This window comes from Nocardiopsis sp. NPDC006938, from assembly GCF_042869555.1.
Classification (GTDB): domain Bacteria; phylum Actinomycetota; class Actinomycetes; order Streptosporangiales; family Streptosporangiaceae; genus Nocardiopsis.
In genome coordinates this window covers 1-56,138 of record NZ_JBIAGA010000008.1, presented here as the reverse complement: position 1 = coordinate 56,138, position 56,138 = coordinate 1, and the positions used below count along the sequence as shown (strand labels likewise).

General features: G+C 70.0%; 55 protein-coding genes, 3 tRNA genes and 1 rRNA gene (1 of these 59 running past the window's edge). 25 read left to right on the top strand and 34 right to left on the bottom strand.

The window, feature by feature from the left end; genetic code table 11:
* Positions 1-533 carry the 5' portion of a sugar phosphate nucleotidyltransferase gene (locus ACFYL4_RS14315; protein WP_387518663.1) on the bottom strand. 265 nt of this gene lie to the left of the window's left edge, so 533 of the gene's 798 nt are visible here — the first part of the coding sequence; the start codon lies at positions 531-533; its stop codon lies off the left edge, out of view.
* A gap of 29 nt (positions 534-562) precedes the next feature.
* Between ACFYL4_RS14315 and ACFYL4_RS14310 the strand changes: the two genes are divergently transcribed.
* Positions 563-1,003: an NUDIX domain-containing protein gene (locus tag ACFYL4_RS14310; RefSeq protein WP_387518661.1), complete on the top strand. Its 441-nt coding sequence runs from the start codon at positions 563-565 to the stop codon at positions 1,001-1,003.
* Here the strand turns inward: ACFYL4_RS14310 and ACFYL4_RS14305 are convergent.
* The 3 genes from ACFYL4_RS14305 to ACFYL4_RS14295 all read right to left on the bottom strand — a co-directional run bounded on the left by ACFYL4_RS14305 (position 998) and on the right by ACFYL4_RS14295 (position 3,636).
* Positions 998-2,641: a hypothetical protein gene (locus ACFYL4_RS14305; protein ID WP_387518660.1), complete on the bottom strand. Its 1,644-nt coding sequence runs from the start codon at positions 2,639-2,641 to the stop codon at positions 998-1,000. The genes ACFYL4_RS14310 and ACFYL4_RS14305 overlap by 6 nt on opposite strands.
* Positions 2,642-2,945: 304 nt before the next feature.
* The gene (locus ACFYL4_RS14300; RefSeq protein WP_387518659.1) at positions 2,946-3,275 is read right to left on the bottom strand and encodes a hypothetical protein; all 330 of its coding nucleotides are present in this window, start codon (positions 3,273-3,275) and stop codon (positions 2,946-2,948) included.
* A gap of 10 nt (positions 3,276-3,285) precedes the next feature.
* Complete coding sequence (locus tag ACFYL4_RS14295; protein ID WP_387518658.1) at positions 3,286-3,636, bottom strand: hypothetical protein; 351 nt, start codon at positions 3,634-3,636, stop codon at positions 3,286-3,288.
* A 287-nt stretch (positions 3,637-3,923) separates the two neighbouring features.
* Here ACFYL4_RS14295 and ACFYL4_RS14290 point away from each other — a divergent pair, with 287 nt between their 5' ends.
* Positions 3,924-4,652, top strand: coding sequence for a multiprotein-bridging factor 1 family protein (locus ACFYL4_RS14290; RefSeq protein WP_387518657.1), 729 nt, complete (start codon positions 3,924-3,926; stop codon positions 4,650-4,652).
* A gap of 306 nt (positions 4,653-4,958) precedes the next feature.
* Here ACFYL4_RS14290 and ACFYL4_RS14285 read toward each other — a convergent pair whose 3' ends face one another.
* The 4 genes from ACFYL4_RS14285 to ACFYL4_RS14270 form a co-directional block, all read right to left on the bottom strand.
* Positions 4,959-6,191, bottom strand: a complete 1,233-nt coding sequence (locus ACFYL4_RS14285) for an amidohydrolase (RefSeq protein WP_387518656.1) — start codon at positions 6,189-6,191, stop codon at positions 4,959-4,961.
* 106 nt (positions 6,192-6,297) lie between these two features.
* Positions 6,298-6,906 (bottom strand): hypothetical protein, encoded by a 609-nt coding sequence (locus ACFYL4_RS14280; protein WP_387518655.1) that lies wholly within the window; start codon positions 6,904-6,906, stop codon positions 6,298-6,300.
* A 236-nt stretch (positions 6,907-7,142) separates the two neighbouring features.
* Positions 7,143-7,772, bottom strand: a complete 630-nt coding sequence (locus ACFYL4_RS14275; RefSeq protein ID WP_357770044.1) for a hypothetical protein — start codon at positions 7,770-7,772, stop codon at positions 7,143-7,145.
* A gap of 461 nt (positions 7,773-8,233) precedes the next feature.
* Complete coding sequence (locus ACFYL4_RS14270) at positions 8,234-8,758, bottom strand: lytic polysaccharide monooxygenase auxiliary activity family 9 protein (RefSeq protein ID WP_357770085.1); 525 nt, start codon at positions 8,756-8,758, stop codon at positions 8,234-8,236.
* 663 nt (positions 8,759-9,421) lie between these two features.
* On the opposite strand from ACFYL4_RS14270, the gene ACFYL4_RS14265 reads away from it, so the two are divergent.
* Entirely contained in the window at positions 9,422-10,246 is an 825-nt protein-coding gene (locus tag ACFYL4_RS14265) for an oxygenase MpaB family protein (protein WP_387518654.1), read from the top strand.
* A 21-nt stretch (positions 10,247-10,267) separates the two neighbouring features.
* Here ACFYL4_RS14265 and ACFYL4_RS14260 read toward each other — a convergent pair whose 3' ends face one another.
* Both ACFYL4_RS14260 and ACFYL4_RS14255 read right to left on the bottom strand, forming a co-directional pair.
* Positions 10,268-13,159, bottom strand: coding sequence for a BTAD domain-containing putative transcriptional regulator (locus ACFYL4_RS14260; protein WP_387518652.1), 2,892 nt, complete (start codon positions 13,157-13,159; stop codon positions 10,268-10,270).
* Positions 13,160-13,370: 211 nt separating this feature from the next.
* The gene (locus ACFYL4_RS14255; protein ID WP_387518827.1) at positions 13,371-13,526 is read right to left on the bottom strand and encodes a hypothetical protein; all 156 of its coding nucleotides are present in this window, start codon (positions 13,524-13,526) and stop codon (positions 13,371-13,373) included.
* A gap of 662 nt (positions 13,527-14,188) precedes the next feature.
* On the opposite strand from ACFYL4_RS14255, the gene ACFYL4_RS14250 reads away from it, so the two are divergent.
* The 3 genes from ACFYL4_RS14250 (at position 14,189) to ACFYL4_RS14240 (ending at position 16,549) form a co-directional block, all read left to right on the top strand.
* Positions 14,189-14,809, top strand: a complete 621-nt coding sequence (locus tag ACFYL4_RS14250; protein ID WP_387518651.1) for a hypothetical protein — start codon at positions 14,189-14,191, stop codon at positions 14,807-14,809.
* Positions 14,806-15,405, top strand: a complete 600-nt coding sequence (locus tag ACFYL4_RS14245; RefSeq protein WP_387518650.1) for a hypothetical protein — start codon at positions 14,806-14,808, stop codon at positions 15,403-15,405. Before ACFYL4_RS14250 ends, ACFYL4_RS14245 begins: the two co-directional genes overlap by 4 nt.
* 334 nt (positions 15,406-15,739) lie before the next feature.
* Entirely contained in the window at positions 15,740-16,549 is an 810-nt protein-coding gene (locus tag ACFYL4_RS14240; protein ID WP_387518648.1) for a hypothetical protein, read from the top strand.
* A 17-nt stretch (positions 16,550-16,566) separates the two neighbouring features.
* Here ACFYL4_RS14240 and ACFYL4_RS14235 read toward each other — a convergent pair whose 3' ends face one another.
* On the bottom strand, positions 16,567-17,817 hold the full coding sequence (locus tag ACFYL4_RS14235) for a hypothetical protein (RefSeq protein WP_387518647.1): 1,251 nt from the start codon (positions 17,815-17,817) through the stop codon (positions 16,567-16,569).
* 146 nt (positions 17,818-17,963) lie between these two features.
* Between ACFYL4_RS14235 and ACFYL4_RS14230 the strand changes: the two genes are divergently transcribed.
* From ACFYL4_RS14230 to ACFYL4_RS14220, 3 genes are all read left to right on the top strand, one after another.
* On the top strand, positions 17,964-18,440 hold the full coding sequence (locus ACFYL4_RS14230; protein ID WP_357768286.1) for an NUDIX hydrolase: 477 nt from the start codon (positions 17,964-17,966) through the stop codon (positions 18,438-18,440).
* A 296-nt stretch (positions 18,441-18,736) separates the two neighbouring features.
* Positions 18,737-19,174 carry a hypothetical protein gene (locus ACFYL4_RS14225; RefSeq protein WP_357768320.1) on the top strand — a complete coding sequence of 146 codons (438 nt, stop codon included), beginning with the start codon at positions 18,737-18,739 and terminating at the stop codon, positions 19,172-19,174.
* A 146-nt stretch (positions 19,175-19,320) separates the two neighbouring features.
* Positions 19,321-20,133: a DUF2786 domain-containing protein gene (locus tag ACFYL4_RS14220; protein WP_387518819.1), complete on the top strand. Its 813-nt coding sequence runs from the start codon at positions 19,321-19,323 to the stop codon at positions 20,131-20,133.
* Between the two features lie 211 nt (positions 20,134-20,344).
* Here the strand turns inward: ACFYL4_RS14220 and dnaN are convergent, their stop codons facing one another.
* Together dnaN and ACFYL4_RS14210 are read right to left on the bottom strand one after the other, a co-directional pair.
* Positions 20,345-21,496 carry a DNA polymerase III subunit beta gene (gene dnaN / locus ACFYL4_RS14215; RefSeq protein WP_387518645.1) on the bottom strand — a complete coding sequence of 384 codons (1,152 nt, stop codon included), beginning with the start codon at positions 21,494-21,496 and terminating at the stop codon, positions 20,345-20,347.
* Between the two features lie 105 nt (positions 21,497-21,601).
* Positions 21,602-22,060: a DUF4442 domain-containing protein gene (locus tag ACFYL4_RS14210; protein WP_357768314.1), complete on the bottom strand. Its 459-nt coding sequence runs from the start codon at positions 22,058-22,060 to the stop codon at positions 21,602-21,604.
* A gap of 139 nt (positions 22,061-22,199) precedes the next feature.
* On the opposite strand from ACFYL4_RS14210, the gene ACFYL4_RS14205 reads away from it, so the two are divergent.
* Both ACFYL4_RS14205 and ACFYL4_RS14200 read left to right on the top strand, forming a co-directional pair.
* Positions 22,200-22,288 (top strand) — tRNA-Ser (locus ACFYL4_RS14205).
* Between the two features lie 257 nt (positions 22,289-22,545).
* Entirely contained in the window at positions 22,546-22,842 is a 297-nt protein-coding gene (locus ACFYL4_RS14200; protein WP_357768278.1) for a hypothetical protein, read from the top strand.
* 321 nt (positions 22,843-23,163) lie between these two features.
* Here ACFYL4_RS14200 and ACFYL4_RS14195 read toward each other — a convergent pair whose 3' ends face one another.
* From ACFYL4_RS14195 to ACFYL4_RS14185, 3 genes are all read right to left on the bottom strand, one after another.
* A complete protein-coding gene (locus tag ACFYL4_RS14195) occupies positions 23,164-24,096 on the bottom strand; it encodes a universal stress protein (RefSeq protein ID WP_387518644.1) in 933 nt (310 codons plus the stop codon).
* Positions 24,097-24,220: 124 nt separating this feature from the next.
* Positions 24,221-25,138 (bottom strand): universal stress protein, encoded by a 918-nt coding sequence (locus tag ACFYL4_RS14190; protein WP_387518643.1) that lies wholly within the window; start codon positions 25,136-25,138, stop codon positions 24,221-24,223.
* A gap of 88 nt (positions 25,139-25,226) precedes the next feature.
* Positions 25,227-27,047 carry an AAA family ATPase gene (locus ACFYL4_RS14185; protein ID WP_387518642.1) on the bottom strand — a complete coding sequence of 607 codons (1,821 nt, stop codon included), beginning with the start codon at positions 27,045-27,047 and terminating at the stop codon, positions 25,227-25,229.
* Between the two features lie 192 nt (positions 27,048-27,239).
* On the opposite strand from ACFYL4_RS14185, the gene ACFYL4_RS14180 reads away from it, so the two are divergent.
* Both ACFYL4_RS14180 and ACFYL4_RS14175 read left to right on the top strand, forming a co-directional pair.
* The gene (locus tag ACFYL4_RS14180; RefSeq protein WP_357768266.1) at positions 27,240-28,214 is read left to right on the top strand and encodes an NAD(P)H-quinone oxidoreductase; all 975 of its coding nucleotides are present in this window, start codon (positions 27,240-27,242) and stop codon (positions 28,212-28,214) included.
* 33 nt (positions 28,215-28,247) lie between these two features.
* Positions 28,248-28,796 (top strand): bacterial proteasome activator family protein, encoded by a 549-nt coding sequence (locus ACFYL4_RS14175; RefSeq protein WP_357768263.1) that lies wholly within the window; start codon positions 28,248-28,250, stop codon positions 28,794-28,796.
* Positions 28,797-28,850: 54 nt separating this feature from the next.
* On the opposite strand, the gene serS is transcribed toward ACFYL4_RS14175, so the two are convergent.
* On the bottom strand, positions 28,851-30,131 hold the full coding sequence (gene serS / locus ACFYL4_RS14170) for a serine--tRNA ligase (protein ID WP_387518641.1): 1,281 nt from the start codon (positions 30,129-30,131) through the stop codon (positions 28,851-28,853).
* 149 nt (positions 30,132-30,280) lie between these two features.
* On the opposite strand from serS, the gene ACFYL4_RS14165 reads away from it, so the two are divergent.
* Positions 30,281-30,457, top strand: coding sequence for a hypothetical protein (locus ACFYL4_RS14165; RefSeq protein ID WP_357768257.1), 177 nt, complete (start codon positions 30,281-30,283; stop codon positions 30,455-30,457).
* A 477-nt stretch (positions 30,458-30,934) separates the two neighbouring features.
* Here the strand turns inward: ACFYL4_RS14165 and pheA are convergent, their stop codons facing one another.
* The 7 genes from pheA to ACFYL4_RS14130 form a co-directional block, all read right to left on the bottom strand.
* A complete protein-coding gene (pheA, locus tag ACFYL4_RS14160) occupies positions 30,935-31,882 on the bottom strand; it encodes a prephenate dehydratase (RefSeq protein WP_357768254.1) in 948 nt (315 codons plus the stop codon).
* A gap of 37 nt (positions 31,883-31,919) precedes the next feature.
* Positions 31,920-32,510, bottom strand: coding sequence for a DUF4446 family protein (locus tag ACFYL4_RS14155; RefSeq protein WP_357768251.1), 591 nt, complete (start codon positions 32,508-32,510; stop codon positions 31,920-31,922).
* Positions 32,511-32,546: 36 nt separating this feature from the next.
* Positions 32,547-33,395: a glycosyltransferase family 2 protein gene (locus ACFYL4_RS14150; protein WP_387518640.1), complete on the bottom strand. Its 849-nt coding sequence runs from the start codon at positions 33,393-33,395 to the stop codon at positions 32,547-32,549.
* Positions 33,396-33,405: 10 nt separating this feature from the next.
* Positions 33,406-33,762 (bottom strand): STAS domain-containing protein, encoded by a 357-nt coding sequence (locus tag ACFYL4_RS14145; protein ID WP_357768245.1) that lies wholly within the window; start codon positions 33,760-33,762, stop codon positions 33,406-33,408.
* Positions 33,763-33,892: 130 nt separating this feature from the next.
* Positions 33,893-34,486 carry an ATP-binding protein gene (locus tag ACFYL4_RS14140; RefSeq protein ID WP_387518639.1) on the bottom strand — a complete coding sequence of 198 codons (594 nt, stop codon included), beginning with the start codon at positions 34,484-34,486 and terminating at the stop codon, positions 33,893-33,895.
* 226 nt (positions 34,487-34,712) lie between these two features.
* Positions 34,713-36,638, bottom strand: a complete 1,926-nt coding sequence (locus ACFYL4_RS14135; RefSeq protein ID WP_387518638.1) for a PAS domain S-box protein — start codon at positions 36,636-36,638, stop codon at positions 34,713-34,715.
* Positions 36,639-36,727: 89 nt separating this feature from the next.
* Entirely contained in the window at positions 36,728-37,060 is a 333-nt protein-coding gene (locus tag ACFYL4_RS14130; RefSeq protein WP_357768236.1) for a rhodanese-like domain-containing protein, read from the bottom strand.
* 81 nt (positions 37,061-37,141) lie between these two features.
* Here ACFYL4_RS14130 and ACFYL4_RS14125 point away from each other — a divergent pair, with 81 nt between their 5' ends.
* Complete coding sequence (locus ACFYL4_RS14125) at positions 37,142-37,618, top strand: SSI family serine proteinase inhibitor (RefSeq protein WP_357768233.1); 477 nt, start codon at positions 37,142-37,144, stop codon at positions 37,616-37,618.
* 40 nt (positions 37,619-37,658) lie between these two features.
* On the opposite strand, the gene ACFYL4_RS14120 is transcribed toward ACFYL4_RS14125, so the two are convergent.
* Both ACFYL4_RS14120 and ACFYL4_RS14115 read right to left on the bottom strand, forming a co-directional pair.
* Complete coding sequence (locus ACFYL4_RS14120) at positions 37,659-38,270, bottom strand: TenA family protein (protein WP_357768230.1); 612 nt, start codon at positions 38,268-38,270, stop codon at positions 37,659-37,661.
* 435 nt (positions 38,271-38,705) lie between these two features.
* Positions 38,706-38,788, bottom strand: a tRNA-Leu gene (locus ACFYL4_RS14115).
* Between the two features lie 233 nt (positions 38,789-39,021).
* Here ACFYL4_RS14115 and ACFYL4_RS14110 point away from each other — a divergent pair.
* The 8 genes from ACFYL4_RS14110 to ACFYL4_RS14075 all read left to right on the top strand — a co-directional run bounded on the left by ACFYL4_RS14110 (position 39,022) and on the right by ACFYL4_RS14075 (position 48,646).
* The gene (locus ACFYL4_RS14110) at positions 39,022-39,780 is read left to right on the top strand and encodes a DUF3662 and FHA domain-containing protein (protein ID WP_357768310.1); all 759 of its coding nucleotides are present in this window, start codon (positions 39,022-39,024) and stop codon (positions 39,778-39,780) included.
* A 245-nt stretch (positions 39,781-40,025) separates the two neighbouring features.
* Positions 40,026-40,580, top strand: a complete 555-nt coding sequence (locus ACFYL4_RS14105; RefSeq protein ID WP_357768228.1) for an FHA domain-containing protein — start codon at positions 40,026-40,028, stop codon at positions 40,578-40,580.
* The gene (locus ACFYL4_RS14100) at positions 40,577-41,998 is read left to right on the top strand and encodes a Stp1/IreP family PP2C-type Ser/Thr phosphatase (protein WP_387518637.1); all 1,422 of its coding nucleotides are present in this window, start codon (positions 40,577-40,579) and stop codon (positions 41,996-41,998) included. The genes ACFYL4_RS14105 and ACFYL4_RS14100 overlap by 4 nt, the downstream gene beginning before the upstream one ends.
* 4 nt (positions 41,999-42,002) lie before the next feature.
* Positions 42,003-43,409 carry an FtsW/RodA/SpoVE family cell cycle protein gene (locus ACFYL4_RS14095; RefSeq protein WP_357768222.1) on the top strand — a complete coding sequence of 469 codons (1,407 nt, stop codon included), beginning with the start codon at positions 42,003-42,005 and terminating at the stop codon, positions 43,407-43,409.
* Positions 43,406-44,869, top strand: a complete 1,464-nt coding sequence (locus ACFYL4_RS14090; protein WP_357768219.1) for a penicillin-binding protein 2 — start codon at positions 43,406-43,408, stop codon at positions 44,867-44,869. Before ACFYL4_RS14095 ends, ACFYL4_RS14090 begins: the two co-directional genes overlap by 4 nt.
* Entirely contained in the window at positions 44,869-46,338 is a 1,470-nt protein-coding gene (locus tag ACFYL4_RS14085; protein WP_387518636.1) for a protein kinase, read from the top strand. Before ACFYL4_RS14090 ends, ACFYL4_RS14085 begins: the two co-directional genes overlap by 1 nt.
* 79 nt (positions 46,339-46,417) lie before the next feature.
* Positions 46,418-48,211: a Stk1 family PASTA domain-containing Ser/Thr kinase gene (gene pknB, locus ACFYL4_RS14080; protein ID WP_387518635.1), complete on the top strand. Its 1,794-nt coding sequence runs from the start codon at positions 46,418-46,420 to the stop codon at positions 48,209-48,211.
* A gap of 180 nt (positions 48,212-48,391) precedes the next feature.
* On the top strand, positions 48,392-48,646 hold the full coding sequence (locus ACFYL4_RS14075) for a cell division protein CrgA (RefSeq protein ID WP_017546629.1): 255 nt from the start codon (positions 48,392-48,394) through the stop codon (positions 48,644-48,646).
* Between the two features lie 241 nt (positions 48,647-48,887).
* Here the strand turns inward: ACFYL4_RS14075 and ACFYL4_RS14070 are convergent, their stop codons facing one another.
* Positions 48,888-49,805 (bottom strand): rhomboid family intramembrane serine protease, encoded by a 918-nt coding sequence (locus ACFYL4_RS14070; RefSeq protein WP_357770006.1) that lies wholly within the window; start codon positions 49,803-49,805, stop codon positions 48,888-48,890.
* Between the two features lie 44 nt (positions 49,806-49,849).
* Positions 49,850-50,374 (bottom strand): peptidylprolyl isomerase, encoded by a 525-nt coding sequence (locus ACFYL4_RS14065; RefSeq protein WP_357770004.1) that lies wholly within the window; start codon positions 50,372-50,374, stop codon positions 49,850-49,852.
* Between the two features lie 242 nt (positions 50,375-50,616).
* Between ACFYL4_RS14065 and ACFYL4_RS14060 the strand changes: the two genes are divergently transcribed.
* Complete coding sequence (locus tag ACFYL4_RS14060) at positions 50,617-51,174, top strand: hypothetical protein (protein WP_357770002.1); 558 nt, start codon at positions 50,617-50,619, stop codon at positions 51,172-51,174.
* 72 nt (positions 51,175-51,246) lie between these two features.
* On the opposite strand, the gene ACFYL4_RS14055 is transcribed toward ACFYL4_RS14060, so the two are convergent.
* The 5 genes from ACFYL4_RS14055 to ACFYL4_RS14035 form a co-directional block, all read right to left on the bottom strand.
* Positions 51,247-51,888, bottom strand: coding sequence for a DUF1707 and DUF4870 domain-containing protein (locus ACFYL4_RS14055; protein ID WP_387518634.1), 642 nt, complete (start codon positions 51,886-51,888; stop codon positions 51,247-51,249).
* Positions 51,889-52,100: 212 nt separating this feature from the next.
* Positions 52,101-52,430, bottom strand: coding sequence for a WhiB family transcriptional regulator (locus ACFYL4_RS14050; RefSeq protein WP_357769999.1), 330 nt, complete (start codon positions 52,428-52,430; stop codon positions 52,101-52,103).
* A 651-nt stretch (positions 52,431-53,081) separates the two neighbouring features.
* Positions 53,082-53,154 (bottom strand) — tRNA-Ala (locus ACFYL4_RS14045).
* 151 nt (positions 53,155-53,305) lie between these two features.
* Positions 53,306-53,428 carry a DLW-39 family protein gene (locus tag ACFYL4_RS14040; protein WP_357769998.1) on the bottom strand — a complete coding sequence of 41 codons (123 nt, stop codon included), beginning with the start codon at positions 53,426-53,428 and terminating at the stop codon, positions 53,306-53,308.
* A gap of 173 nt (positions 53,429-53,601) precedes the next feature.
* Positions 53,602-54,432, bottom strand: coding sequence for a helix-turn-helix domain-containing protein (locus ACFYL4_RS14035; protein ID WP_387518633.1), 831 nt, complete (start codon positions 54,430-54,432; stop codon positions 53,602-53,604).
* Between the two features lie 213 nt (positions 54,433-54,645).
* On the opposite strand from ACFYL4_RS14035, the gene ACFYL4_RS14030 reads away from it, so the two are divergent.
* Positions 54,646-54,954 (top strand): hypothetical protein, encoded by a 309-nt coding sequence (locus ACFYL4_RS14030; RefSeq protein WP_387518632.1) that lies wholly within the window; start codon positions 54,646-54,648, stop codon positions 54,952-54,954.
* Between the two features lie 901 nt (positions 54,955-55,855).
* Here the strand turns inward: ACFYL4_RS14030 and rrf are convergent.
* Positions 55,856-55,971 (bottom strand): 5S ribosomal RNA (gene rrf, locus ACFYL4_RS14025).
* Positions 55,972-56,138 lie beyond the last annotated feature (167 nt).

Sequence of the window (56,138 nt, the reverse complement as noted above, 5' to 3'; positions counted from 1 at the left end):
TGGTCTCGGTCGCAGACCAGGACGCCACGATGTGCTGCTTCGACTCGGGTGTAGGGGCGCGCGAACACCGCTGTCTCGGCGCCGAGTTCGCGCAGGGACGCCACGGGACGCGCACCGGGGTACAGGTTGTCGGAGTACAGCACGTACAGGTGCTCGGGCGAGTTCATCAGGTGGTCGTCGGCGTTGAGCACGGACGTGATGTCGCTGTAGGGGCCGCTCTGGGGGATCAGGTCAATGGTCGTATCAGGCCACCGTGGCGGCGCTGGGACATTGGAGGCGAGCCGGTAGTAGGTGTCGGGCATGGTCAGGACGCGGCTCGCCCAGGCCGCGAATGCGGCGTAGTAGGGATGGTGCACCAAGACGGCCCGCACGTTCCCCAGAGCCGCGACTTCCTCCAGCAGCAACACAATTCCTGGGCGACCGCTCACCGGAAAGTATTCTTTCGGAAGGTAGCGGGACCAATCGGCCCGGCGCGTACCCAGCCCTCCGGCTGCGATCACCGCATAGTTCAATCTCCCCTTGACTGATTCCATTGGTACTCCTCGTTCGCTAGGGTGCCGGTATGGATACACGCGTGACGGGCCTCCTAGTGGAGGATGGGCAAGTTCTGTTACTTGACCAGGACACGGACGGGCCTCGACGGTGGAGCCTGCCCGGTGGACGGGTCGAGGAAGGGGAAGCGCTCGGCGACGCCCTGGTGCGTGAGATGCGTGAAGAAACGGGTATCGAAGTTGAAGTCGGACGACTTCTCTACGTGTGCGACCACATCGTTCCGAATAAGGATCTTCATGTCATTCATATGACTTTCGAGGTACGCAAATTGGGTGGGTCCCTCGGCGAAATCGCCGTCGGTTTGGATACCCGCCCGATTCGCGGTGTGGAGTTCGTGAAAAACGCCGACCTCCCCCAGCGGGGTTTCAGCGAGACCTTCGCCCGCCTGGTCGAAGACGGGTTCCCGGGCGCCGGCTCGTACATGGGGCCGAAGTCGGCGATCGGACTATGACAAGAGCGTGATGGCCTCCCGGTCGAGCTCGGCAGGGAGGCGCCCGCGGTCGCCGAGAGCGGCGACCCAGCGGTTCAGACGGTCGGCGATCTCCCGGGGTGGGCACCCGTGGCGGCGCGCGGCATCGCGAACCAGGCGTACGCCGACACCACGGGATGCGCCGAGCAGAGTCCGGGATCGTCGCCGCACCACCTCGACGCGCGAGCCCGGGGTGTTCCACGCGGCACCGTGCAGGTACCGCGTCACCGGCGCCCAATCCGGTTCGTCGTCCGGGCCGTCGCCGCACCAGGACTGCACGTTGCCGACCCGGTGATGCACAGCGTCCGCGGTTACTCCGGGTTCGGTGACGGGGGTCACGTCGCCGACGCGGTAGTCGGCGTTGCTGGCTTCGGTGTCGATGGTGAGCCAGTCGAGCTCATCGGCGGTCGGGAGCCGCGCGCCTTCCAGTAGGGCGTAGGCCGCTGCGCCGAGCCAGGTCACCCAGTAAGCGGGGTGGTGTTCGTATCCCGGGCTCACGATCCAGCCGTCGTGGCTGGGGTGAAGGCGTCCACCTCGTTCATGTGGCATGGGGACCGCCAGCAGATTGACCCCGTCGCGAGTGGTGGAGAAGCCAGCGTCGACGAGCTCGTTCAAGAACTCGACCATCTCGGCGTTGGAGACCAGAACGTTCCGCCAACGGGGCGTTTCGGCGCTCGAGTGAACGTAGGCCGGGGTCGGGGCGGATGGCTCTCTCTGGGTGGTCGGCGGGCGCGGTGTGGGCGTGTCGCTCGTGATCACGGTTGCCTGCCTGTAGGCGTTCGCCCCGCCCAACCACGACCGGACCGTCTTCGCCGCTTCCGGCACCGTGATGTCGCGAACCAGGCTCAGGCACCGTGCCGTCTCGGTCACCACCAGATCAGCGGAACCAGGCCGGAGCCGAGCAACCAGCTCGCTCTTGCTCGTGGTGGTGGCGAAGGTGTCGTCGACGGCGACGGGACCGTGACTTGGTCCGGGCGTGGATCGTACGTCGACGTCCGGAAGCGTCTCGGCCAACGGGCTCATAGCGGATCGCCGGTCGAGAACCGCCGCCTCGTAGGACACGTGAGCGTACTCACGCCCGCTGAGAGCCTCGGCCAGTAGAGCCGCGTTCAAGACGATCAGGCGGGTAAGCGCGACCGGCGGGTACGGGTCGTCGTCAGGCACAAGCTCGGACCACCGAAACCGTTCGTCGTCCTGGGTCATGGCCACGATCCGTCGGTAGATCGTGCTGTAGCCCCAGCGCCCCCACAGTCCTCCGCGCGTGAAAGAACTCGCTACCCCAAGAGGGGAGCGCGAAAGAACGACTACGGGCGCGTCCGGGAACATGTCGAGGAAGGGCGCCGCGGTGAAGTAGAGGTTCGTCTCTTTGAGGATGTGGCGTCCGCCGTGGTACTTGCTCCGGCGGAACACCTCGACCCAGTAGGTAGCCAGTGGCGACCGGGCGGCGCCGGGCGGGGCACTGGTCAACGGCGCCAAGGGGTGGTCACGGCCGAGCTGTTGGCGAAGGGGTTCGTTGTGCTGGGTCGTGGCGTGCCGCATGGAGTCGAGGACCCAGTTCGAGCCGACCCTTTCGGAGGTGCCCAGCACGAGTATCGGGGGTAGCGCAGCTTCGGTGTCCATGTCGTCTTTCTCCTAACGGGGTAGAGATCCGAAAGCTGGTGAAGTGGTGGGGTGGGGTCCCCCGAGGTCTCCCTCGGGGGACCGTGACCGACGGGTGTTGATCGCCGGGCGGATGTCGCCCCGCTCCCCTACTCGGGCGACATTGGTTCCCCGCGTCCCCAGGACGTCAACACCGGAAGCGCGGGGAATTGGGGCGGTGGTGCCCGCTACGTCGTGCGGGCACCACCTCGGCCGACGGTGGTCTCGTCGTCGGCCGCCTGGTTCCTACGGCGCGGACCACAGGACTCCGACAGTCGAAGCGCGGTCATCTTCGCGCCGCCTGGGCGAGGTAGGGACGCACAAGCTCGGGGGGCGGGATTTGCTCGATGACGCGGATACGTGCGCGGAGTTCCTCGGCCGTGTAGCCGTTCACGGTCGACAGCCTCGACCGATCAGTCGCGCCGAAGCAGAGTCCGCGCGCGCTGGGCATGGCGTAGACACGCCACTCGGGAAACTCGCGTGCGAGCAGCTCGGTCGGGCTGTGGTACGTCCGCCGAGCCTGCCGCGGGAGGGCTTCCGGACGACGGTCCTCGGTTCGGGGTCGGTGCCGTCCGCGTGCGGGAACCAGGATCGCGAGCACGAGCTCGATGGTCATCCGAGGAAGTTCACGCCGCCCCCTTGGGCTCCGGGACGACTTCGACATCGCCCGGACCGACATGCACGAGCAGTGTCGGAGTCACCGCGACCGTGATCTCGTGATGACTCGCCAAGGGCTTCGCCTTGCAGAAGCCGACGACGCGGCCGTTCCCCTCGAAGGCGTCTCGGGTTGCTCGAACGTACGCACCGAGCGGTACGTCTCGGTTCAGCTCACGCCACTTCGTTGTCAGCCGCACCCGGTCGAGCTGGGTGGCCAAGACATCGAGCTCGTCACCGGTCAGGTCCCGACCGTCTTCGGCATAGACGTAGTGCTCGGTCACGAGCACTTCGCGCTCGCCTTCCAGTGCGAAGAGCCGCACTCAAATCACCGCCAAGACGTAGCCGCGTACACGTCCGGACCTTCGACGCTGGGTGTCGTTCACAGTCGACTGGCATGTCCTGGGTTGCGGGGTAAGGTCACTCATGTCAGCGCTCCGTTGCAGCGTTGGCCGTGCCCCGGGAGCCCTCCTACAAGCTCGCCGGGGCTTGTTGTTCGACCGTTCCACGCCGAAGACGGGTCGCGCGGCGTCTGAAAAGGCGTCGTTCCGGCGACATTGAGGGCGTCATTTGGGTGTCTTTCCCGCGCCAACGCGCCTATCATCACGGCATGGCAAGACCTAACACCGCACTGAAGGCTGCTCGAATGAGTCGGCTCATGAGCCAAGATGATCTGGCTCGGGCTCTACGTGAAGCAGGAGTCGATGGGGCTTCCAAGAGGCTTGTCCAACGCTGGGAAGCTGGCTCCGTCGTAAGCCCTCGCCCCGTCTACGCTCGTGCCCTAGAGGGCGTCTTAGGCGTTCCCATCGAATCCCTCGGCTTCGCGCTGACGGCACTGGGAGCAGGCGCCGTCGGTCATGACAGAGGACAGGACAAGGACATGGCCTCTCCCCATGGCTCGCCAAACGAGTCCGCGCAGGTAGATAAGCATGGCAACTACTCCGGGATCTGGCTTTCCCGGTACGACTACGTCAGCAACGGCCGAGGCTCCACATACACCGGAAAGCACTACGTCGTACTGTTCCAACACGCCGACCGACTCACGATTCACAGTGTTCCCGGATCTTCCGACTCACCCCTGACTATGGATCTCACGATTGACGGAGCCGTCTGCACAGGTACATGGACAGAACAGACAGCAGAAGAGGGGTACTACCGGGGGGCGCGCTACCACGGCGCGATCCAGCTTCTGATCGAACCGACTGGACGCCGTATGTCCGGGAAGTGGGTCGGCTTCGGCAAGGACTTCGACGTCAACACCGGACCGTGGGAGCTGGTCTTTCAGGACGCCTCAACCACGAAGGCCACGGTCGACCAGTACCAACGACCCCCGAGCTGACTTCTGACTTTGAAGACCTACTCCGCCTGGGTACCAGACGTCACTTCGCGCCCCGCGAAGAGGTCAGCAGGCGCCCGTCGAGCGTGCACTGTTGTGCACTACGGGCCGTCTACTCCGCGCGACATAGCAGGTCAACGGGTTACACCCCGAAACAGAGAACCCCAGGTCAGATAGGGTGCACCATGTCTGACCTGGGGTTCTGTATACATTCGGGACGAAGAGGTCGTGGGTTCAAATCCCGCCACCCCGACAGAGCACGAAGGCCGGTCCCACGGGACCGGCCTTCGTCGTGTCCGGGGCGGCCCCTCAGGCGGTGCCGAGGTAGGCGAGGACGCCCGCGACGGCGGCGCGCGTGCCGGTGGCCAGGGTCGACTCCATGTCCGGGGCGAAGTACGGCGAGTGGTTGACCGGGGCCTCCTCCCCCGGGGCGGGGTCGAACCCGCCGAACATCCAAAAGACCGAGGGAACCCCGATGGCGTCGGCGAGGTGGCCGAAGTCCTCACTGCCCATCACCGGTTCGGCCACGGAGACGTTCTCCGTGCCGAGCTCCGTGCGCAGCGCCGACTCCACGCGCGCCGCCTGGTCCGGGTCGTTGTGGCAGCGGGGGAACGAGTAGACCCTCTCCACCAACGGTTCCGGGGCGCCTGAGACGGCGGCCTCCCCGGAGACGATCCGGTGGACGGCGGAGAGCACCCGCTCCCGGACCTCGGGGTCGAACGCACGGATGTTCAGGGTGAACTCCGCCCGGTCCGGGATGATGTTCTCCTTGAGGCCCGCGTGGAAGGTCCCGGACGTGACCACGGCCGGGGAGCGGGGGTCGAGTTCGCGGGAGACGATCGTCTGAAGCCGCGTGATCATGTGCGCGCCGAGCACGATCGGGTCGATCGAGGACTGCGGTCGCGAACCGTGGGACTGCTTGCCGTAGACCGTCACCCGCAGCGCGTCCGCCATGGCCATCGCGACGCCGTGGGAGAGGGCGACCGTCCCGGTCGGGAGCGGCATGACGTGCTGGCCCAGGACGACCTCGGGGCGCGGGGCGCGCTCCCACAGCCCGTCGTCGACCATCGCCCGCGCCCCCGCCGCCACTTCTTCGCCGGGCTGGAACACCAGCACGAGCGTCCCCGACCAGACGTCGGTGCGGGAGACCAGCGCGCGGGCCGCCGACAGCAGGGACGTGACGTGGGTGTCGTGCCCGCAACCGTGCATGACCGGCACCGTGGTGCCGTCGTCCAGCTCACCGGTGGCGGTGCTCGCGTACTCCAGCCCGGTGTCCTCGGCTATGGGCAGACCGTCCGTGTCGGCGCGGAAGGCCACGACGGGCCCGTCACCGTTGCGGACCACGCCGACCACCCCGGTGCCGCCGCAGCGGAAGTTCTCGACTCCCAGGTCGTCCAGTTCCGCCGCGACGAAATCGGCGGTGGCGTGCTCCCGCATCGAGAGTTCCGGGTGGGCGTGGAGGTGCCGGTAGATCCGGTGGGCGCGCCCGGTGTCGAGGCCGGACAAGACGGAGACGGACGCGGTCTCGGTGGAACGGTTCATACGGTGGCCTTCCTTCGGGAACCCTGCCAGTGGGGTCCTTTCCCGAAGGAACCGGACGAACCCGCGCGGGCCCGGGTCGGGGGCGGCCGCCCCGGGCCCGCGGGGCTCACTCCAGGTGGGACAGGGCCTGTTCGGCGATCCCGATGAGGATGTCCTCCCCGACGGTGAAGTCGACCCCGTTGCCGCCCTCGTCCCCGATCTCCCGGAAGTTGACCTCGACCAGACCGTCCCCCTGCCGGATGAGCACCCTGGCCTGGCTCACCGGCGGTTCGGAGCCCCGGGTGAAGTGCGCGACCAGCGCCTCGTCCCCGAGGTCGAGCTCACGCGATTCCAGGACCTCCAGGGAGCTGTACGAGGAGATGTCCCCGTCGAGGAACTCGCTCCTCTCACGGTCGAAATCCCGCTCCGCCTTCGGCAGGTCCTCCTCGTCGTCCAGCTCGGACGAGCTCTCCTCGTACTCGGGGAAGTAGAAGGAGACTCCGAGGTACCCCTGGTCCCCGCTCGCGAACTCGACGTCCCACCCGCAGGCCGCGTACGCCTCGGAGAACGCGGCCTGCGGCAGTGCCGCACTGAGCGAACGGAGGTCGGAGCCGCCGGGGACGGAGCACGGGTCGATGGCTGGCCGGTCGGTCTCGGGACCGGCCATGGCGGTGCTCGACGAGGAGGTCACCGCCCAGTAGCCCCCGGCCGCCAGGCCGTAGGCCGCCAGTGTCACGGCAGCGGTGATCGCGATGGTGCGTCCGGTCCCCCTTCTGCGGGGGGCCGGTGTCGGGGCCGGGCCCGGGGCGGGGGGCGGTCCCGTGGGCGGCTGGCCGGGCGGCGGGGCCTGGAACGCCCCGGGCACGGGACCGCCGGGCCCGGGGGGTGGGGGGAACGACTGCTGTGGATGGCCGTCGTGCACGGCTGTTCTCCTGGTTCTGCGCGACGCCCGCGCGACGGTGGGAAGGGGGGTTACCCGAAGATGTCGGCGGCCACGTCGGAGAGGACCTCCTCGGCGGTGTTCAGGTCCATGTCCTCTTCGGGGGAGGTCAGCAGGAAGTTGACCGTGCTCACCAGGCGTCCGTCGCGTACGACGAGTGTGGCCGCCTGGTGCTGCGACCCGCCGCTTCCGTCGGGGAAGTGCGCGAGGACCAGCGTGCTCTCGTTTCCGAAGTTCAGCGGTCGGTCCCACGTGTCGGACGGGTCGGTCTCCTCGTAGAACGGATGCTTGACGGCCCGGTCGACGGCGGCGGCGAAGAGTTCGTCGCTGTCGGCGGGTACGCCCTCGTTCTCGGTGTCCCGTTCCTCGGCCAGCGCGGCGTCTCCTCCGGAGAGGGGCACGGAGCGGTTGAGGGAGAGGTACACGTTCTCCTCCCCGCCCAGGGAGACCCTCCAGGTGCAGCCGTTGGAGTACGTGCTGACGCTCCAGCTGCTCACCTCGCCGTCCATCCCCGAGAGGCTCTGGTCGGTGACGGTCGCGCAGGGGTCACCGGAGGGCAGGCCGGTCGCGGAACCGATCCTCGCGGAGGAACCGGTCGCGGAGGTGGCCACCCAGGTCAGGGAGCCGGCGACGACCAGGGTGACGGCGGCGGTGAGGGCCACCGTGAGTGCGGTCCGGGGACGCCGATCGGGGGCCGGGTTCTGGCCCGGGGGGACCGGCGGGCCGGGCGGGCCCGGAGATCCGGGAGGCGGGGGGTGGTGCCCGGGGCCGCCGAACGGGGCCTGGGGGAACTGGGGCTGACCGGTCGGGGTCGGTTGACCGGGCGGGGGCTGCCCCTGGTGGCCGTGAGGGCCATGAGGGGCAGGAGGGAAGGGGTGTCCCATACGAGAGAGGGTCCGTCCGCGAGTCGTGGGTCCTGTCTCCCGCATGGTCTCACGGAGGTTCGGAGCGACTCGGACACGAGCGCCGTCAAGGCCGATACCGGCCTCTTTCACCCGTTCGGGAACCCCGGCCGCCCCGGGGGGCGCGAAACGCCCCGGAGCGGGCTCGGCCGGTCCGGGGCGGGGGCCGCGACGCCCGGTCGGGGGCGTCGCGGCGAGCGGAGGAGGGGGCCTCCGGGTGCCTAGAGGGCGCCGACGTTGAGGTCGACGCAGACGTAGAAGGCCATCGGGGTGTCGGCCACGTTCCAGCGCGCCAGCACCGTCTGCTCACCGCTGTAGCCGGAGAGGTCGACGGTGTGGGAGAAGTTCGCCGGCGGCTGCGCACCGCCGTCGTCGATGCTCTCGATCTGCTGGCCGTCGATGAAGTATTCCCACGTGCTGGTCGAGTGCCGGGCGGTGATCGTCCAGTCGAAGGTGACGGAGTTGCCGACCGGGGTGACGTCCCAGCCGTAGTTGTCGTCGTCCAGCTCGGAGAAGGCGGCGTTGCCTCCCGAACAGCTCATCAGACCCTTGGGGCCCTCGACGCTCTGCGGCTCGTACTGGATGGGGCCGCAGGAGACCGTTCCGGCGGCGCACTGGGCCTGGCGGCTGGGCGGATTGTTGATGTAGCCGTGCGCGCTGGCGGTGCCCGCGGGCATCAACGTGAAGGCCAGGGCGGTGGCGGCACCGACGGCCGCGGTCGAGCGGATCTTGCTGCTGATGCTCATGAGGGAGCCCTTCTTCTGGGTCACGACCCTGGGGGCCGTAGCGGGGTGACCCGGACCGTCTCCGGACCAGGGCGGGTGGGACGCACCCACAGCCGGTTATTTCCGTGGGCCCGGGCGGGGTGCCCGGGAACGTTCCCGTGGGTTTCGGGAGCCTCCGTCCACCCAGTACCGAGGACGGTAAAGAGCCCGTCACCCGTCGTCAAGGTCCCTGTTACCTGTGGGTGTGCTGTGACACCCGTACCAGTGGAACGGCCCAGTGGCGCGACTTCCGGCGCTGGTACGGGCGGGTGGGAACCCCGGCGGGCGTCCCGAGCAGGACCGATACCGGTCGGTGTCCGGCACCGGGCCGACGTGAGGGGACTGGACCAAGAGGTAGACCGTCATGACGTCCCACCAGACCTCACTCGGAGGTGACATTCACCTTCCCCCACAAGGTGAACGGGTCGAGGACCCGGCGCTCGTCGGCCGCGCTCCGGTCGGCGCCGTCGACCGGAGCGCGGCCGACACGGACGTCCTGGAACGCGTCGGGGCGGCCCGGAGGGCGCCCCGGAAGGTGGCCCGGTCCGTGGAGGAGACCCGAGAAGACGAACACCAAGGAAGCACCGCAAACCCGGGTGGGCGCGTCACCTGCGGCGAAGCGGGGCGCTGCCCTACGATCCAGGCATGAACCGATCCCACAGCCCGCCGGTCCTGCGGCGGCTCAACTCCGAGGCCAGCATCCTGGCCGGGGCCGGGTACGCGGTCCTGCTCCAGATCGCCCACCCGAGCGTCGCCCGAGGCGTGGCGGCGCACAGCGACTTCGCCGCACGCCCCCTCGATCGGCTGCGCGGCACGCTGTACTACGTGTACGGGACCGCCCTGGGCACCGACGAGGAGCGCGAGCGCGTCCAGTCCATCGTCCGCGCCATGCACCGCAGGGTCCGGGGGCCGGGTTACGACGCCCTCGACCCCGACCTGCTGCTGTGGGTCGGCGCCACGCTGTACCACAGCGCTGTGCGCCTGTACGAGCTGACCGTGGCCGACCTGACCGAGGAGGAGCGCGCCGTGTTCCTCCGTGAGACCGCGGTCTACGCCACCGCACTGGGCCTACCCCAGGAACGGTGGCCCCAAAGCCCCCGGGAGTTCGCGGACTACTGGGAACGGGCCTACGCCCGCCTGGACGTCGGTGAGGACGCCCTGGCGCTGTCCCGGAGCCTGTTCCGCCCCGACAACCCCATCCTACGGCCCATGTGCCGGGCCCAGCGGTTCCTCTGCGGCGGGCTGCTCGATCCGGAGCTGCGCGGACAGTACGGCATCCCGTGGTCCCCGGCGCGGCAGCGCCGCTTCGACCGCCTGATGCGCCTCACCCGGTCGGTGTACCCGCGCCTGCCCTCGGGCGTGCGGCAGCTGCCCTCGACCCTGTACCTGAGGTCGTTGCGCAGGCACGGCGGCTGGAAGCCGTCGAAGACGTCCAGGGGATCGAAGGGTTCGAGGGCGCCGAGACGCTGAACGCGCGGACCGGGGAGGGGTTCAGAGGTCCTTGAGCGCCTCCCGCGCCCGCTCGACCTCCGGCAGCCCCAGTTCCTCGAAGATCCGGAGCGCGTCGGTGAGCAGCTCCCGGGCGCGCGCGGCGTCCATGTCCGGTGCGGGCAGCCGCCCGAGCGCCAGCGAGGCCCGGGCCTCGACGTAGCGCTCGCCCCGCTCACGTGCGTTGGCCAGCGCCTTCTCCAGGGTCCGTCCGGCCTTGGCGTGCTCACCGGCGGCGGCGTGGGTCATCCCGAGGTCGGTGAGGATCTCGGAGTCCGCGCTGCGGTTGCCGCTGCGGTCCGCCAGTTCCAGGGCCGTCCGGTGCTCCGTGACGGCCTCCGCGAACCTCCCTCCGGCCCGGTATGCGACCCCCAGGGAGTTGTGGGCGTACATCTCCTTCATACTCTTGCCCCGAGCCAGTTCCACCGTGGTCCGCAGGGCCTCGTAGGCACCCTCCAACTCTCCGAGCGCGGTTCTGGCCTCACCGACGACGAGCATCGCCTGGAGCCCACTGTTCTCCTGCCGCTCGTCTACGCCCGAGCCCAGGAGCCCCTGGGCCAGGGAAAGGGCCTCCCGGTGCCGCCCCAGGTTCTGGTACAGCATCGCCAGGTTGCCGCGCTGCATGACCTCCAGCTGTTTGTCCCCCTGAGACAACGCGTGATCCAGGACCCCCTCGATGCACTTGGCAGCCTCACCGAACCACCCCATGCGTTCGTAGACCATGCCCAGGTTGGCCAGGGCGCGGATGATCCCGCGTTCGTCACCGAGGTCCTCCAGGAGCCCGTGGGCCTCGCGAAGGAAGGAGAGCGCGCTCTCGAACCGCCCGGAGAGGCAGTGCGCGATCCCCATGCCGATAAGGGTCACCGCGCGGCCCCGCTGGCTCCCCCGCCTCTCACTGGCCCGCAGGGCCTTCTCCTGCGAGGTGAGCAGGTGGCCCATCCGGCCGCGCTGGGCGTAGAACCGCCACACCGCCTCGGCCATCACCCAGGCTTCCTCGACGCTCTCCCCGTCGCTGTAGAAGTCGATGACGTCGGCGATGTTGTCCTGGTGCAGGTCGAACCAGGCCTCCGCCTCGGCCCGGTCGAGCAGTTCGGTCCGGTACCGCGAACCTCCGGCCTCATCCCGGCTGCCGTGCGCGCGCGGACCCAACAGGTCGGCCGCCCGTTGCGAGACGGTCATGTACTGCTCGGCGAGCCTGCCCCGGGCCGCGCCGACCTCGACGGGGTCCAGATCAGACGTTCCCCGGTAACGGGAGAAGTCGCCTATGAGGTCGTGCAGCCGGTACACGTCGCCGGCTGGCTCCTCCAGCAGGCACACGCCCACGAGCCCTTGGAGGAGGTCGTCAGTGTCCTCGGGCTCGAGGTCCAGCAGGGCGGACGCCCCGTGCAGGTCGACGGTGGTGCCGATCAGCACCCCGAGCAGGAGGAAGGCGCGACGCTGCGCCGGGTCGAGGCTCTGGTAGGAGAGGTCGATCGCCGCCTCGACGTTCTGGCCGTCCATCTGGAGCTCGCGGAAGCGGCGGCTCTGCTCGCTCAGTCGGCGCTCGACGTGTCCGAAGGACCACTTCGGCCTGCTCAGCATCCGTCCGGCGACCACCCGCAGCGCCAGGGGGAGCCCGCCGCAGATCCGCGCCACGCGCAGGGCCTGCTCGCGCTCCTTGAGGACCCGTTCCTCTCCCAGAACGTTGCCGAGGAGCTCCAGCGCCGACTCCTCCCCCAGCATGCCGAGGGAGACGTAGTCCGTACCCCCGAGCCCGCCGAGGTCGTTCCTGGTGGTGACGAGGGTGAGCGTGCCCTCCGCGGAGGGCAGGATGGGGTTGACCTGCGCGTAGCTGACCGCGTTGTCCAGCACCACGAGCAGCCGTCGACCCCGCAGGGTGGCCCGCCAGAGCGCCGAGCGTTCGTCCACCGAGTCGGGCAGGTCCTCGACGGGCACGCCCACCGCGCGCAACAGGGCGCCCAGCGCCGTGCCCTCGTCCAGGGGACGCTTGTCCGCCGTGTACCCGTAGAGGTCGATGAACAGTTGGCCGTCCGGGAAGAGGTCCACGAGTTCGTGTCCGGCCCGTACGGCGAGGGTCGTCTTCCCGGAGCCGCCGCTGCCGGAGATCACGCAGACCCGGGCCCGGTCGTCCTCCGAGGTCCCCACGCCGACCAGGTGTGCCAGGGTCTCCCGCCGCCCGGCGAAGTCGGGGGTGTCCCGGGGCAGGTCGTTGCGGACCACGAACTGGTCCTTGACCGGGGGGAGCGTGGAGGGCAGTCCCTTGGGCGGGGTCTGCTCGACGGTGTCGGCGCGCAGTATCCGGGTGTGCAGTGCGGTCAGATCCGGGTCGGGGTCCACGCCCAGTTCGTCCGCCAGACGGGAGCGGATCTCCTCGTAGGCCGAGAGCGCCGCCGCCCGCTCTCCGCTGTGCCACAGGGCGGTGACGAAGAGGTGGTGCAGCCGCTCCCTGAGCGGCTCCTCCCGGACGATCGGTGTGAGGTAGGAAACCGCCTCGCTCGCGCGGCCCAGCGACACCGCGTAGGCGGCCCAGTCCGCCACCGCCGCCCAGCGCTCCTCAAGGAGGGGGGAGACCACCGAGTAGTAGAGGTGTTCGGACCCGACCCCGGAGAACGGGACCCCGCGCCAGCACTCCAGCGCCTCGGCGAGCAGGGTGAGGGCCGCCTCGGGCTCGGCGGGGTCGGCCGCCTCCCGCAGCCGCCGGAACCGGTGCAGGTCGATCCGGGCCGGGTCGACGTCGGCCAGGTACCCGCCCGACGTGGTGCTGATCGTTCCGGGGAAGGCCCGGCGCAGGTGGGAGATCTGGACCTGGATGACCGAACGCGCGGTGCGCGGGGGGTCGTCGCTCCACAGGTAGCCGATCAGCTGGTCGAAGGTGACCTCGCGCCCCGCGTACACCAGAAGCGCGCCCAGAACACACCGCTGGCGTGGTCCACCGACAGGAAGGGATCGACCTTCGGACCACGCGGCAATGGGGCCAAGCACGCCGAATTCCACAAGGAGCAACCCTAGCAAGGACCCCTTGTGGAATTCGGAATGTGCCGGGGCCGTCCGTGCCGAGTACCCCCCTCTTCTCCAGTACTCGGAGCGTGACCCCTCAAAGGTCTGACTACTTCTCTTCCTTCTTCTCCTCCGGCTCGTCCTCGCGCTCGGCGGGGACGTTCTCCTGCGGAGCGGGCTCCCGGTAGGGGTCCAGCTTGGCTTCCGGCGTCACGCCGGAGACGATCGCTTCGAACTGCTCGTCCAGGGTCAGCATCTTCGGCACTCGAACTCCTTTGCGTACGGCACTCGCGTAGAGCCGCAACGTGGCCCTACGTCGTCTACGAAGCATCAAGGGGCACCGCCTTCCGGCGGAGCCGCCATCCGTGGCGCTACCGCCTCAGCTACGCCACGGATGGCATGTGTCCGGCGGACGCCGGACCCGCTGGGAGCCGCGAGCCGTCCTCACGCGACTACCGGTCCGACGAACGTGATCCACACTAGAGAGATCCTCTTCCGCTCCGCTTTCAACCGGCTTTCAACCGAAACGGAAAGACCCAAGGTCACACCCTCGTTACCGGCTGTTCGCCCTCCGGCCCGGGAGGTTTTCCCGGTTCCGCCCGACGCTTGGGAACGGGGCGGCAGCGCGCTCCGCGTTTTCGGTTTGTCGCGGAGAGGCGTCGGGAGGATCGGTGTCGGGGTTTTCGATAAACGAACGGCGGCTCGGAAGCCGAGCGACGCAATCACCACACCTACCCCGGACGGACCCCGGCGAACCACCCGTTCGCGCCTCCGGCCGCACCGGGACGGTACCGGGCCCTCGGGAGCACCCGGAACGGTCAGCCGCACCCTCCCACGTCGCACCCCCTGTCCTCTTCCGGCCACGTTCGTCTCTATACGGGGTGACACCGATGGTGTTGTCACAGGTTGGGCCTACACTTGCGCCTCGTGGCACACCATGTCCCCGACGCCGACGTCCCGCGTCGGTCTCCCCTCCCCGCGAACCCCTTCGCGCGCTTCGCCCTCGTGTCCCTGGTCGGCGCGGCCGGGGCGGTCGTCCTCCTCGGCGTGGCCGCGTTCGGCGGGTTGGAGAGGGCGGACGCCGTGGCCGAGCCCGCCGGGGCCGGGACCGAGGTGGAGAACGCCCTGATCCGGATCTCCCCGCACCAGGTGCGCGTCGTCTCCGACGAGCTCGGCGACACGGTCCAGCTGCGCGCGGACATCGAGATGCACGGCTCCGAACGTCCGGTCTTCGTCGCCGACGCCGCGCGCTCGGTGGTCCTCACCCTGGAACCCTCGGGTGAGCGGGCCGAGTCACCCTCCGTGTTCTTCCAGCGCAGGCCCGACGGCCTGGTGAGCCATTTCCAGCCGCACATGCCCGAGGCGGACGCGGTCCTCTCCTGGGACCTGCCCGACGGCGTGGACGCCGACGGGATCGAGGGCGCCGTGGTCACCGTGCACGAGGTCGAGAAGCTGCACTCCCGGGGCGGCGGTGGCGTCCTGTGGGCGACCGACGACAAGGCGGCGGTGGGCGCGGTCGGCGTCCCCCTGGAGGGAACCAGCCCGTGAACCGCGCCCTCTCCATCCTGACCTGCGTGGTCCTGGTGGTCCTCATCGCCGTCCTCCAACGCTTCGTGGTGAGCGACGAGGACATGACCGGCCCGATCACCACCAAGGGCGACGCGGGCACCACCGTGGACGCCGACGACTTCACCGTCCGGGTCACCGAGACCGAGCTGGTCTCCTCGCTGGAGGTGCCGGACGAGGCGGGGGCGGTCCAGGCCAACGGCGTGTGGGTGGTGGTGTGGGCCGACGTGACGGCCGCGCATGAGCCCATCGGGAACCTGCGGTCCGAACTGCTCATGAAGGACGGCACCACGTACGTCGAGCGCGGATGGTTCTCCGAGAGCCTGGACCGCCAGGTGCTCTCCCCCGGCCTCACACTGCACGGCGCGTTCGTGTTCGAGGTCCCGTCGGAGCGGATCGAGGAGCCCGCCCTCGTCATCACGAACGCGCAGGGGTACGACAGCCGCCTGGGAGCCCAGGCGCGGGTCGACCTCGGGGTGGACCACCCAACGCCCGCCAGCGGTCCCGCGACTCTCGTCCCGGCACGGCTCCAGGCCGGAGACGGCGCGGACGGGAAGGACGACCATGCGACCCCATGACCCCCACGGGCACCCCGGACCCGACTGGCGACAGCAGCGCCCGGATTCCCCCTACCGGTACCCCGGACGACCGGGTCAGCCCTGGCAGGGCCCCTCCGGCCCCCCGGCCCCGCAGACACCCCCGCCCGGCCCGCACCAGGGCCCGCCTCGCCCCTGGGGCCCCCAGGTGCCGCCGGGGCCACCGGTACCCCCGGGTCCGCAGTCGCCGCCGCCCGGTCGTCCCCGAGGACCGTTCCCGCCCCCGGGCCAGCCTCCCGTTCCGTCGGGGCCGCCGTCGGGCGCGTCCCCGCCCCCAGCCGCACCGCCCCGCCCGTACGGGAACCCCGGTGGTCCCGTGGGCCCGGGGCCCCGGCAGGGCGCACCGGCCCCTGCGCGCCGCCAGGAGCCCCCCGCGCCCCGGGACCGCCCCCGGCACCGCCGCCCCGACCAGGGGCGGGGTCCGTCCCCGGAACACTCCCTCCACGGCGGCGCCCCGGCACCCCACGGCCACCGGTCCCGGGGGCGGGGGCGCGGACGGCGGCGCGGTCCCGGAGCGACCGGCGCGGCCCGGCACGCCCGCCCCCTCTGGAAGCGCCTGCACCTGCCGTACCTCGGCGCCCTGGTCGTGCTCCTGCCGGGCATGACCGTCTGGCCCTACCTGACCGAGCTCGACGCCGCACGCGCGAGCGGGCTGGTTCGGCCCGAGGCCGTCGCGGTCTCCGGGAACACCGCCGAGCTCGCGGGCAGCGAGTGGGAGACGGTCGGCTACATGACCGGTTTCCTCGACGGCCAGCCCGCGCCGCCCGAGGGCACCGAGATCGTCGACGTCGGCTTCAAGGTGACCCCGGGCGACGACGACGCGGGCACACGGCTCAAGGACTACTGCCGGTTCCGCGCGCTCGACGGCGACGGACGGTCCTGGGAGCCCACCAACGAGTTCAGCCTGCGCAACCTGGCCGAGGACCCGGGCCGGGTCCTCGGCGGCTGCACCGGAAGCGACTGGGAGGCGATCCCGGCGGGCCGGACCCAGTCCCTGGTCGTCACGTACTTGGTCCCGGCCGAGGTCGCCGACGACCTGCGGTTCGAGGTCACGGTGTCCACGACGGACGACAGGTTCACGCCCCGGCCCGAGGCCCTGCTGTTCGAGCCCGAGCCGCTCGACTGACCTCGGCGGGCGGCGGCTCAGCGGGCGGCGTGCCCGGCGGTCCGCCACACGCGACGGCCCACGCTGGTCTCCTCCGCGCGGCGCAGCGCGATCTCGAACGCGGCGGCCAGCAGGCACAGGCGGAGCAGCATGTGCAGGGCGTCGACGGCGAAGTCGACCGGCTGGAGCCACGGCCAGATCTCGCCCTGGAAGTCGCCCGGGCCCAAGAGGACGAACACCCACCGGTTGAGCTGGCTGAAGGCGACGTCCAGGAGCACGAAGTACAGGCAGAAGGTCAGGTAGAACACCGGGCCCGCGCCCAGCACGAAGCGGACGGCGTTGAGGCAGGGGCTGAACTTCTCCCGGAAGTCCGAGGACGCGGCCCGGCCGAAGAACCGGCTCATCCGGGCGGCCCGGTTGACCACCGCGCCGAACTCCCCGCCGCCCCGGCGCTCCTCGAAGAGGGCGTCGTGGTCGTCGATCTGGGCCCGGTAGACCACCGCTGTGATGGTGAGCCACAGCATGGGGCCGAGGAAGCCCTCCTTGACCAGGGACCACACGGTCGCGACACCGGCCGCCACCCCGACCGAGAGCGCGGGGACGTCGAACCGGTACCCGATCCCGTCGACCAGGCCGGTCCACCAGGTCTCGACGCCCACCCAGGCCACCCGGTTGGCCATCCACTCCTGGGAGAGGCTGACGAACACGCCGACCGAGAAGACCGCCAGGAACATCCACACGCCCTCGAACAGGGCCGTGAGGACGCCGAGCACCGGGTTGCGGTTGGCCTCGTAGAAGCGCCCGCACACCCGGCGCAGCACCCACGCGACCACCGCGACGACCAGCGGCAGGCCGAACCAGGAGAGCTCGGTGGGGGCCGCGAAGGCCTCCACGCCGCCGGTGTTGAGCAGGCTGATGCTGTAGGTGTCGTACTGCTCCCCGATCAGCCCCCAGGCACCGTAGAAGAGCAGGAAGGGGAAGATCGCGAGGGCGACGCCGTCGACCACCCTGCGCTCGCTCTCGGCGAACCCGGTGCGTCGGCGCCGGACCACCTCGGTGCCCAGTTCGCGGTCGATCATCGGCAGCCCCGGCCTGAGCAGCTGGAACATGACGACGAAGGTGATCAGGGTGACGAGGAGGGTGAGACCGAGCCCGGCGAGGGAAAGGGTGGGGTTGACGTCGGTGAGCGCCACCAGCCCGCGCATGATCAGGGTGTGCGCGAGCATCCCCGCGGTGTAGGCGCACAGCAGGGGAATCCCGTAGCCGCGTACGAGGCTGAGCGCGTACACGGGGAGAGAGGCTGCGGAAGAGGTCGGACGGGCCATAGGTTCTAGAGATTAGCGGAAGGGCGGCCGTGGATTCCGGTGGTCCGCGGCCCCTGGAGCGAGGGTCCCCGACCGCGGGACCCGGGTGACCGATCTGGTGGGAGGGCTTGATGCAGGAGGGCGACGGAAACGGCTGGGTGGACCTGGCCGACGGCTCCCGTAGGTGGGGCCGGTACGGGGCCGCCGGGCTGTTGTTGTACGCCACCGACGTGGCCGGTTCCGGTCACGTCCTGCTCCAGCACCGTGCGGGTTGGACGCACATGGGCGGCACCTGGGGCATCCCCGGTGGCGCCCGCAACCTCGACGAGACGCCGTTGGAGGCGGCCGTGCGGGAGTTCCGCGAGGAGGTCTCCGGGGACCTCGGGGACTACACGGTCCTGGGCCGTCACGAACAGGACCTGACCGTGTGGCGCTACGACACGTTCCTGCTGCGCGTCCCGGACCTGACCCCGTTCCGCCCGGGGAACTCGGAGAGCAGGGAGATCCGGTGGGTGGCGGTCGAGGCCGCCGAGGAACTCCCCCTGTTGCCCGCCTTCCGGTCCGCGTGGCCGCACCTGAGCGCCGACCTGCGCGCGGCGACGGCGTAGGCCCCGCCCCGTCGCCCGGTGTCGGGAACCCTGACGTCCCTGGTGGGGGCGGTGCGCACGCGAAACCCCGGGGCCGGGGCACTTTCCGGGCCCGGTGCTCGTTGGACCGGGCAGAGACGGCGACCGCGCCTTCTGGGATGATGCGTGTCGGCTTTCCGCGTGGGCCAGGTGCCAAGGCACCGCCTCCGGGGTAAGTCAGGGACGGGCCCTGATGCGCCGCCCGCCTCGACCCCGCATCCTGGAGGGGACGGCCCTGCGAAGAGTGGGCGCCACGCGATTCGACTGGAGCTGTGAACATGACGCTGGAGCGCGGTAACGCATTCACTCCCGTCGCCTCGGCGACGATGATCTGGCCGTGGGGAGCGTCCGTGATCGGCGGCACCGTGGCCGGTGCCCTCTCCTTCCTCGCCAACTTCGGCCTGGCCGGTATCCCCGCGGGTGTGACCACCGGCATCTTCTTCTTCGCCCTCATCGGCGGGGTCGGCGGCGTGCTGCGCAAGAAGGCCGACCGCCGCGGCCGCCGCTGGGCCGCGACCTACCCGTTCCGGTACGCGAGCGTCCCGGCCCTCATCGGCGGTGGCGCCACGGCCGTGGTGAGCTACGTCGTGTCGGTTATCACCAGCTTCGCGATCATCGGCGGTCTGTTCGGCGGCCTGTGGGCGGGTCTCGGTGTGGGCCTGACCCTGTGGCTCATCATCGGTGTCGTGGCGATGGTCGCGGGCGACAAGAAGTAGGCGCCGTGCGGCGTGGTGGGGCTCCGCCGTGATGGTGGCGGGGAACAGAAGGCTTTAGGCTCGATGTTTTCCGCCAAGGAGCGGATGCACCACACCTCACCTACGGGAGACAACCGGCGCCGATGACTGAAGCTGCTCGTCAGAAGATGGTCGAGCGGGTCCGCGGGCTCCTTCGCATGGCGGAGGACCCCGCGGTCACTGATGCCGAGAGCCAGGCGTTCACCGCCAAGGCCGCAGAGCTGATGACCCGCCACGCGATCGCCGAGGCCGAGGCCCGCGCCGAGAGGGGCGAGGAGCCGGACGCGATCAGCCGTATGGACTACACCGTCCCGGGGGTGGGCGGCCACGGCAAGGCCCGTGTCAAAGCCCTGGCCGACATCGCCGCCGCCTACGGGTGCCAGTCGGCGGTGCGCGGAAACAACTCCGAGAACACCGACCGCACCATCATCCTGGTGGGCACGGTGAGCGCACTGGACGCGCTGCGGATGCTGATGCCGTCGATCTCCATGCAGATGGAGGCCTCCGCCAGGTTCATGAGTTCCTCGCACGTGACCGATATCCGGGAACTGCGCAACTACACCCGCTCCGAACTGGAGACCGAGCGCAAGCGTTACTACCGGTCGTTCGTGCGCGCCTATGGTCAGGCGGTGGCCGAACGCATTCGTGAGTTCCGGGCAAGGCTCCAGAGAATGGCCGCTCATGACGGAGAGTCAGGTGTCACTGAGAGTAGCGGCGAGAACGGTGCGTCGCGGGGTGCGGAGCTGGTTCTGCGGGACGACGTGAACCGGGTGAACGAAGAGTTCCACAAGCAATTCCCACAGCTGCGTAAACACCGCCCCGAACGCACCCACAGCGCGGCCGGTTACCGCGCGGGGTACCGCCGTGGACGCCAGGCGGAGTTGGGTCTGGACACCCCGGTGACCAGCGGGCGGACGTCCTCTCTGGCCGAGGGCGAATAGTTCCTCACCCCGAGTTATCCACAGGCTGTGCGTGAAATCCACAGGAGCGCCGTTTCCCCATGTCAGAAGGGAAAAGCGAGCCGATTCTCGCAGTGGTTCGGGGCTCGTAGAGGCCGATCACCCGGGGTTATCCACAGGCTTGGACCGTAGCCTGTGGATAACCTGTGGACAGTCATGTGGACAGCTTTCCCAAGAGTGGTGAAAGCGCTGGTCAACTCACCCGAAGCGGCTGGACGAGGTAGCGGAACGCCGGGTTCTCCCCCTCGGCCGGAACATCGGTGAACACCGCCGGCTTGGTCGGCTCGGTGAGGTGCAGGCGGGCGGTCGGGGTCTCCACCCCGTTGAGCCCGTCCGCCAGGTAGTCGGGCCGGAAGGCCAACCGGAGCGGCTCCCCCTCGTAGCCGACCGCCAGGGCCTCGACGGCCTGGGCGTCGTCCCCGGAACCCGCCTCCAGCACGACCTCACCCTCCGTGAACGCGAGCCGGAGCGGGGTGTTTCGGTCCGCCACCAAAGCGACCCGCTTGACCGCCGCCAGCAGCGGCGCCACCTCCACCTCGGCCCTGGCGGAGAAGTCGGTGGGGAACCAGCTCGCGTACCTGACGAAATCGCTGTCGATCAGCCGGGTGGTGGTCCCGCGCTCACCGTTCTCGAACCCGACCATCCCCTCGCCCGGTGCCGATCCGCCCCCGGCGTCCGTGGCCCCCGCCGAGAGGAAGACGTCGACGTCGCTGTGGTTGACCAGGCCCCGGACCGTGTTGGCCAGGGTGCGCGCGGGCACCAGCGCCGCGACGTCGATCTCCGGGTCCAGCGGCCTCCACCGGAGCTCGCGGACCGCGATGCGGTAGCGGTCGGTGGCCACCACGTTGAGCCGGTCGCCGGTGAGGTCGAGGTAGGCGCCGGTGAGCATCGGCAGGGTGTCGTCCCGGCTGGCCGCCGGGGTGACCTGGCGTACGGCCGCGGTGAGGGCGTCGGCGGGGACGGAGCCGATCCGGTCGGGCATACCGGGCAGGCTGGGGTAGTCCTCCAGGGGCATGGTGATCAGGGTGAACCTGGCGGCGCCGGCGCTGACCAGGACCCGGGGGCCGTCGGTCTCGACGCGCACGGTGCCGGAGGGGAGGTTGCCGACGATCTCGGCCAGCAGGCGCCCGGGGACCAGTGCGGCCCCGGACTCCTCCGACAGGACCTCCACCGAGGCCCGGGCGGAGACCTCGTAGTCGAACCCGGACAGGCGCAGGGAGGTGCCGTCCGGCGTGACCTCCAGGCGCATCCCGGCGAGCACCGGGACGGCGGGGCGGGTCGGCAGGGCCCGGGCGGTCCACACGACCGCCTCCGCGAACGCGTCGCGGTCCACACGAAGTCTCACTGCACGGCCTCCCGGTCGACGGTCCTTCCGGGGTGACCGTACCCAGCGATACCGACAGTCCGCGGTCCGGCCGGTCCCGGGGCGCCGGGACCGGCCGGGGAGGCGCTACTTCCGGTTCGGGCGCAGGGTCCACAGGACGGTCATCCGGCCGGTGACGGTGCCGTCGTCGGTGCGCAGCTCGATCTCCACCGGGAACTCGGGCCGCTTGCCCTCGTCCAGTTCGGCAACGACCTCGTCCCGGGAACGGCCCAGGGTGGCCTCGGCGGTCACGTCGCCCATGGCGAGCTTGAGGTAGCGGATCTCGGCGCTGACGGCGAGCGGCACGGCCCGGTCCAGCTGGTCACCGAAGGTGCCGATCACGATGGCGCCCGAGGCGGACTCGGCCAGCGTGAACATCGCGCCCGCGTGCGGTCCGCCCACGTGGTTGTGGTGGTCGGCGTTGTCGGGCAGTCGCATGACCGCGCGCCCGTGGTCCAGGTCGCTGAAGGTGACCCCCAGCGTGCGTGCGAAGGGAACCGAGGCCAGGAACCCGGACTTGACCATCTCCGCCGTCTCGGCGTCCATTTTCTCCATGCCCCAAGGTTACTCACGAGTAACCCAAGAGCGCCACCCCCACTGCCCGCACGGAGACGTCCGGATACCCCCGTGAACCGGACCCCGCCGTGGGCTACCATGTCTGGCGGAGAGCGCACCGCTCTCTCCTGGAGGGTTCGCATAGCGGCCGAGTGCAGTGCTCTTGAAAAGCACCAAGTCCTTGACGGGGCTTCATGGGTTCAAATCCCATACCCTCCGCAGAATCCGGAAGTCCTCCCAGGTGGAGGGCTTCCACGGAACACGGCGAAGGCCGGTGGTTCCGGGCCCGTGCACCTTCGGTGCACAGGGTCGCCGGGCCACCGGCCTTCGGTGCGTCCGGGGCCGTGGAGACGGCACTCGACCAGCGCGGCGAGGGCGGTCGGTGTCCATCGCTTCCGCGACCTCGTCCAGGCGGTCCGGGAACCGCTCCCGCCCCCGGAGCACCATGCCCACACGGCCTGGGAAAGGAGCCGCACGTGGCCGGTCGGCACCGCGCCCCTGACGACCCCGAGGCCAGAAGGCTCGAACGCGAGGCCGTGAGACGCGAGCGTGCGGCACTCCCTCCCGAGCCCGCGAACCGGTGGCTGATCAACTTTTCGATCGTCGGGCTGCTCCTGACCGCCGCGATCGGTGTCTTCGTGTGGTCCGAGAACCCACCAGGAATGTGGGCCGTGGGACTGAGTGCGCTGATCCACCTGACCAATCTCTTCCGGGAGATCCGCACACACCTGAGATACCGGGCGGCCCCTCAGCAGGAAGACACACCGCACTGACACAGCACCACCAGACCAGCCCCCACCACCACGGAGCGATCCCCCCCACTCCCCGCAGTTGACCCAGGAGAGAGACCGACACATGCGCGGTAGGCGTCCCCGGCCATGGCCTCTGCTCTTTGCTGCCGTTACCGTCGCCCTGACGACGAGCCTCGTGCTGTGGGCCGAGGATTCGCTGCGAACGGACAGAATCTGGGCCGCGTTCGTCTGTTCCCTGGTCGCCCTGGTGGGGTTCGCGAGCGTCTACGTACATGAGTGGGTGAAGTACCGCCGGCACCACGCCACTTCCTCATCTGATGAGACGCCGTCCGGGACCGGCGCCTAGTTCTCCTCGTCGGCGTGGCGGGGGAGCACCACCACCGGGACCTTCGCGTGGTGCAGCACCCCCTGGCTCACCGAGCCCAACAGCAACCCCCGGATAGTGCCCCGGCCACGGGAACCCACCACGATGGCGTCCGCCCCCTCGGCGGCCTCCAGGATCGCGTCCACCGGCCCCGACTGCGTGCGCACCACGGTGACCTCGATGTTCACGTCCTCGCGCTGCTCGTCCATGGCCTCGGCCAGCAACTCGGCCACAAGCTCTTCGGACTGCTTCTCGAAGACGTCCTCCTGCGGCTGGTGTCCCGCCGCCGTCATCGCGATCGGGTCGTACGGGTAGGGCACCTCCCAGCTGTTCACCACCACCAGTTCACCGTCGGTCTCGGCCGCCAGACTCACCGCCAGCCCCAGGGCCCGGCGGGACGGGTCCGACCCGTCGACGCCGACGACGATCCGGTCCAGCTTGGTGGTGGAGGGCCTGCCCTTGCCGTCGGAGGGGACGACGACCACCGGGCACGGCGCCTGAGCCGACACCCGCACACTCACCGAACCCACGAACATCGACGCGAAGGCCCCCAGGCCCCGGGTCCCCAGGACGATGAGGTCACCGGGGTGGCTGTGCCGCACCATCGCCAGCGGGGCCTCCTCCAGTGCGGTCATCGTCTCCACCCGGACGGTGGGCTGTTCCCTCTCGACGAGTTCGACGGCCTGGGTCAGCACCGCGGTGGCCTGCCCCGAGATCTCGTCGGTGGGCTCGAACCGGGTCGGCCCCCCGTAGGCCGACACGATCAGCGGCATGCCCAGCGCGTGCACGACGTGCAGTTCCACCCCTCGGCGCACGGCCTCGGCCGCGGCCCACTCCAGCGCCGCCCGCGAATGGTCCGAACCGTCCGCGCCCACGACGACCTTGCCCGGGCGTTCCTGGTGGCTTGACATGGCTCCCCCTTGAGACGTGATCTCCCTCTGTCCACCATCATCACCGAGCCAAGCGGATACACACGTGATCGGCACAGGGGAAACCGGTCCCCCGCGCCGGGGACCTTCGTCGCTGTTCACCACCTCAGTCGGTCTCCTCGGAGTGCGGCGGCAGCACCGCCACCGGCACCCGCGCCCGGGCCAGCACCCCCTGGCTGGTGGAGCCCAGGACCAGGCCCCGCACCCCGCCGCGCCCCCGGGAACCCACGACGATCAGGTCGGCGTCCCCTCCCGCCTCCAGGAGGGCGTCCACCGGGTCGGCCTGCATCCGTACCGCGCTGATCTCCACCGCCTGGTTGCGGTCGTCGATGACCTCCGCCAACACACCGGCGACCACCTCCTCCGACTGGCGGTCGAACATCTCCTCATGGGACAGCTGGGCGCCGGCGGCGAGCGCGGCGGGGTCCTCGGGCAACGGGACCTCCCAGCTGTTGACGACCACGACCTCCGCGTCCGTGGCCAGGGCGTGGTCCAGGGCGAAGCGCAGCGCCCGGCGCGAGGACTCCGACCCGTCGACGCCGACCACCACCCTCCCCCGGCGCGGCCCCGGCTCGGCGCCCGGCACGACCACCACCGGGCAGGGCGCGCGCGAGGAGGTCCGCAGGCTCACCGATCCCAACACGATCGCCCGCACCGCGCCCAGGCCGCGCGAACCGACGACGATGACGTCACCGTGCCCGGCCTCGTCGAGCAGGACCTCCGGGGCGTCCTCCGGTGCCAACACGGTGGCCACATGGAGGTCGGAGCGGGTGCTGCGCGCGTACTCGGCACTCTCGACGAGCAGAGCGTGCCCGGCCTCCCGGGCCGCGTCGCCGGACCGGAACCGTTCCGACGCCGGTCCGGCGAAGGTCCCCGTCACCAGCGGCAGTCCGAGTCCGTGCACGATCCGGAGCCGTCGGCCGAGCCGTGCGGCGGCGTCCACGGCCCAGACCAGCGCCGCGCGGGCGACCGGTGATCCGTCGACCCCCACGATGACCGCCGACGGGCGTTCCTGTGCGTTCATGTCCACCTCTTCCCCTCCACCTCCATTGTCGGGACCGGGCCTCGGGAAACCAGAGAGGGAGGGCCCGCGCGTTGTCGGGCCCCGCCCGTCAGCGCGCGAAGGCCTCCCCCACGTTCGCGGCCAGTTGGAGGTAGGCGTCCCTGGTCGCGGGTGCCAGCTGTTCCAGGTCGACCTCCGCGCCCTCCTCCAGGTGCCCGTCCCAGGGCACCCGCACCACGGACCGGCAACGACCGGCGAAGTGCTCCTCAAGCCGGTTGAGGTCGACGCTGCTCTTGCTGTTGGAGCGGACCATGGACAGCACCACGGCGGCGCCGCGCACGAGCCCGCCGTGGCCGTGGGCGTCCAGCCAGTCGAGGGTGGCGCTGGCGCTGCGCGCCCCGTCCACGGAGGCCGAGCTGACCAGCACGACCTGGTCGGCCAGGCCCAGCACCCCGCGCATGGCGGCGTGCAGGAGCCCCGTGCCGCAGTCGGTGATGCAGATGGAGTAGAAGTGCTCGACGATCCGGGCCACCTCGCGGTAGTCGGCGTCGCTGAACGCCTCCGAGACCGCCGGGTCGCGGTCGGAGGCGAGGATCTCCAGCCTGCTGGGGGCCTGTGAGGTGAAGCCGCGGATGTCGGCGTAGCGCGACACCAGGTGGCGTTCGTTGAGCAGGTCCCGGATGGTGGCCGCGGTCTCCAGGCGCACCTTGTCCGAGAGCGTGCCCCGGTCGGGGTTGGCGTCGACCGCGAGGACCCGGTCTCCGCGCAGGGAGGCCAGGGTGGCGCCCAGGGCCACGGTGGTCGTGGTCTTGCCGACCCCGCCCTTGAGGCTGAGGACCGCGACCCGGTGGTGCCCCGACGCCACCGGTGTGCAGGCGCGGGCGACCAGCTCGCGTTCGCGCAGCACCTTCGGGGACTCGCCCGGGTTGATCAGGCCGAGGCTGGCGCTGTGCACGGCCTTGCGCCATCCGCCGCTGGGCCCGTAGCGGCGGTTGCGGACGAGGGTGGCCGCGCTGAGGGAGTCGGAGGTCTCGCCCTGGTCGGGGTGCGTGCCCGGGTGGGTTCCGGGCTGCCGCGCGGGCGCCGGGGTACCGGTCCAGGGGCGGGCGAGAGGGAGGGGCGGGGGAGCCTGGCCCGGCCCGGCGGCGGGGCCGGAGCCCGAGGCGGGTCCGGGGCCCGAGGCGGGTCCGGGGCCCGAGGCGGGTCCGGGGCCCGAGGCGGGTCCGGAGACGGGCTGAGGGCCGCTCTCACGCGGTCCGGTCAGGGACGGGGGCGGTACGGGGCGCTCGGGCGCCGGACGGCCGGAGGGGGCGGGCGGCTGCGAGGCGGGCGGCTCCGGAACGGGCGCGGACCACGGGGACGGCCCGGCGGGGTCCGGTCCGGGGCCCAGGCCTTCGGTGTGGTCGACGCGGTCCGCCTCCAGCGGAGGCAGCTGCTCGGGTTCGGGCACGTCGGAGTCGCCGGGCACCCGGCGCGGCGCCAACGGGTCCCGCTCCTCCCCCTTCGGCCCGCCGAGCCGCTGGGGGCGCTGGGGGCGACGCTCCTCCTCCCAGGGGCCGACCGCACGGGCCCGCCGGTCACGGGGGCCGGGCATCAGGCGCACCGTCGCGCTCCGGCCTTCCTCGGGGTCCTCCGGCATGTCGTCGTCCCCGCCCTCGGGCTCGGGTTCCGGAGCCGGGAAGGCGGTCCCGGGTGTCGGAGGAGGCGTGTCCTCGGGGAGGCGCGCGTAGGGCGGCGGGGGCGGTGCCGCGCCCTCGAACCCCCCAAACCACTGTTCCCGCGGCGTGGGCGCTGACGCGGCCGCACCCGGCGCGTCCCCGCTCTCCGCCTCCGCGAACTCCACCGGGTCGTCGGTCCGCGGCCGGATCGACTCCGTACGCTCCTGCGGCTCCGGTCCGGCGCCTGACCCGTTCTGTTCCTGCTGTGCCACCGGGGCTCTCCTGCGTCGAGGGGTGTGTTGTGGAGGAAGGGCCCTGCCGGTGTCGGCGGGGGGCGGGCCCTCGGGGTTCTCATACCCGCGCTGGACCAGCAAAGCATCCTTCCCGGCGCCCTGGACAGAGAGATCCCGATTCCCGAGGGGACCTCCTCCCCCCGAGCCCCGGGTCTGGGTACTGTCTGCCCCATGCACGCGATCAGAATCACCGAACCCGGCGGGCCCGAGGTCCTGGCCTGGTCCGAGGTCCCCGATCCCGTCGTCCAGAGGGGCGAGGTCCTGGTGGAGGTGGAGGCCACCGCGGTCAACCGCGCCGACGTCTCCCAACGCCAGGGCTTCTACCCACCCCCGCCCGGCGGTTCCGAGTACCCGGGGCTGGAGTGCTCGGGCACCATCGCCGAGCTGGGCCCCGGCACCGAGGGAACCGGCTGGCGTGCGGGCGACCGGGTGTGCGCCCTGCTCACCGGCGGCGGGTACGCGGAGCGGGTGGCCGTCCCGGTCGGCCAGCTCCTCCCGGTTCCACGCGGAGTGAGCCTGACCGACGCGGCGGCACTGCCCGAGGTGGCCTGCACCGTGTGGTCCAACCTCGTCATGGTCGGCGGGCTGCGCGCCGGGCAGACCGTCCTGGTCCACGGCGGCGGGAGCGGGATCGGCACGTTCGCCGTCCAGTTCGCCCGCGCCCTGGGCGCCCGGGTCGCGGTCACCGCGGGCAGCGAGGAGAAGCTGGCCCGCTGCCGCGAGCTGGGCGCCGAGATCACCGTGAACTACCGCACCGAGGACTTCGCGGAGGTGGTGCGGGCCGCGGGCGGCGCCGACCTGATCCTCGACATCATGGGCGGCTCCTACCTGGACGCCAACCTGCGTTCGCTGGCCACCAACGGCCGCCTGGTGATCATCGGGCTGATGGGCGGCGGATCGTCCGAGATCGACCTCGGCCGCATGCTGGTCAAACGCCTCTCCGTCCAGGCCACCACGCTCCGCTCCCGCCCTCCGGCCGAGAAGGAGCGGATCGTCTCGGGAGTACTGGAGCAGGTTTGGCCGTTGGTAGAGGAAGGAACCGTCCGCCCCGTCGTGGACCGCGCACTACCCATGCGGGAGGCGGCGGAGGCGCACCGCGTGATGGAATCGAGCGCGCACACAGGCAAGATCCTTCTCACCCGTTGACAGCGTGCCGGACACAGCCGAACTAGGGGATCGATGAGCAACGCAGACGACCAGAGGGAACCGCAGGTCCTGGTGGTGGGGTCCGACGACCACCACGGGTCCGGTGGTGAGGACGAGACCGGGGAGCCGCGCACCCTGGCCGACATGGTGGAACAGCCCGCCAAGGTGATGCGGATCGGCAGCATGATCCGTCAGCTCCTCGACGAGGTGAAGGCGGCCCCGCTCGACGAGGCCAGCCGCACCCGGCTGAAGGAGATCCACACCTCCTCGATCAAGGAGTTGGAGGACGGGCTCGCCCCCGAGCTCATCGAGGAGCTGGAGCGGCTGACCCTGCCGTTCGCCGAGGGGTCGGCGCCCAGCGACGCCGAGCTGCGGATCGCCCAGGCCCAGCTGGTGGGCTGGCTGGAAGGGCTGTTCCACGGTATCCAGACCACCCTGTTCGCCCAGCAGATGGCGGCCCGGGCGCAGCTGGAGAACATGCGCAAGGCGCTGCCCCCGGGGGTGTCCGGGCTCCAGGCCCAGGGCCCCGGCGCCGAGGGCCAGGAGGACCGCCCCCACATGGGGTCGGGCCCCTACCTGTAGCCCGGACACGGCGGAGCCCGCCCCTCGCGGGAGGGGCGGGCTCGGCGGTGGTGCCTACTTCTTGGCCTTGGCGGCCTGGACCGGCTCCAGGACGTCCTTGCCCAGGTAGGGGCGCAGGGCCTCGGGGACGACGACGGAGCCGTCCGCGCGCTGGTGGTTCTCCAGGATCGCGACGATCCACCGCGTGGTGGCGAGCGTGCCGTTCAGGGTGGCGGCGAAGCGCGGCTTGCCGTCCTCGTCCCGGTAGCGGACGTTGAGGCGGCGGGCCTGGAACTCCGTGCAGTTGGACGTGGAGGTCAGCTCGCGGAAGGTGCCCTGGGTGGGAACCCACGCCTCGCAGTCGTACTTGCGGGCGGCGCTGGTGCCCAGGTCGCCTCCGGCGATGTCGACCACGCGGTAGGGCAGTTCGAGCTTGTCCAGCATCTCGCGCTCCCACGCCAGGAGCCGCTGGTGCTCCTCGTGCGCCAGTTCGGGGCGGGTGTAGACGAACATCTCCACCTTGTTGAACTGGTGGACGCGGATGATGCCGCGGGTGTCCTTGCCGTAGGAACCGGCCTCGCGCCGGAAGCAGGAGGACCAGCCCACGTAGCGGTTGGGCAGGGCGTCGGCGGGCAGGATCTCGCCCCCGTGGTACCCGGCCAGCGCCACCTCGGAGGTGCCCACCAGGTACTGGTCGTCGGCGGGCAGGTGGTAGACCTCGTCGGAGTGCTCGCCGAGGAACCCGGTGCCCTCCATGGTCTCGGGCTTGACCAGCACCGGCGGGATCATCGCGGTGAACCCGGCCCCGATGGCCTGGTTCATCGCCATGTTCAGCAGGGCCAGCTCCAGTTGGGCGCCCACGCCGGTGAGGAAGTAGAACCGGGAGCCGGAGACCTTGGCGCCGCGCTCCATGTCGATGGCGCCGAGCATCTCGCCCAGTTCCAGGTGGTCGCGCGGGGTGAAGTCGAACTCGCGGGGCTCGCCCACGGTCTCCAGGACCACGAAGTCGTCGACGCCGCCCTCGGGGGCGCCCTCCTCCACGAGGTTGGGCACGCGCGCCAGGAGGGTGTCGAGGTCGTCGCCGAGCCGACCGGCCTCGGCTTCGGCCTCCTTGACCTCGGCGGAGAGCGCCTTGGCCCGGGTCAGTAGTTCCTCGCGCTCCTCGGGGGAGGCCTTGGAGACGGACTTGCCCACGCTCTTCTGCTCGGCGCGCAGGGTCTCGAACCGGGTCAGCGCCGCGCGCCGACTGGAGTCGAGTTCCAGCAGCCGGTCGGCCACGGCGGGGTCCTCGCCACGGGCCCGCTGCGATGCACGGAGTCGTTCGGGGTCTTCTCGAAGAGCGCGAAGGTCGATCACGTCTTGCAGGTTACCGCCCGCCCCACCCCCGACCCACATCTTTTACCGACAGTGACGTCATGATCGGTCTCCGGCGCCGTATCCCCATCGAAGGGCCGAACAGGGGGCGTGAGCCTCCGGCGGCACGCCGACCGTGTGGGGGAGAAGTCGTGAAACCGCTGGGTGAGATGACCACCGAGGAACTCTCCGATGCCCTGGAGGCCTTGGACGACGCCCGTCCGGGTGACACCGCGCTCCGGCTGGCGCTCTACCTGGAGCTGCGCCGGGCCGCCGCCGAGGAGTGGCTGTTCGACGAGAACCCCACCGCCCCCGCCGAGGCCAACTGACCCGCGCGGGACGCCCTCCTGCCCGAGCAGGACACCCGCCCACCGACCTCGACCACAGGTGAACACCCACCCGTCCGCTCAACCACAGGTGAACATCCGCCCACCGACCTCGACCACGGGCGAACACCCACCCGCCCGCTCAACCACAGGTGTACACCCACCCGTCGGCTCAACCACAGGTGAACATCCGACCACCGACCTTGACCACGGGCGAACACCCACCCGTCGGTTCAACCACAGGTGAACATCCGCCCGTCCGCTCAACCACAGGGGGGGTTCTTTCCGTTCGGCGCCGGAGAGGGTTCTGCAAGAGGAGTCAAGCCGCTAGCGAGGAACGAGCGTCAGGCGTAGACAACGATGAAGAATCCCTCTGCAAAGGCGACGAACCCGGGGTCGAAGCGAAGCGGAGGCCCCAAAAAAATACAACCCCGGGCCGAAGCGAAGCGGAGGCCCCAAAGAAACACAGCCCCACATGGTTCAGTCCGTTTCGCCCGACCGTACTCGGGCGAGCCAGCGTTCGGCTTCGGCGAAGTCGGCGTCGGTGGCGGTGCGGGGCCGCATGGCGGGGGTGGTCTCGGTGTCGCGGTCGCCGCGCGGATAGCTGCCGAGGAACCGCACGTCGCGGCAGACCCGGCGGATGCCCATGAGGGCCTCGCCCACGCGTGCTTCGCTGACGTGGCCCTCGGCGTCGATGCAGAAGCAGTAGCTGCCGAGGCCGTCTCCGGTGGGGCGGGATTCCAGACGGGTGAGGTTGACGCCGCGGACGGCGAACTGGTTGAGGACCTCGATGAGCGCGCCGGGGTGGTCGTCGGTGATGAAGGCGACGAGGGAGGTCCGGTCGGCGCCGGTCGGCTCGGGGAGGGTGCCTGCGCGTGAGAGGTAGATGAAGCGGGTGGCCGCGTCGGAGCGGTCGCCGACCCCGGTGGCCAGGGCGTGCAGACCGTAACGCTCTCCGGCGATGACCGCGCAGATCGCGGCGTCGTAGGGGGCTCCGGGTTCGGAGACGGCGCGGGCGGCGGCGGCCGTCGAGGAGACGGTGTGGGTGTCGGCGTCGGGGAGGTGGCGGGCGAGCCAGCCGCGGCACTGGGCGAGGGCGTGGGGGTGGGTGGCGACCCGTTTGACGTCCTCGAGCACGGTGCCGTGTCGGACGAACAGGGCGAACTCGACCGGGACGGCGGTTTCGCCGGTGATGAGCAGGGGTTCGCCGCTGATGAGTTCGGCGATGGTGGCGGTGACGCCGCCCTCGACGGAGTTCTCCAGGGGGACGACCCCGCCGTCGACGGCCCCGGCCCGCACCGCGTCGAAGACCGCCGCCACACCGTCGCACGGGACGCGGGACTCGTGGGTGGCTTCGGGGCGCAGGGCACGCAGGGCGGCTTCGGTGAAGGTGCCCTCGGGGCCGAGGTAGGCGTAGCGGTTGGGCATGCTGTTCAGGCTATACGCAGCGGGTCGCCGGGGGTGGTCAGTTCTCGGGTCGGGGGCGCGTCGCCGTGGTGCCCTGGGGTTCGTCGGTGTCGTCGGGCTGGTCGGGGCCTGTCCGGGGGTCGGTCTCCGGCCCGGGGATGACGGTGACCAGGGCGTCGGCGCCCTCGGGGGCGGCGGGGACCCGTCGCTGGGCGGGTGCGGCCGGTGCGGGGGCGGGGTCGGGCAGGGTGGCGCCGATCCCGTTGCCCAGGCGCGCCGAGCGGATCACCCGGTACTCCTCGGGGCTGAGCAGGTGGTCGGCCTCGCCCCGGGTGACGGCCTTGGCGTAGGTGCGGGTCTCGGTGCGTCCGTTGATGGAGGTCATGACCACCCCGTCGCCGTGGCTGTTGAGCATGGCCAGGGAGAAGGAGCGCGCGCCGGACATCTCCTCCAGGGCGTCGTAGTGCAGGACGGCGACGTCGCGGACGGCCCGGGGGTCGGCCCCCGAGGCGTTGACCGCGAGGGCGCGTTGGGCCAGGGTCTGGTACTCCTCCCGGACCCGGTGGGTCCGGTACAGCGCGTACACGCCGAGGGCGAGCCCGGTCAGCCCGGCGAGCAGTGCGATGGTGGCGATGATCGTCGTGAACACAGCGCGAGCGTATCCCCACGCATCGCGTCCGTGGGGTTACTCTTGGCGATTTTTGCGAGTAATGTGCCCGGTTTTTCGGCGGGTCGCGCGACCGTCCGCGTGGTCGCCCGCCGTCACTCCGCGCCAGGTCCGCCGCAGGGCGGGCCCCAGTTCGCGTACGGAGAGGGCGCGGGCGACGTCGACGAACTGGTGCGCGCGGTGCAGTTGGGCCCGCAGGTCGGTGCCGGTCGCGCGGTGCTCCAGCGGGACCTCGACCTCCACCACCCGGAAGCCGCCGTGCAGCACGTCGATGGTGAGTCCGGTCTCCACACCGAAACCCGGTGCCAGCGGCAGGGCCGCCTCGAAGGCGGCGCGGGTCACACAGCGCTGACCGTTGAGCGGCTGCTCGGGTTCCCAGCCCGTGGAGCGGCGCACCCCCTCCCGGGCCAGGCGGACGACGAACCCGTGCCCGCCCAGTCGCAGCCTGGTGGCCGGGAACAGCGCGATGGTCATGTCGGCCGTCCCCGCGAGCACCGGTTCGACCAGGGGTGCCGCGTCCTTGGCGGTCTCTCCGAGGTCGGCGTCGAGGAAGAGCAGGTGGCGGGGGGGCCGCACCGCGCCCTCGGCCGCCTCGCGCTCCTCGGTGAGGCGTACGCCCTCGGCTCCGGTCTCCATGGCCGCGCCCTTGCCCCGGTTGCGGGCGTGCCTGAGCACCCGGGCGCCCGCCTCCAGGGCGAGGTCGGTGGTGCGGTCGGTGGAACCGTCGTCGACCACCATGACCAGGTCGACGCCGGGCAGCGTGTGCGCGGCGACGACGGTGCTGCCGATACGGTCGGCCTCGTTCTTGGCGGCGATCACCACGGCGACCGCCGCTCCGTTCGGCCCGGTGGACCCTTCTCGTGCCACGGACACCCGGCTACTGCGCCGTGCCGGTTCCCGCGGCCACCCGGGACGCGTCGATGTCCGGGTGGATCACGAAGACCTCGTCCAGGCCGGTGACCTGGAGGACCTTCATGACCGCCGGCTTGGGCGCCACGAGTTCCAGGTCTCCGCCCCGGTCACGCGAGCGCTTCATCGCGGAGAGCAGGACGCTGATCCCGGTCGAGTCGCAAAAGTCCGCCCTGGACATGTCGACGACCAGGCGCCGTACCCCCAGTTCCAGGGAATCGACGAGTTCGGTCCGCAGCCGGGGTGCCGTGTACAGATCGATCTCACCGCCCACGGTTACCACTGCGACGTCATCTTGAGATCGGCTTGATATGTTCAACTCCACAGTCGTGACTGTAGCGTCCGGGCCAGGGCCAGGCCACCTCGTTGGCGGCGTTTCGCTACATCGGTCACGTTCCTCCACCCGGAGACAGCGACGCCCCAGGTCACCGGGGTGGTGGGGCGGTGTCCGCCGGTCAGGGCAGGACACTCCACGCTGGTTGTCCCGTCCCGCTGCCGAGGTCGAGTTCGACCACGTCGGCCCCGTGGGCGCGGCCGTGCCCCTCCCGTGAGGAGGCGGGGTGCCGCGCGGCGGTGCCGTCCGGTTCCCCGGAGATCTCCAGCACCGCCCACACGGTGGTCGTCGTCGCGTCCATCTCGGTGCCCCAGCGGCCCGCCAGGGTCTGCACGATGCCCAGTCCGCGCCCACCCAGGCCGGACAGCGAGGGCTGGGACACCCGGGGCAGGGTGGTCGAACCGCCGTCGCGGACCGAGATCTCCAACCAGTCGGCCGTGGGGGCGGTCGGGTCGACCTCGGCGCGCCAGCACACGCCGACGGTGTCCTCCGGGAGCGGACTCGCGTGTCTGAGGGCGTTACTGACCAGTTCGCTGAGGATCAGGGCCGCGTCGTCGACCTGGTCCGCCCTGACGTCGAGGGCGCGCAGGTCCGCGCAGAGCGCCTGTCTGGCCCCGGTGACGCTCTCGGGAACGTAGGGAAGGATGACGCTTCGCTCGACCTTTCGGGGCGTCTGTCGGCCCCCGTCGTCGTGTGCGGCGTTGTCTCCTGACACAGCTTTCGTCCCCGCGAGTTCGTGCTTCTCGGTCGGCCGGAACTCGCCCGATGTGTGCCAGCGAATTCCACCAGGGGTGGAAATGCCCCGATCCCTCGCAGGGGAAACCAGCCGGTGGGCGAATCGGCGGGGACGATCACCGGGCCGACCGCGCACAGCTCCGACGTGGCAGGGCTTGCGGGGCTGTTGAGGTTTTTGTTGTTTTCCGTGGGTCGGCGTGTCCGTTCTACGCCTTTGCCGTGGGAACCTTCGGTTCCGCCCCCTCCGGAACCGTTTCGGGCGCCGGAACACCGAGCTCGGCGTCCTCGCCCCGGTGGCGGGGCAGCGTGACCCGCATACGGGTGCCGTTCTCCAGCCGGTGCGCGGTCACCTCGCCGCCCTGCTCGCGCACCAGCTGGCGCACGATGTACAGGCCGATCCCGAGCCCGCTGTACCCCCGGCGGTCGCCCCGCTCACCGCTCTGGAAGAACCGCTCGAAGATGCGCTCCTCGTCACCGGCGTCGATCCCGATGCCCTCGTCGTCCACGTGGATGGTGACGGTGTCCTCGCCCTCCTGCACGGTGACCCGCACGGTCCCCCCGCTCGGCGAGAACTTCAGGGAGTTCTCCAACAGCTGGTCGATGACCATCCCCGTGACCAGGGGGTCGCCCACCGTCCACAGGGTTCCGCCGGAGTCCAGGATCAGCTCCTGCCGTTCGGCCAGGGGGCGGAAGGCCGTCACCGACTGCCCCAACAGCTCCACCAGGTCGAAGGGCACCCGGTCCACGGTCATCTCGCCGCTGGCCACGTCCGACCCGAGCCGCAGACGCTCCACCAGCTTGGCCAGTGAGCGGGCGCGGTCCAGGATGATCTCGCTCGCCTCCTGGCGCCCCTCCGGCCCCAGCCGCTCCCCTTTTCGGGACAGCAGGGCCGCGTACCCCTGGATCACCGTCACCGGGGTGCGCAGCTCGTGACCGGTGCTGGCCAGGAAGAACTCGCGCTCCTCCTCCAACGCCTTCTGCGCCGTGATGTCGCGGAAGTCCACCACCCACTCCTGGGTGTCGGGGATGCGCGCCATGAGGATCTCCAGCCAGCGGCCGCCCTCGTTCTTGTGCTTGACCGGCTCACCGTGCGCGGCCGGAATCGGGAACGGCGGGTGCCGCCCCTCCATCTCCTCGAACGAGTACCCGGTCAGCTCCGCCGCCGACCGGTTCCACTTGCGAACCTTGCCGGTGGAGTCCAGGACGGCGATCCCGTCTGCGCTGGAGTCCGACACCGCCTGTTCCCTGGCCCGCTGGAGCTTGAGCTCCTCATAGGCCATCGCGTTCCCTATCGCCACCCCGGCGTGCTCGGCCAGGAGCTCCAACAGCTCCAGCTCCACGTGCCCCACCCGGCGTTCGCTGTAGAGCGCGTACAGGGCGCCGTAGGGGCGGCTCTGCACGTTGGACACACACAGGGCGATGGTGTGCAGTCCGGGGAGGTCGGCCCAGACCAGGTCGTCCAGGCTGCGGGTGGCGCTGTTGGCCAACAGCACGGACTTGCCGCTGCGCAGGAGCTCGCCGAACAGACTGGACTCCAGGGGCGCGCTCACCCCGTACAGCTCCTCCGAGAGGTGGGTGAGGCTCACCAGCTCCACCCTGTTCTCGTTGAGCAGGACGAACCCGCCCGCGTCGGCCCCGGTCAGCTCGGTGAGGCTGCTGATGATGCGGTCCAGGACCGACTTGAGGCTGAGGTCCGCGTTGATGTCGGCGACGACGTCGGTCAGCCGGCGTACCAGCCGTGCGCGCTCCATGGCGGAGGTCTGCGCCTGGACCTCCTTCTCGCTCGGGTAGAGCACCAGCACCCACCCGGCGTGCCGCCCCCGGTCGTCGTGCACGCAGCCGGTGCTGACCCGCACGTCGACGGCGGTGCCGTCACGGCGCATGCGGCGGGTGAAGATCGTCAGAGGGATCCCGGCGCGCACCTGTTCGAGCACCGCGCCGTACTCGGGTCGCAGTTCCTTGGGGATGATCGGCAGCTCACCGCCGAGGACCTCGGCGGCGGGCCAACCGAACATCCGCTCCGCCGCCGGGTTCCAGACGGTGACCCGGTGCCGGTCGTCGATGCCGATGACCGCGTCCGCCGAGGACTCCAGGACGGCTTCGGCACTGAGGGGCGCGCGGTCGGAACTCACGACGTCATAGTGCCATTCGAGGGGCCCCGCGTGGCGGGGCTTCGCACAATCCGACCAAATTCAACGACTCCCACGTCACAGTGTCACCACTAGATGACCGTGGGCTCACCCTCGCCCTCGGCCGCCATGTCCCTGGCGGCGTGCTGCCAGGCGCCCATGCCCCCGGACACGTTGACCGCGTCCCAGCCGGCCTGGTTGAGCGCCGTCGTGGCCTGGGCCGAACGCCCGCCCGAACGGCAGATGACGTAGACCCTCTGGTCCTTGGGTACCTCCCCCGCGCGCTCCCCCAGCGTCCGCAGCGGGATGTGCACGGCGCCCGGGGCGTGGCCCGCCCGCCACTCGTCGTCCTCCCGGACGTCCAGCAGATAGGCGTCCTCGGGAACGTCGTGGACGAGTACCTCGGCGACCTGCTCACCGAACATGTTGGTGACCCCCTGTGTCAGGTGTGTTCTGAAAAGTGAGAAACGGCGGAACCCGCGTGGCGGGCCCTCCGTCCAACCAGTATGCGCAAGCACACCTTCGCAACGGCACTGCCGACCCGCCTCGCCGCACTCGCCGCTCTCGGCCTGATCCTCACGGCCTGCGGCAACGAGCCCTCCGAGGTGAGCGCACCGGCCCCCGACGATACGACGACCGACGAGTCCGCCGAGGTGGAACTCGTGATCGACCGCTCCCTGTCCGACGAGGACGGCCTCACCCCCGAGGAGGGGTTCGAGGAGGGCGAGTGGACGCTCACGTGCTCCCCCGTGGGCGGAGACCACCCCGACCCAGAGTCCGCCTGCGCCGAGATCGAGTCGACCGGCGCCGAACCCTTCACCCTCGACACCAGCGACGACATGTGCACGATGCAGGTCGGCGGCCCCGAGGTCGTCCGCGTCACCGGGCACGTGAACGGCACCGAGATCGACACCGAGTTCACCAAGCTCAACGGCTGCGAGATCGACCGCTTCCAGCAGGTCGGCACGGTCCTCAACCCGTGACCGGTCGGGAGGGGCGGACCCGGTCCGCCCCTCCCCCTCCCTAGCTGTAGGGGGTGTCCCAGAAGGACACCTCATGGCGCATGCCCTCCAGGAAGAAGCGCTCCGCCCGCTCCGGGTCGGGATCGGCCTCCTCCAGCATGCGCCCGTACCTCTCGGTCAGCTCCGTGAAGGCCGGGTCGGCGTAGGTGTCGACCCACCGCGCGTACCGGGGGTCCTCGGGCCTGGCCCGGGCCAGTTCGAGCCCGAGGGTGTTGTAGCCCCACATGCAGGGGTAGACGGCGGCCAGCCCGTCCCGGTAGTCGGCGGCCGCGTCCAGGAGCCAGGACGTGTACGCCTCGCAGGCGGCGCCCTTCTCCTTGGTTCCGAGGTCCGCGCCGAACTCGCCGGAGAGCGAGCGGTGCAGTTCGAGCTCCTCCGTCAGGGTGCTGTGCGCGATCCCGACCAGGTCGGCCAGGTGCCCGTCCGGTGCCTGCCAGGCCAGCCGGGAGAAGGCTCGGGCGTAGTCCAGCAGATACAGGTGGTCCTGCTCCAACCAGTACCGGAAGGCCCGTTCGTCGAGATCGCCCCGGGCGATCCCGGCGACCGTCGGGTGTGCGAGCTGCTCGGCGACCAGCGGTCGCCCGATGTCATGGAGTCTGTCGATGATTCCCACACCCGGAGTGTCCCATTCGTCCGGAACCGGGCCTCCACGGTGTCCGGATTCGGCCCCGACCTAACGATCGAGGATCGTTAGGAGGACCACCTGGACGTTGGGGCAACCCGAATACCACCCGTCACTCCAGCCGAAAGCGACTCGGAGACGGCGTCCCCGTCCGGCCGTGGGCGCGTGCCGCGAAGCAGGACGGCCGCAGGCCGAGCGGCACACCGGGGGCCTCGGGGTCACCCCCCCAGCCCTCAGCACCAAAAGCCCAGCTCAGCCACCACCACGCACCCGACCACCGACCCGCACCACTCACGCGCCGCGAAGCAGGACGGCCGCAGGCCGAGCGGCACACCGGGGGTCTGGGGGTCGCCCCCCAGAGGAAACAACGAAGACGACCCTGGGGAGTTGGCCGAAGGCCAACGACCAGGGTCGTCTCGAGTCGAGTGCGCGAGGAGGGATTTGAACCCTCACATCCTTTCGGACACACGGACCTGAACCGTGCGCGTCTACCGTTCCGCCACCCGCGCGGGTGTGAATCATGAAGTTGTGCGGCCAGTCGGTGCGGGCGTTTTGCCTGTTCCCCCTGGCGACATGAGTAAGGCTAGCACGGCTTGAAGGTGGGTTGCACACCGTTTGCGGCGACCCGGGAACGGCCGTCCGAAGGGCCCTGACGGGGGTGCGCCTGAAACCAGGGGCACCCGGGCCCGGTTACGATCGTCTACACATACGGAGTGGAGTACAAGGGAGGTACCTCGTGGGAGTGCTCCAACGCTTCGAGCGCAGGCTTGAGGGCATGATCGAAGGCACCTTCGCGATGGCCTTCAAGTCTGAGCTCCAGCCGGTCGAGGTCGCGAGCGCGGTCCAGCGTGAGATGGACGAGCGCGCGGCGATCGTCGCCCAGGGACGCACGCTGGTTCCGAACGACTTCATCGTCGAGCTCTCGGCCAGCGACAAGGAGCGCCTGGAAGTCTACGCCGACAGCCTCGGCCAGGAGCTGTCCAAGCTGGCCCGTGACTACGCGACCGAACAGGGTTACTCCTTCGTCGGTCCGGTGCGGGTCCAGTTCAGGTCGGACGAGGGTCTGAAGACGGGGCGTTTCCGCATCCGTTCGGGCGTCGTCCGCGGAACGATGGTCAAGGACGGAGAGGTCCGTCAGCCGGTCGGCGACCCGGGCCAGGGCGGGGGACCGCGCCAGACCGGGCGTCCCCGTCTGCTGATCTCCCCCGGCGGGGCGACCGCCGAGGGCAACATCGCCAGCCAGGGCATGCAGCAGTCCTTCGAGCTGACCACACCGGTCACCCTGTTGGGTCGCGGCACCGACTGCGACCTGCGCCTGGTCGACAACGGTGTCTCCCGTCACCACGTGGAGATCCGCGTCGACGGCGAGGAGGTCATTCTGGAGGACAAGGGGTCCACCAACGGGACCTTCGTCAACGGACAGCAGGTGCGGCAGGCCAGGCTGGTGGACGGGACCCGGATCAGCCTGGGGCGTACCACCATGACCTTCCGCCGGGACTGATCGCACGGCCCCGAACAGCCGGTCGATCCGGTCGTTCCCGACCGCAACCAACCATCCCGATTCGGCGTCTGAAAGGTCGATGTCCGGGTCAGGCCCGGTATGGACCTGTGTCGGAACTCCGGTCGGGAGGGTAGTCTCCGCGATGACCTGACCGATCGGGCACAATGGCCGCGCCCTGCCGGGCCCGCGGACCAGCGACCCAGACTCACCGACTCGAAGGTGGGGCAGAAACGGTGGCGGCGCCGATGACCGCCACCCCGGCCGAAGCACGACAGGGGCTGAAGAGCAGTTCGATGTCCAACTTGACCCTCATATTGATCAAGATCGCGTACCTCGCGGTGCTTTGGCTGTTCGTCCTCATGGCGGTCGGCGTCATCCGCACGGACCTCTTCGGCCAGTCGAAGAAGAAGCCCCGGAAGAAACCCCGCCCCGCGGCGCGCCCGGCACCGCGCCGCGCTCCTTCGTCGTCCCAGGCCCGCCCGCAGCGTCCCCGCCGCAAGGAGTCGAACGAGCCCACGGTCCTGGCCGTGACCCAGGGCCCGTTGACGGGAACGACGGTCAACCTGTCCTCACAGCCCATCCTCATCGGCCGCGCCCCGGACTCGACCCTGGTCATCACCGATGACTACGCCTCGGGCCGGCACGCGCGCGTCTACTCCGACAACGGCCGCTGGTTCGTCGAGGACCTCAAGTCCACCAACGGCACCTACCTCGGCCAGCAGAAGCTGAACCGCCCCCAGCCCATCACGGTGGGTCAGCCCATCCGTATCGGCAAAACCGTCCTGGAACTGCGCAAATGACAATCGCTCTCCGATACGCGGCGTACTCCGACGTTGGTTGCCTCCGCGAAGGCAACGAAGACTCCGGCTACGCCGGCCAACACCTCCTCGCGGTAGCCGACGGCATGGGCGGTTACGCGGGTGGTGAGGTGGCCAGCTCGATCGCCATCTCGTCCATCCGCCAGCTCGACACCAAGGACGACCCCAGGGCCGAGGAGATGGCCGAGGTCCTCCAGCGCGCGGTCGAGCGCGCCAACGAGTCACTCGCCATCCGCATCCGGCAGGAACCCCAGCTGGAGAACATGGGCACCACCCTGACCGCCATGCTGTGGTCGGGTTCCCAGGTCGCCCTCATCCACATCGGCGACTCACGCGCCTACCTGCTGCGCGGGCCCCGCTTCGAGCAGATCACCCACGACCACACCCTGGTGCAGACCCTCGTCGACGAGGGCAAGATCACCGAGGAGGAGGTCGCCACCCACCCGCAGCGGTCCCTGATCCTGCGCGCGCTGGACGGCAAGACCCCGGTCGACCCGGACATCTCCATCAGCAGGGCGAAGGTCGGCGACCGCTACCTGCTGTGCTCCGACGGGCTGTCCGGTGTGGTCAGCAAGAAGACCATCCACGAGACGCTGGTGGCCGAGACCGATCCGCGGTCGGCCGCCAAGAAGCTCATCGAGCTGGCCATCCGGGGCGGCGGCCCGGACAACATCACCGCCGTCGTCGCGGACGTCATCGAGACGGACACCGACCGCGAGGGGCCCACCGCCGCCTCGCAGACGGTGGGCGCCGCCGACCAGCGCGACGAGTCCACGGGGCCGAACGAGACCAGCCCGGCCCGACGCGCCCAGGAGCTGCGCGGCGCCGGCGGCGGCGACACCGCGGAGCTGGACCCGGTCCGGGAGGAGATCCCGAACCAGGAGGCCGCCCCCGGCTACGGCGCCCCCTACGAGGAGCGCCCCTACGACACCCGTGACGACTACGACGCGCCGCCCTCACGCGGCGGGGAGCCCGAGGCGGAGTACCGCACGCGCAGCTGGTGGCCGATCGTCCTGGTCTTCGTGGTGGTGGTCGCCCTGGTCGCGGGCGGCGGCTACTACTTCGGCCGCCAGTACGTGGAGAGCCAGTTCTACGTCGGCCTGTCCCCTGACGGGACGACGGTCAGCGTCTACCAGGGCATCGACACCAACATCGCGGGGATCAGCCTCTCCGAGGAGGTCGACAAGACCGAGATCGAGGTGGCGTCGCTCCCCCAGGCGGACCAGGAGCTGGTGAGGAACACCATCACGGTCCGGGACCGCGCCCACGCGAACGAGCTCGTCGGCGACCTGAACGAGGCCGCCGAGGGTTCCGACGGGGACTCCTCGAACGGGACGACCGGCACGGCCTCGAACGACTCGAAGGGCGAGAGGGAGACCGAGACCGAGGAATCGGGGTGACCCTGTGAGTACCACCGCGCCAGAGGCGCCCACGGCACTCCCCCCGATCCAGCGCCGCAACGCGGAGCTGGTCCTGATCGGCGTCACCATCGTCATCACCATGGGCGCGATGATGATCTCCGGTCTGAACCTCAACGGTCAGATCCCCGGCGCCACGTGGGGCTACGGCCTCATCTTCGGGGCGCTGGCCCTCGCCACCCACGTGGCGCTGCGGTTCATCGCCCCGTACGCCGACCCCCTGATCCTTCCGTGCGCGCTGTTCCTGAACGGCATCGGCGTCGCGATGATCTGGCGTCTGGACGCCGCGGACTCCGGCGAGATCGAGCACGCGGGCGTCGGCATGCAGCTGATCTGGACCGCGGTCGGCATGGTCATGTGCATGCTCCTGCTGTTCTTCCTCAAGGAACCGCGGGTCCTCCAGCGCTACACCTACCTGAGCGCCCTGGTCGCCCTGATCCTCATCGCCCTGCCGATGGTCCCGGGTCTGGGCGTGTCCGAGTACGGCGCCCGGCGGTGGATCGGTATCGCGGGCCGTACCCTGCAACCCTCCGAGTTCGCCAAGATCGCCCTGGTGATCTTCCTGGCGTCCTATCTGGTGACCAAACGGCAGGTCCTCTCACTGGCCGCCCGGCAGGTGAAGATCGGCCGGTTCAAGATCATGGACCTGCCGCGTGCCCGTGACTTCATGCCGATGGTCGTCGGCTGGGTGGCGGCGATCGGCCTTCTGGTCATCACCAAGGACCTCGGTACCTCGCTGCTGCTCTTCGGCATCTTCCTGGCGATGCTGTACGTCGCCACGCAGCGCTCCTCCTGGGTGATCATCGGCCTCACGGTGTTCGTGGGCGCGGCCGCGCTCGCCTTCCAGCTGTTCTGGCACTTCCGCCAACGTGTCGACATCTGGTTCAACGCCTTCGACCAGGAGGTCTACGACCGCCTGGGCGGCAGTATGCAGCTGGTGCAGGGGCAGATCGGCATGGCCTACGGCGGCCTGTTCGGCACCGGCATGGGCGGTGGTCAGGCCCACTTCATCTTCGCCGCGGACAGCGACTTCATCCTGGCCTCCCTCTCGGAGGACCTGGGACTGACCGGCGTCATGGCGATCCTGATCGTCATCTTCATCCTCGTGGAGCGGGGCATGCGCATCGCCCTGGCCTCCCGTGAGCTGTTCATCAAGATGCTCGCCACCGGGCTCGCGTTCACCATGTGCTTCCAGGTGTTCGTGGTACTCGGCGGTCTCACCCGGATCATCCCGCTGACCGGTATGACCACGCCGTTCATGGCCGCGGGCGGTTCCGCCCTCATGGCCAGCTGGCTCATGATCGGTCTGCTGCTCCGGATGAGCGACAACGCCCGGCGTCCGGCGCCGCAGGCCATCCAGGACGAGGGGGCCACCCAGGTGATCCGACGATGAACACACCCATCCGACGCCTCAGCGTCTTCTCGATGATCCTGTTCGCCGCCCTGATGCTCCAGCTGACCTACATCCAGGGGTTCCAGGCGGAGGCGATCCGCAACGACTCGCTGAACGCGCGCCAGTACACCGAGCGCCTCAGCCAGCAGCGCGGGCCGATCGTCATCGGTGACGAGAACGTCGCCTTCTCCACGAACGTCGCGGAGGAGGGGGACCCGGCGCGCTACCAGCGCGAGTACGAGGGCGGCACGATGTACACGCCCGCCGTGGGCTCCTTCCGCCGGTTCGGCGCCTCGGGGATCGAGAACACCGAGAACGCCCTGCTGGACGGCAGCGACGACCGCCTGGCCGTGCGCAACTTCCGCGACATCATCACGGGCCGCGAGCCCGAGGGCGCCCGGGTCGAGCTGACCATCGACCCGGCGGTCCAGGAGGCCGGGTTCAACGGCTTCGAGGCCCTGGGCAAGAACGGCGCCGCCGTCGCCCTGGACCCCAACACCGGGGCGATCCTCGGGCTGGTCTCCTACCCGTCCTACGACGGCAACGACGTCTCCAGCATCACCGACGTCACCGAGGCCACCGAGAACTACGTGGCCCTGGAGAACGACCCCAACCAGCCACTGCTCAACAGGACGCTGAGCGAGCGCTACCCTCCGGGATCGACGTTCAAGATCGTGACGGCCGCCGCCGCGATCGAGCACCTGGACGCCGGGCCGGACAGCACCCAGGACGCCCCGGACGTCCTGGAGCTGGGGCACCCGCTGCCCAACGCCACCCCGGGGGGCACGTGCAACAACGGGCAGCCGGACACCCTGGCCCACTCCATCCAGATCTCCTGCAACACCTCGTTCGCCAACTGGGCGATCGAGATGGGCGGCGACGCGCTGGCGGACCAGGCGTCGGCGTTCGGCTTCTCCAGGACGCCCGACGAGCGCGACCCGCTGGAGGTGCCCATGGAGGCCGTGCCGAGCCTGGCCCCGGCGGACCAGGACCGCAACATCCTCGGCCGCGCGGGCATCGGGCAGTCCAACGTGGAGGCGACGCCGCTCCAGATGGCCATGGTCGCCGCCGGTGTGGCCAAATCCGGAGAGGTCATGCACCCGTACCTGGTCGACTCCGTGCGTGACGCGGACCGCTCGGTGGTCACCCAGACCACCCCCGAGGTCTACAGCCAGGCCATGAGCGCCAGCACCGCGTCCACGCTCACCGACATGATGGTCCTGGTGACCGGCCCGGGCGGGTCCGGCACCAACGGCGCCATCCCGGGCATGGACGTCGCGGGCAAGACCGGTACCGCCGAGACCGGCGGTGACCGCGGAACCCACAACTGGTTCATCGGTTTCGCACCCGCGGACGACCCGCAGATCGCGGTCGCCGTGGTGATCGAGCACGGTGGCGGCAGCGGTGGCGAGCTCGCCGCGCCGATCGCCCGCCAGATGATGGAGGCAGTGGTCCTGTAGTGAGCGCCTACGAGCCGTCTTCCCAGAACGGCCCCGGTGGACTGGCCGGGGCCGTTCTGAGCAACCGATACCGCCTGGAGGAGCAGATCGGCTCCGGGGGTATGGGCACCGTGTGGCGGGCGACCGACACACTGCTCAACCGTTCCGTCGCGGTGAAGCTGCTGCACCCGGCCCAGATGGCGGAGCCGACGGCACGCGAGCGCTTCCGGACGGAGGGCCGGATCACCGCCGGGCTCTCCCACCCCGGTATCGCCCAGGTCTTCGACTACGGCGAGGAGGACGGCCGCGCGTTCCTGATCATGGAACTCGTGGTCAGCGAGCCGCTGTCGCAGGTCCTGCGGGAGCGGGGGCGGCTCAGCTCCGACCAGACCCTCGACTTCGTGTGCCAGGCCGCCAAGGCGCTCGCGGCGGCGCACGCCCGCGGTGTGGTGCACCGTGACATCAAACCCGGCAACCTGCTGGTGACCGAGGACGGCCAGCTGAAGCTGACCGACTTCGGTATCGCCCGGGGCAACACGTCGGTCACCCTGACCCAGACCGGCATGGTCATGGGCACCGCCCAGTACATTTCGCCCGAGCAGGCGTCGGGGCGGCCCGCGAGCGCGGCCTCCGACCTGTACGCGCTGGGTGTGGTGGCCTACGAGTGCCTGGCGGGGACTCCCCCGTTCACCGGGGACAGCCCCGTGGCCCTGGCCCTGGCGCACACCCGTGACGACCCGCCGGAGCTGCCCGAGTACGTTCCGGCCGAGATCGACGACCTGGTCTTCTCGCTGTTGCAGAAGGACCCGGAGGACCGGCCCGCGTCGGCGGGCGAGGTCGCCCACATGGCGGCGGTCATCCGGTCGAACGCGGGGACCGGTCCGCCCACCCCCTCGACCGGTTTCCACGGCATGGCCCAGACGATGGTGGTCGGCACCGTTCCGGACGGTCCGCGTACCGGACCGTCCGGAACGGTGCGGCGAACCGCCGGGCAGTCGGCCGTAACCCCTGTTCAGGGTGGCGACTCGGCTAACCTGGCCGAGGGTTCTGGGCGGCGTGTCCGCACCCCCGTGGTCCTGGCCGCGGTGGCGGCGACCCTCCTGATCGTCGCTGCGGCGGTGGCCGGGTTCGTCTTCAGCCCGGACCGCGACACCCAGAACGTCAACGACAGCACGAAGCCCCCGACCACCGAGATCTCGCCCACCCCCACCCCCAGTGAGGACGACGAGGACACGGAGGCCGAGGAGCCCCCGCCGGTGGACGACACCCCGCACTGGACGCCCCACCCCGGCGACTGGTCGGAGCCGGAGAGCCCCCTCCCCGACGAGACCGAAGGGGAGGAGACGACCCCGCCCGACGACGGCGAGGACGACGGCTCCGAGGAGGAGACCGGAACCGAGGACCCCGGGGGGACCGACCCGGAGACGCCCCCCGAGGGCGGCGACGGCGGCGATCCCCCGCCCAACGGCAACCCCGGTGGCGCTCCGTGAACAGGTAACAACCAGAGACGATCAGGGTAGGCGGCGGCCCGCGGGCGGCTTCCGGATGACACGAGGATGAGTGCACGACATGTCCCAGCCCCGGCTCCTCGGAGGCCGCTACGAACTCGACACGGTGGTCGGGCGCGGCGGCATGGCCGAGGTTCACCGCGCACGCGACCTCCGGCTCGACCGGCTCGTCGCCATCAAGACGCTCCGGCACGACCTGGCACGCGACCACGTGTTCCAGGCGCGCTTCCGTAGGGAGGCGCAGTCGGCGGCGTCCCTGAACCACCCGGCGATCATCGCGGTGTACGACACCGGCGAGGACATGATCGACGGGGTCTCCATCCCGTACATCGTCATGGAGTACGTGGACGGCCGCACCCTCAAGGAGCTGCTGGACGACGACCGCAAGCTGCTGCCGGAGCGTTCGGCGGAGCTGGTGGACGGCATCCTCAAGGCCCTGGAGTACAGCCACGACAACGGGATCGTCCACCGGGACATCAAGCCCGCGAACGTGATGCTGACCAAGAACGCCGAAGTCAAGGTGATGGACTTCGGCATCGCCCGGTCGATGGACGACAACCAGGCGACGATGACCCAGACCTCCCAGGTCATCGGTACCGCGCAGTACCTCTCCCCGGAGCAGGCGCGCGGCGAGCGGGTCGACCCGCGCAGCGACATCTACTCCACCGGTTGCGTGCTCTACGAGCTGCTCACCAACCGTCCGCCGTTCACGGGCGACTCCCCCGTCTCGATCGCCTACCAGCACGTCCGTGAGGACCCGGTGCCGCCGGCCGAGCTGGACCCGCAGATCCCGGAGTGGCTGGAGGACGTCACCCTCCGCGCGATGACCAAGGACCGCGAGGAGCGGTACCAGAACGCCGCCGAGATGCGCGCGGACATCCAGCGCGGCCTGGCCGGGATGCCCACCCAGGCGGGGAACATGGCGGCGGCGGGGGCGACCACGGCGATGCCTCCCGCCGACGACGGGTACGACGACTACGACGACGACTACGACGACTACCGGGACGAGAAGAAGGGCGGATCGGGCAAGGCCGTCCTGTGGTCCCTGCTCGCCCTGGGCGTGATCGGTTCCATCATCCTGGTGTTCGTCCTGATGAACATGGGCGGCCAGGGCGAGGCCGACACGATGCCCGTCCCCGATCTGGCGGGGAGCACCCAGGCCGAGGCGGAGGCGCAGCTCACCGAGGACGGGTTCGAGAACTTCCGGGCTGAGGAGAGGTCGGACGACGACGTCGAGGAGGGGACGGTCATCGAGACCGACCCCGGCGCCGGCGAGGAGGTGGCGGCCACCGCCTCCATCGTCATCTACGTCTCCTCCGGCCCCGGGGCCCAGGAGGTCCCGAACGTGGAGAACCAGTCGGAGTCCGACGCCATGGCGACGCTCAACGACGCCGGGTTCGAGAACGTCACCACGGAACGCAGGGCCGACGACTCCGTCGCGGAGGGCTTCGCGGTGGGTACCGAGCCGGGTTCCGGTACGGACGCGGACCTCTCCGACGAGATCACGCTGATCATCTCGTCCGGCCCCGACCAGGTTCCGGTGCCCGACCTCCAGCGGATGACCCGTGAGCAGGCGGAGAACGCGCTGAGTTCGGCCGGGTTGAGCGCCCAGTTCCAGGAGCAGGAGAACGGCGACGCTCCCGAGGGCACCGTCATCAGCCAGTCCCCCGCCGCTCAGCAGACCGTGAACGCGGGCTCCACGGTGACCGTGACGCTGGCGGTGGCCCCGGCCGACGTCCCTGACCCCGAACCGTCGGACACCGAGGAGCCGGACAACCCCGAGGAGACCGACAACCCGCCGCCGCCGAACGTCACCCCGCCGGAGGGAGGGGACTTCGTCTTCCGGAGGGACTGACCGGCAGAACGCGCCGACGGCGGCGGGCGGGTGCTCGAACGGAGCCCCGCCCGCCGCCGTGTCCGTGCCCGGCAACCCCGCCACCGTTGGGCTATTGGAACACTCCTCCAGTGACGTGCGCCCCACCCGGCGCGTAGACTGTGTCCGTTCCGACCGCCGCACATCCTTGGAGCAACGACCGTGCCCAAGTCCCGCAACGACCGCAAGAAGAAGGCCGTCTACACGCCGCCTCCTTCCAAAGAGAAGCCGAAGGTCAGTCCGCGTTGGCTCGTGCCGACCATGCTGGGCTTCTTCATCCTGGGCATTCTCTGGATCGCGGTCTACTACATCGCGGGTTCCCAGGTGCCCTACATGCAGGACTGGCACAACTGGAACCTGCTGATCGGCTTCAGCGGGATCATCGTGGCCGTCATCCTCTCCACGCGCTGGCACTGACCCCGCCCCGTCCGCGCGCGTGCGCGCGGCCTCCGACCGGCTCGGGGTCCGACAACGGCACCGGCGTCCCCTCTCGGGCGTTCCACCTGCCTTGATCAGGTTTTCCACAGGGTTATCCACAGGCTGTGGGTAGCTCTGTTCGCATGCCTGGAAACAGGCCGTCCCTCCCGTCACGGCTGCCGGTACGGCGCAGGCCCCCGGAGCGGACTCCGGGGGCCTGCGTCACGCCGTGCGGTGCCGGTCAGTACGGAGCGAGCGCCGTCCAGACCACCGGCGCCAGGTACACCGCCAGGACCAGCAGCGCCGTGAAGGCCGCCACGAGGAGCCCGTGCGTCAGTGTGCGCCGGCCCTGGTTCCCCGAGTCCCCGGACGGCAGGTAGGCGAAGACCGCGCCGAGGGCCAGCCCCGCCACGAGCCCGCCGATGTGCGCCGTCCAGGAGATACCGGGGACGAGGAACGTGATGCCCAGGTTGAGCGCGAGCAGCACCAGGATCATCCGCACGTCCAGCCGGAGGCGCCGACCGATCACGAAGACCGCGCCGAAGAGCGCGAAGATCGCCCCGGAGGCCCCCACCGAGAGCTGGTTCGGGGCGAAGAGCGCGCTCATCACCGACCCGGCCAGCGCGCCCACGACCCACAGGGCCACGAAGCGGCCGTGGCCGAGCCAGCGCTCCAGCTGGGGCCCCAACAGGTACATGGCGTACCCGTTGAACAACAGGTGCAGGACACCGCCGTGCAGGAACGCCGCGGTGACCATCCGGTACCACTCGCCCTGGAGGAGCGCCGTGTAGCCGTGCATCCCGAAGGCCGTCACCAACGGGGACCGTCCGGCCTGGCCGATCGGCTCGGAGGTGCCCAGCTGGGCGAGGAAGCCGACCGCCATCAGGGCCAGGATCGTCCAGGTCACGTACGGCTTCTGGACGGCCCTGCCCCCGAAGGTGGTCCGCGCCGACCGCACCGTCCGGTTGCCCTCCGCCACGCACTCGGGGCACTGGAAGCCGACCGCCGCCTCGACCATGCAGTCCGGGCAGATCGGACGGGAGCACCGGGTGCAGCTGACACCCGTCTCCCGGCCCGAGTGCCGGTAACAGGTACGGGGCGACCCCGGCTCGGAGCCGGGCTCGGAGGGGCTTCCTGGCGGAGGGGGGTACGCGGTCATGGGTGGGTCGTCACTCCTCTGTGTCGCACCGCTGGGCCCGTGCCCTAGCGGGTGATCTCGACGCTGTTGAGCACCACGTCCTCGCGGGGGCGGTCCTGGCCGTCGGTGTCGACCTTGGTGATCGCGGTGACGACGTCACTGCCCTCGACGACCTCGCCGAAGATGGTGTGACGGCCGTTGAGCCAGTACGGCTCACCGACGGTGATGAAGAACTGCGAGCCGTTGGTGCCCGGGCCCGCGTTGGCCATGGCCAGCAGGAACGGACGGTCGAAGCTGAGGTCCGGGTGGATCTCGTCCCCGAACTTGTAGCCGGGGCCGCCGCGACCGGTGCCCAGCGGGTCACCGCCCTGGATCATGAAGCCGTCGATGACGCGGTGGAAGACCGTGCCGTCGTAGAGGCTGCTGTTGGACGGCTTGCCCGTGGTGGGGTCCACCCACTGCTTGGAACCGTCGGCCAGGCCGATGAAGTTGGCGACCGTCTCCGGCGCCTGCTCCTCGAAGAGCTTGACGACGATGGTTCCCTTGGAGGTGTTCAGCCGCGCGGTGGGCTGACCCGTGGAGTCCGACACCTCAGTGCCTTTCGGTCGAGTGAGATTTACGTGCTCACGTTACCCGTCCGTCCACCGCCTTTCGCCTGAACCCGATCAGCGGCCCCCGGTGTCGAAACGTAGATCACAGACGCAGAGGACGTATGTTGAGATAACACCCGGATAACGGGGAAGGACGACGGGAAGCCTCCAGAGGAGGCCGACCACGTCGGCCGCCGGGTGGAGGACCAACGAACCCGAGACAGATCGAAGGAGCTGACGACGTGCCTATCACTGCCAAGCGTCGCAGGGCACGCAAGGAGGCCGAGGCGACCCTCGCCCGGCTACAGGACCTGGCGAAGGTACAGGCCGACCGGCTGGGCCCGTACGCCGACCAGGCGCGGGACCAGGCGGCGCTCAGACTCGTCCAGGCGCGGGGGTGGACCGCTCCCAGGCTGGAGACGGCCGCGCTCCGTGTGGAGGACACCGTGGCGCCCCGGGTGGCCGGGCTGCTGACCACGGCCGCGCAGCGGATCGACCCGAAGCCGAGCCGCCGCGGACTGCGGATGCTCCGGCGCGGTAACCGCCGCGTTCCGAGAGGGGTCCTGATCGGTGGCGCCGCCGTGATCGGCGGTGTGATCGTGTACTCGCTCGTCCGCATGCGCCAGGCATCGCAGGACGCCGAGTGGCAGGAACACCTGGACCAGGCCCGCGAGCAGGTCCGTGAGACCCGCGAGCACCTGGGCGAGAAGGCCTCGGAGGCCGCCGACGACGCCTCCCGGACCGCCAAGGAGGCCAAGACCAAGGCCAAGGAGACGGTACGCGCCGCCAAGGACGACTGACCTCCCCCTCGGCGGGGCCCGGGTGGGGCCCGCCGGACGGTCCGTGAGCCGCGCCGAGGTCTCGGCGCGGCCTCAGTTGTCCTTGATGAGGCGGTAGATCAGCGGGTACTTCCAGCTCCGGCCCATGAGGCTCATGGCGGCCGCCATGAGCGGCAGGATGAGCCAGCCGAGGAAGACGCCGACCAAGACCAGGGCCGGCAGGACCAGCCAGATGAGCAGGACGCTCGCGATGACGCTGATGAGGCCGAACAGCTGGAAGTTCAGCGCCTCCATGGCCTGCCGACGCAGGTAGGGCGACAGTTCCCCGCCCACCAGCAGCAGGACCAGCGGCGCCACGAAGGGCAGGAACCAGGCGGACAGGTGACCCGCCGCCGCCCCGACCTTCTCCAACGGGTTGTCGGTGGTCGGCTCGGACGCTCGCCCGCTCCCGCCGCCCTCGGTCCTGGGCTGGCCGCCGGCCCCGCCCGGGGAGACCCGCACCCCGAGGTCCGCCGTGAGCGGTACGAGGTCGGCGCTCACCTTGGCGCGCATGGACCGGTCGAGCCGTTCACCGAACTCGTCCTCGTCCAGCTGTCCCTGCGAGTAGGCCTCGCGGAGCACCTCCGCGACCGCGTCACGGTCGGCGTGGGTGAGCCGGATCTGCGGTTGGGGCACGGCGGGGCTCTGATCCCACGGGTTCCGCCACGGCGGCTTCTGAGGGTTCTGCACGGCCATCCCCACTCCCAGTGTGCTCTGACGAGCACGGCCGTACGAGGATGACCGCGCCCTCCTCCATGATGCGGCATCTCCGGAGCCACGGGTATGGGGGGCGTCCCTGATCCTCCCCTGATCCGTTCCTCCCCCCAAGGGAGGAGGCGGGCACCGACTTTGGTCGGGACGCTCCTCGCGTCATCCGCCCGGGCTCCCCTCCCCGGCGGACCCCGGCGTCACTGACGTGCGGCGGCGGGTACCTCGGTACGCACGGGCTCCTGCTCGGTCTGCTCTTCCTCGTAGCGCCGTTCGGCGCTGGTCAGCAGGTCGTACCAGCTACTGACGTCCTTGCGCCGGCGTAGCAGCGCACGGCGTTCGCGTTCGGTCATGCCTCCCCAGACACCGAACTCGATCCGGCTGTCCAGGGCCTCGGCCAGGCACTGGGTGCGCACCGGGCAGCCCCGGCAGATGAGCTTGGCGCGGTTCTGCGCGGCGCCCTGAACGAACAGGGCGTCGGGGTCGATCTCACGGCACTTGGCTCGGGCCGCCATCTTCTCGTTCCACATGTTGCCCCACTCCCAAGATCAGCATGTGTGGTGATCGAAACCACCGAGCGGCACGGCCGCCGGTGGACGAGGAACAGCCGGCCGACGCGAGGACGGTGCGCGATCCGGGCGGGGGGCCGCACGGTTCGCCTTCGGGGGTCTCTCGTTTCGGCGCGCTGTGTTTCTCGTTGTCGTTGGTGTCGAAACTACGGATCACCGGAGTTCGCCAACAGTCCCCAAGAGGCCTATTTCTCATATGGCCCACTAGGACCATTGCCTCATCGGGAAGTGTCATCATACACACACGGAGAGTGACTGCATGTGGTACAGGCGGCCCGAAGCGACCACAAGGAAAGGTCGTCCTCAGACCATTCCTCAAAAACCGTGACGACCTGCGGATTCACACTGACGCGAACACGCAGACCCCCGCGCGGACGGGGATGCCGGACAGGACAGGCAGTCACCGAACCCACCCGATCGGGCTATGCGGACCCCCCGGACAGGCCCGCCGGGCAACCACACACGTCACCCAATTCACCCCACACGAACGGATACCGAACTACCGTTTAGTAACCTCGGGAATTCCGGGAGACCAAACAAATGACCCGATTCCAGACAACGACAAAGCGGCCCCGTGCGCGCCGTCAGGCGCTCACGAGACCGCTTCTTGAGTGGAGCCAAGGGGAGTCGAACCCCTGACCTCCGGTATGCAAAACCGGCGCTCTGCCAGCTGAGCTATGGCCCCATCGGACCCGGTGACACCCGGGTCTCCTGGAGAGCATACCCGCTTCGGAAAGCTTCCCCGGTCACCGGTCGGGGTCCTGGTGCCGCACAGCACAAAGCCGTGGGTCGCACCACGGGATTGTCGGCCCACCCACGTCTTCGTGTCGCCTGTATCAGCTGTCGCTGGCCGCGGTGGCCTCGGTCCACAGGTCGAGCTCGGCGCGGTCCGCCTGGATCTTGCGGTAGACGGCGAAAGCCCCGAGGGCCACCAGCGCCAGAACGATGATCTTCTTCACTGTCCGGACCCTTTCTCTGTTGGAAAACCGGTCGCACGGTCCCCCGCCCCAGGCGGGGGCTCCGTGGGCAACTTTATGAGGTTGTCACCTAGCAGACTAGCAAGCCGCGGCGGGCGGTCCCTGCCATGGTGGACGGATTCACACCGACTTCTTCCCCGACTTCGGGGACCCGCTCAGGTCAGCAGCGCCATCCGGCCCAGGATGCCCGTGGAAGCCTTCGGCGAAGCGGCGATTCGGGTGAGTTCGTCCCAGACCCTCCGGCACGAGCGGAGCGCGTCCTCCGCCTCCAGGATGCGACCGCCCTGGGTGGCCTCCACGTACGCGAGGTCGGCCTCGTCCTCCTCGAACTCCAGGATGGAGAACGGCCCCGCCAGCCCCGGGTGCGGCCCCGCGGAGGTCGGCAGCAGCTGCACCGTCACATGGCCCGCCTCCGCGAGTTCGATGATGCGCGTGGTCTGCCCGCGCAGGAGGCCCAGATCGCCGGAGACACGTTGCAGGGCGTCCTCCTCCACCACCGCGTGGTAGAGCCCCAGCGAGCCGGAGTCGAGGATCTCCTGGCGTTTCAGGTAGGCGGCGACCATCCGCTCGGCGGCGCGGTCCCCGTACCCCAGCCCCTTCGCCAGGGCGACCGTGTAGTCAGGCGTCTGCAACAGGTCCGGCACCAGGATGCCCGCGTAGGCCCTGAGGGAGACGGCTCCGGCCTCGTTACCCACGTACGCGGACGAGAGCACGTCCTCGTACTCCGTCCACCACGGGCGCAACCGCGACTCCCGCACCAACGTGAGGATGGCCTCCCGCTGGCCCCCCGTCACCCCGTACAGCCGCAGCAGGGCGGAGATCTCCATGACCGAGGGCCACTTGCGGATACCGGTCTCGATGTGGCCCAGCTTGGCGGGGGACCACTCCAGCTCCTCCGCCACGTCGTTGAGTGTCATACCCGCCTGGACACGGCGGCGGCGGAGTTCGGCGGACAGTCGCCGTCGGCGAACAGTGGGGCTGGTCATAGCACTGATCCAATGACGCAGAGTGTCGGGACTATCAGCGAAACACGACACCTAGCATCTAGCAATGAGTTTCTAGAAAACAGCGACCGATTCGATGCATTACGCAATGACCCCACGACCAAAACCACAGGTTTGTTACGATAAGTAACCACATCCGTCTCACAGGCAGCGCATACGATGCATGAGGGCGTACCCGCACACCAAGAGGAACTCATGAGCTACCCGCTTGACGACGCAGAACAGCTGATCGCGAACGCGGAGGCGCTGATGCCCCCCAGCACCCGGTCACGGCTGATCGCGAAACTCCGCATGGGTAAGCACATCGACGACGCCGCCAAGGAGCTGGAGATCAGCCCGAAACAGGTGTTCTCCACCGCGCGCGTCCTCAAGCCCTTCGGCGAACAGCTCGACGCGACGCTGCGCGACCAGCGCGACCCCTCCATCCCTCACGGAAGCGTCACCGGTTACAACAAGCGCTGCCGCTGCCCCGAGTGCCGGAGCGCCCTCCAGCAGCGGGTCTGACACCGGATCGCGTCCTCTTCCGGCCACGCCCTCCACCTGCGACAACCCAGACTTCTCGAACCAATACGCCTCGTAGAGGCTTACGAGCCGAGAACTTGGGGGAGACCGCCATCATGAACGAGCACGTGGACTGGTCGGCGATGAGCGAGGACGACTTCGTTGCGCTGCTGCGGCAGCTCATCGACACCCCGGAAGCCGACGAGGACTGAGGGCCCGCGGGTGGTTGCCGCAGCGCGAGAGTCCCACCCACCCCGGCACCCCCCGGGGGGTTGGAACCCCAGTAACCCCCTCAACCACTGCGGGGTGCGGCTGAAGGCGAGGTTTCCCCTTCACCCCCCAGGGGTTTGGTACCTCAGTCATGTGCGGTAGTGAGCCGCACGGCGCAAACCCCCTGAACCACAGCGGGGTGCAAACGTGCACGTGAGTGCTGGGTTCAGGAGAGCGGGTTGGCCGTAGAGCGGCAAGCGGCGCCCGGACGGCGGGGGTTTTTACCAGTCCGGGGGACACGCATCTCTGGAACACATCGGTTGTCCTGGGGGGTGGCCCGGTGCCGTGCTTGGCCCTTTCCTGCCAGTCGTGTCACGCGAGAGCGCGTCCGCCAAGTGCGGTCCGGGCAGAGCACCATGCGCACACCCCGCCCTGAATGGAGTGCTCAGCACACAAGGGGTACGCAGTAAGCGGCACAGGACCTACCGGCCCAAAGGGATCAGCGGGTTGGCCGTAGAACCCTCGCGCTACAGCAACCACAGGCCCTGTACCCACAACTCACACCAACCACAGACCCCAGAACACACCCACCCCACCCACCCCACACCCACCATTCACAAACGCACAAACCCCAACAAAAAAAGAGAGGAAAGGACCCGCCCGAAAGCGAACCCCTCCCCCTCTTCAAGAAAAACCGTGGCAGCGACCTACTCTCCCACCCCATCACAGGGCAGTACCATCAGCGCAAGGAGACTTAACGACCGGGTTCGGAATGAGACCGAGTGTGACCCTCCTGCCAAAACCACCACGGAAACCAACACCCACAACCACCACTCAACCCCACCAGGGGGGACAGCAGCCACGAGCAAGCTTCGTGAACACAGTGTGCGCGAACATCCAATTATCTGCAGCGGACAAGCCCTCGACCTATTAGTACCGGTCAGCTCCACCCCTCACAAGGCTTCCACACCCGGCCT

What these genes read in the sequence shown, in the direction of transcription:
- ACFYL4_RS14310 (WP_387518661.1), top strand. Translation starts at nt 563, where the DNA reads ATGGATACACGCGTGACGGGCCTCCTAGTGGAGGATGGGCAAGTTCTG.
- ACFYL4_RS14305 (WP_387518660.1), bottom strand. Translation starts at nt 2,641, where the DNA reads ATGGACACCGAAGCTGCGCTACCCCCGATACTCGTGCTGGGCACCTCC.
- ACFYL4_RS14300 (WP_387518659.1), bottom strand. Translation starts at nt 3,275, where the DNA reads ATGACCATCGAGCTCGTGCTCGCGATCCTGGTTCCCGCACGCGGACGG.
- ACFYL4_RS14290 (WP_387518657.1), top strand. Translation starts at nt 3,924, where the DNA reads ATGGCAAGACCTAACACCGCACTGAAGGCTGCTCGAATGAGTCGGCTC.
- ACFYL4_RS14285 (WP_387518656.1), bottom strand. Translation starts at nt 6,191, where the DNA reads ATGAACCGTTCCACCGAGACCGCGTCCGTCTCCGTCTTGTCCGGCCTC.
- ACFYL4_RS14270 (WP_357770085.1), bottom strand. Translation starts at nt 8,758, where the DNA reads ATGAGCATCAGCAGCAAGATCCGCTCGACCGCGGCCGTCGGTGCCGCC.
- ACFYL4_RS14265 (WP_387518654.1), top strand. Translation starts at nt 9,422, where the DNA reads ATGAACCGATCCCACAGCCCGCCGGTCCTGCGGCGGCTCAACTCCGAG.
- ACFYL4_RS14230 (WP_357768286.1), top strand. Translation starts at nt 17,964, where the DNA reads ATGCAGGAGGGCGACGGAAACGGCTGGGTGGACCTGGCCGACGGCTCC.
- ACFYL4_RS14225 (WP_357768320.1), top strand. Translation starts at nt 18,737, where the DNA reads ATGACGCTGGAGCGCGGTAACGCATTCACTCCCGTCGCCTCGGCGACG.
- ACFYL4_RS14220 (WP_387518819.1), top strand. Translation starts at nt 19,321, where the DNA reads ATGGTCGAGCGGGTCCGCGGGCTCCTTCGCATGGCGGAGGACCCCGCG.
- ACFYL4_RS14210 (WP_357768314.1), bottom strand. Translation starts at nt 22,060, where the DNA reads ATGGACGCCGAGACGGCGGAGATGGTCAAGTCCGGGTTCCTGGCCTCG.
- ACFYL4_RS14195 (WP_387518644.1), bottom strand. Translation starts at nt 24,096, where the DNA reads ATGTCAAGCCACCAGGAACGCCCGGGCAAGGTCGTCGTGGGCGCGGAC.
- ACFYL4_RS14190 (WP_387518643.1), bottom strand. Translation starts at nt 25,138, where the DNA reads ATGAACGCACAGGAACGCCCGTCGGCGGTCATCGTGGGGGTCGACGGA.
- ACFYL4_RS14180 (WP_357768266.1), top strand. Translation starts at nt 27,240, where the DNA reads ATGCACGCGATCAGAATCACCGAACCCGGCGGGCCCGAGGTCCTGGCC.
- ACFYL4_RS14175 (WP_357768263.1), top strand. Translation starts at nt 28,248, where the DNA reads ATGAGCAACGCAGACGACCAGAGGGAACCGCAGGTCCTGGTGGTGGGG.
- pheA (WP_357768254.1), bottom strand. Translation starts at nt 31,882, where the DNA reads ATGCCCAACCGCTACGCCTACCTCGGCCCCGAGGGCACCTTCACCGAA.
- ACFYL4_RS14130 (WP_357768236.1), bottom strand. Translation starts at nt 37,060, where the DNA reads ATGTTCGGTGAGCAGGTCGCCGAGGTACTCGTCCACGACGTTCCCGAG.
- ACFYL4_RS14125 (WP_357768233.1), top strand. Translation starts at nt 37,142, where the DNA reads ATGCGCAAGCACACCTTCGCAACGGCACTGCCGACCCGCCTCGCCGCA.
- ACFYL4_RS14105 (WP_357768228.1), top strand. Translation starts at nt 40,026, where the DNA reads ATGACCGCCACCCCGGCCGAAGCACGACAGGGGCTGAAGAGCAGTTCG.
- ACFYL4_RS14100 (WP_387518637.1), top strand. Translation starts at nt 40,577, where the DNA reads ATGACAATCGCTCTCCGATACGCGGCGTACTCCGACGTTGGTTGCCTC.
- ACFYL4_RS14090 (WP_357768219.1), top strand. Translation starts at nt 43,406, where the DNA reads ATGAACACACCCATCCGACGCCTCAGCGTCTTCTCGATGATCCTGTTC.
- pknB (WP_387518635.1), top strand. Translation starts at nt 46,418, where the DNA reads ATGTCCCAGCCCCGGCTCCTCGGAGGCCGCTACGAACTCGACACGGTG.
- ACFYL4_RS14070 (WP_357770006.1), bottom strand. Translation starts at nt 49,805, where the DNA reads ATGACCGCGTACCCCCCTCCGCCAGGAAGCCCCTCCGAGCCCGGCTCC.
- ACFYL4_RS14055 (WP_387518634.1), bottom strand. Translation starts at nt 51,888, where the DNA reads ATGGCCGTGCAGAACCCTCAGAAGCCGCCGTGGCGGAACCCGTGGGAT.
- ACFYL4_RS14050 (WP_357769999.1), bottom strand. Translation starts at nt 52,430, where the DNA reads ATGTGGAACGAGAAGATGGCGGCCCGAGCCAAGTGCCGTGAGATCGAC.
- ACFYL4_RS14035 (WP_387518633.1), bottom strand. Translation starts at nt 54,432, where the DNA reads ATGACCAGCCCCACTGTTCGCCGACGGCGACTGTCCGCCGAACTCCGC.
- ACFYL4_RS14030 (WP_387518632.1), top strand. Translation starts at nt 54,646, where the DNA reads ATGAGCTACCCGCTTGACGACGCAGAACAGCTGATCGCGAACGCGGAG.